This window comes from Marinobacter sp. S6332 (genome assembly GCF_023016045.1).
Classification (GTDB): domain Bacteria; phylum Pseudomonadota; class Gammaproteobacteria; order Pseudomonadales; family Oleiphilaceae; genus Marinobacter.
The window spans coordinates 228,010-285,680 of the sequence record NZ_JALKAP010000001.1 but is presented as its reverse complement, the minus strand read 5'-3'; the positions used below and the strand labels follow the sequence as shown (position 1 = coordinate 285,680).

The window sequence follows — 57,671 nt, the reverse complement described above, 5'->3', positions numbered from 1 at the left end:
ACTACATCGATTTGGACCGCGTTCTGGACGACCTGCAGGCTCGCCCGGAGATGCAACATGTGATTGTTACTGGCAGAAGCGCCCCCAAAGAACTGATCGATATCGCAGATACTGTGACTGAAATGGGTGTGGTGAAGCACGCCTTTGAAGATCAGGGCATCAAGGCTCAAAAGGGTGTTGAGCTTTAACCCATGACCACCCTCATGATTCAGGGCACTACCTCCGACGCCGGTAAAACGACTGTCGTTGCGGCCCTGTGCCGCTGGTTGGCCCGTCAAGGTGTATCGGTTGCGCCGTTCAAACCACAAAACATGGCATTGAATAGCGCAGTCACAATCGACGGTGGCGAAATTGGCCGGTCCACAGCTCTACAGGCCTTGGCCTGTGGCCTTGAGCCACACAGCGACATGAACCCGGTCTTGCTGAAGCCACAAAGCGATTGCGGCGCTCAGATTATTTTGCGCGGGCAAGTGCATGGCAATATGGATGCGCTGGATTATCATGCCTACAAAGCAGAAGCCATGGAGGCGGTTATGGCCGCCTGGCGTTCACTCAGCGAACGCTACGATGTAATCATTGCCGAAGGCGCTGGCAGCCCGGCTGAGGTCAACTTGCGAGCCAACGACATCGCCAACATGGGCTTTGCGGAAGCGGCAGATTGCCCGGTATTGTTGGTGGGCGATATCGACCGAGGCGGCGTGTTTGCACAGCTGGTAGGCACGCTGGAGCTTATATCTGCCAGCGAGCAGCAGCGCACCAAAGGCTTCATAATTAATCGTTTTCGCGGTGATATTGCCTTGCTAGAGCCGGGCTTGGACTGGTTGACCCAGCGCACTGGCAAACCAGTCATCGGGGTGTTGCCCTATCTTCACGGCCTGATTGTGGATTCTGAAGACAGCATAGGTACATCCGGCACCAGCGACGCCGGAGCGCTTAACGTAATTGTGCCGGTATTGCCGCGCATCAGTAACCACAACGATTTCGACCCTCTGCGCCTGCACCCCGGCGTAAACCTTCAGTTTATCGGGCCAGACCAGCCCATCCCTCCGGCTGATCTCATCATTCTACCCGGCAGCAAAAGCACCCGCACGGATTTGGACTTTCTGCACAGCCAAGGCTGGGCCCAAGCAATCCGTAAACATCTGCGCTACGGCGGCAAGGTGTTCGGTATTTGTGGCGGTTTCCAGATGCTCGGTGAGCAAGTGGCTGACCCGAACGGGCTGGAAGGAAACGCAGGATCTACAGAAGGCTTGGGATTACTGGAAATGACCACCACTATGGTTGCGGGTAAACAGCTGAAAGAAGTGCACGGCATCCTAAACTTGCAAGCTAGCGGTCAAGCTAAAGAGGCTGTGTTTAGTGGTTATGAAATGCACAATGGTGTAAGTGAAGGTGCAGCCTTTGCAAGACCGCTTGGGCAGGTAAAAGGGAAGCTTGAGGGGGCGGTCAGTGCGGATGGACTGGTTGCTGGCACCTATATACATGGTATTTTTGACCAGTCTGAAGCCTGCGATGTTTTGTTACAGTGGGCTGGCCTGCATACGAGCGGCGCAGCAGTGGACTATCAACAGCACCGCCTTGAGCAATTGGACCGACTGGCGGATCAGGTTGAGCAATGTCTGGATACGGACTGGCTGTGTGACCTACTGCAATTGGAGCTGTCATGAAATTTACCAACATCCATGAACGCGCCATCGCACGCAAAGGCGGCATCGAAGAGCTGAACGCCCTGCTGCCTAACCTGCCGTCAGCCAACGTGCTAGAGGAGCGAACAGACGACCGCTATCTCTCGGAAATCACCCGCTGTGTCTTTAAAGCTGGCTTTGTGTGGCGAGTAATAGACAACAAATGGTCGGGCTTCGAGGCGGCCTTTCATGGCTTTGTGCCTGCCTACTGGCAGCAAGTCCCGCCGGAGGTTTTGGAAGATTTGGCGCAGGATGAGCGGATTGTGCGCAACATGCAGAAAATACGCACAGTGCCGGAAAACGCCCGTATGATTATGGATGCGGCGCGGGAATACGGTAGCTTTGGGGCATTCTTGCAGCAGTGGCCTTCGGAAGACCAAGTCGGGTTGCTGATTTGGCTAAAGCGCAACGGCTCTCGCTTGGGAGGCAACAGCGCACAGTACTTTTTGCGCATGGTTGGCTGGGATGGGTTTATCCTGTCACACGATGTGGTTACCGGCTTGCGCCACGCCAATCTTCTGGACGCTTCGCCAACGAGCAAGAAAGGATTGCAGCAGGCACAAGCGGCGTTTAAGCACTGGCATCAGGAAACAGGTCTGCCCTACAGCCAATTGTCGCGCATACTGTCGTATTCAGTTGATTAAAGGGTTGCTCAGGCCACGAACTAGAGCCCAAGCAAAAACACTAGTTCACAAAACATCACACTGGCCCCCAGTGCGTCGCCGGTGTAGCCGCCCAATTGCTGTTTCAGATACCAACCCCAAAGCAACGCCACGACAATAATGGCAGTGACTGCGACCAGCCACAGCCCTGGCAACCACAGGCTGAAAACCAGAGCGACAAGCGCGGTAAACCCGCAGCTGACCAGCAAGCGGTTGCGCGAGAAACCTTCCGCAACAGGTTTGCTTTTGCTCTTGTCCGGGTCGGTTACATAGGGCAGAAATGCCATCAATAGCAAGGGCGTTAGTCTGCTGACTGCAGGCGCTACCAGCAGTGCAAGCCAGGTGCTTTGGGCATCTATCAACAGAGCAAATTTCAAGCCTAAAGCCATCACCAAAGCCACGGTACCGTAGGTGCCAATGCGGCTGTCTTTCATGATCTCCAGGCGTTTCTCAACGGTATAGCCACCACCCAGTGCATCAACGCTGTCAGCAAGGCCGTCTTCATGAAAAGCGCCGGTAATAAACAGGTGAAAGCACAATACCAGCAGCACACACACCAGCGGGCTCCAAGCCAAACTAAACAGTGCGAATAAACCTGCATACAAAGCGCCCAGCAACAGGCCTACCAATGGAAAATACATGCTGCACTGGTTCATTAGCTTCTGGGAATAATCGATGTGTACGAGCATGGGAATGCGGGTGAGAAACCCAACGGCCAGCCAGAAGGCTTGCCATTCATTGGACAGCTGATGTTTTTTGATAGGCATGTGCAACTCGGTTCAGCAGGGGGGTGTTCCCTCGGGCGATGAAATGCCGGCTATCGGGAGAATCGGGAAGGTATCATGAGTGCGGATGTTTTTCCTGATGAAATCGCACTTTCTGGCTTGTAACAAGCCAGGAAGGACTGCTTTTTTGCTATCGAATACCGTCGACGCTTAAAGCTCTTTGGTGCAGTAGTAGAAGTCTACACAGTCGTACTCGCCGGAGCTTACGCGCAGGTCTGCTTCTGCTGCAGTGGCTGCGGGTGGCACGATAACGCGATCACCTGGTTGCCAGCCCTCGGGTGTAGCTACTCCGTGCTCATCACTGGTTTGCAAAGCATCCAGCAAGCGCAGGAATTCCGGAATGGAGCGGCCGTTGCTCATTGGGTAATACACCATAGCCCGCAGCACGCCTTTCGGGTCGATCATGAAGGTTGCACGTACCGCCGATGTATCTGCAGCGCCAGGGTGAACCATGCCGTAAGCGCGAGCAACATCCATTTTAAGATCGGCGATGATCGGGAAAGGAATATCCACGCCGAACTTCTCTTTGATATTACGCATCCAGGCAATGTGCGAGTGGTGACTATCGATGGACAGGCCTAACAGCTCGCAGTTGCGCTTGTTGAACTCCGGAGCCATTTTTGCAAAGGCCATGAATTCAGTGGTGCACACCGGGGTAAAGTCGGCCGGGTGAGAGAACAACACCAGCCATTTACCTTTGTAACTATCGAGGGATTTCATTCCGTCGGTAGTGGGCGCGTTGAATTCTGGTGCACGTTCGTTCAGGCGTGGCAGGCCGAATACGGGATTTGTAGAGTGTTCCATGGTTAAGCTCCTTGGCTGTTGGTAATGACCTAACTATAGCTTGTGAATGATTTAATGGAATAAGGATATTCTAATAGGTGCTATAGGCGATTGTTATCAACATCAAGGGGGTCGGCTTTCAGGTTTGTCCCCAAGCAACACTTTGTACTCGGCCTTTCAAAATGGTGCCGGGCACTGCATCAAACAGTAGGTGTGCCGTCTCGCCGGACTCAATTAAAGTTCCGGCATCGAAATGGTCGTGCATGACACTGTGAACTACACTTTTAAATAAAGTGAACTTGCAATCAGCAAATGAGTGGCCCATGGCAGGAAAATTCAATCAGCGTCAGTGGGGAGCCGATACCGGCCCTCCGCTGCGGAAATTGGTTTCTTCTATTCCCGATGTGCTCTGCACTTATTGGTTAAGTGCTGATGGCAGTTCTCATCGGTATCTGTTCATCAGTGAGCAGGTGCAGGCTGTTTTGGGCATCGATCCAAGCGTACTTCGGGAAAGCGCTGACGCTATGTTTGCCGCAATTCATCCAGACGAGGTGTCCGGTGTCAGGGAAAGTGTTGCTGAGTCTGCCCGCGTTCTCACTCCTTGGAGCTATCAGGCTCGTTTAAAAGTAAAGGCTGGGCACTATGAATGGTTTGAAGCCCATGCCATGCCCGAGCGCCAAGCTGACGGCAGCACAATCTGGTATAGCCAGTTTCATAAGATTCAACATTACAAAGAGCTTGAGCACTCCCTCAGAGAGCGGGAGGCAGAGTCTGCTTTTCAGGCTGACTTTCAAAAGCTGATTGCCAAACTATCCACCGATTTTATCAACCTGAGCTTCGGTGCTATTGATCAATGCATTAACGAGCTGCTGGGAGCTATTGGTGATTTTTTTCAGGTAGACCGGGCCTACTTGTATGAGTTTTCGCCGGATTATCGGGTTATGGATAACACCCACGAATGGTGCTCGGCCGGAATAGCGGCCATTATTGACAGTCAACGGGATGTGCGGACTGATGGGTTCGACTGGTGGCAAAGCAAGATTGACGAGATGGTGGGGGGCAATAAGGTTATTTTTGTTGAAGAGATTGAGCAAATGCCGCCGGGCCCCGAGCGCTTAATGCTGGAAGAGCAGGGTGTCTGCTCAATGCTCTGTGTGCCGGTACGAGTGCGAGGTCTGGTCACCGGTTTTTTTGGTGTGGACTCCATGCGTAAACGCGCTTGGCGCGAAGATCAGGCCGATCTTCTCATCATCGTATCGGGCCTTCTCTCCGGAGCGCTTGAGCGCAACCGACTTGAGACAGAGCTTCTCAACCAGTCTATTCGGGACCCCTTAACAGGCCTACACAATCGCCGCTACCTGATGCCACGGCTTGATGAAATGTTGGGCCGTTCCCGCCGCCATGGCGAACCCTTTACATTGGCCATGTTCGATCTGGATCGCTTTAAAAGCATCAATGACACCATCGGCCACCTAGGAGGGGACTGTTGCCTGCGCCGGTTTGCCGAGATCCTGCTGGAGCAAACCCGATCAACAGATGTTGTGGCGAGATTTGGTGGCGAAGAGTTCGTGGTTGCGTTCAGTGGCGTAAGTCCGGCGGATGTGCGCCTAACAGTAAGCCGCATTATCTGTGCGGTGCGCGAGCATAACTTTGTTTTTGAAGATAGGGTTTTGCCGCTAACCGTCAGCGCGGGAATTGCTACTATCGGAGAGTTGGATGCGGCGCCGGCGTCGCCAGACCCGCTTATCCGGTTGGCCGATGATCGCCTCTATTGCGCCAAGCAGGAAGGGCGCGACTGCATTGTTGATGCATCAGGGGTATCGCGCATATAAGAAAAGAGCATTTCACCTTATATTCCGTTTTGGTATATCCTTAGAATTAAATCCTAAGAGCCAGCCCCAACGGAGGTGAATGTCGTGAGTAACCCGATCGTTCAGCATTTTTTTGACGAACCCACCAATACATTCAGTTATGTGGTTCGAGATCCTGCTAGTCAGGCCTGCGCCATTCTTGATTCTGTGCTCGATTTTGACTACGCCGCAGGCTCAACCGATGTGCGTTCTGCCGATGAGATTGTTGAGTACGTGCAGGCCAACGGTTTGAAGGTTGAATGGATTCTGGAAACCCACGTTCATGCGGACCACTTGTCTGCTGCGCCCTACCTCCATGAAAAACTTGGCGGCAAAACCGGCATTGGCGCCCACATACGGGATGTACAGGAGATTTTTGGCAAGGCGTTTAATGCAGGTACAAAATTTGCTCGGGATGGTAGCCAGTTCGATCGCTTATTCCGGGAAGGCGACACTCTTACTATTGGTGGCCTTGAGTGCCATGTAATGCACACTCCGGGTCATACGCCTGCCTGCCTAACCTATGTGATTGGTGACGCAGCTTTTGTGGGCGACACCTTGTTTATGCCAGATTATGGAACTGCGCGATGCGATTTCCCCGGTGGCGATGCCCGCGTGCTATACCAGTCGATTCGCAAGGTGCTGTCGTTGCCTTCCGAAACCCGCATTTTCCTGTGCCATGACTACAAAGCCCCGGGCCGAGATGAGTATGTGCATCAGACAACCGTGGCGGAGCAGCGTGAGGCCAATATTCACGTACACGATGGCGTTAGCGAAGATGAGTTTGTGAAGATGCGCACAGAGCGCGATGCCACCCTTGATATGCCTCGACTGATTCTACCGTCGGTGCAGGTCAACATGCGGGCGGGTGAAATGCCGCCAGCAGAGGATAACGGCCAGGTGTACCTGAAGATTCCGGTCAACTTGTTCTGAGCACGGAATGAACTTCAAACGTTATTTGCCGATTCTTCAATGGGCGCCAGAGTATGGGCGTAGTCAAGCCACCAGCGACATGGTGGCTGCGGTTATTGTAACCGTGATGCTGATTCCACAATCTCTGGCTTACGCCTTGCTAGCAGGTTTGCCTGCGCATATAGGTTTATATGCCAGCATTCTACCCCTGATCCTCTACGCACTCTTTGGCACAAGCCGCACGCTTTCAGTAGGACCCGTGGCGGTAGTCTCCCTGATGACTGCTGCCGCACTGGCGCCTCTGGCTGAGGCTGGAAGCCCGGAATACGTTGCTGGCGCCATCCTACTTGCCGTGATGTCTGGGCTGATGCTCACCATGATGGGCGTTTTTCGACTGGGGTTTCTTGCCAACTTTCTCAGCCATCCGGTGATCTCCGGTTTTATTACTGCGTCTGGCATAGTGATCGCCGCCAGCCAGCTCAAGCATATTTTTGGCATACAAGCGTCTGGCCAAAACCTGTTGACCATCGGTCAATCGTTGGTTGGATCTTTGGCCGATACCAATGTACCAACACTGTTGATCGGCACGGGAGCCCTGCTGTTCCTGATATTCTCTCGCAAGCAGTTAAAGCCTTTATTGATCCGTTCAGGTGTGGGCTCACGGCCCGCAGATATACTCACGAAAACCGCACCGATTCTCGCGATATTGGTGACCACGCTGGTTGCCTGGCTGCTCCAGCTTGATACTCAAGGCGTTCGGTTGGTCGGAGTTGTGCCTTCGGGACTCCCTGAATTGACCATGCCATCCATGGATTTGGGGCTATGGCAGCAGCTGGCAGTCAGCGCCCTATTGATTAGCGTAGTGGGTTTTGTGGAGTCGGTTTCGGTGGGCCAGACCTTGGCAGCCAAAAGGCGCCAGAAAATCGACCCGGATCAGGAATTAATCGGCTTAGGCGCGGCCAATCTGGGTGCGGGGTTTTCAGGCGGTATGCCAGTAACCGGGGGATTTTCCCGTTCTGTGGTTAACTTTGATGCGGGCGCGGAGACGCCAGCTGCAGGTGCATATGCCGCCGTCGGGATTGCTTTGGCCACCTTGTTTTTGACGCCCGCCATTGCGTTTTTGCCTCAAGCCACCCTCGCTGCAACCATAATTGTTGCCGTGACAACACTGATCGACCTGCCGGCACTGGGCCGCACTTGGCGTTATTCCCGTACTGATTTTGGAGCCATGCTGGCAACCATCGTGCTGACGCTTGTGCACAGTGTAGAGGCGGGCATTATTGCTGGGGTATTGCTTTCCATAGGGCTATTTCTGTATCGCACCAGCCGGCCTCACAGCGCAGTTGTTGGCAGGGTTCCGGGTACGGAGCACTTCCGCAATGTTCTAAGGCACAAAGTTGAGCTATGTCCGAAAGTCACCTTTTTGCGAGTTGATGAAAGCCTGTATTTTGCGAACGCACGCTTTCTGGAAGAGGCAGTGATGGATTTGGCCGCCTGCGAGCCGGAACTGAAAGAGTTGGTGCTGGTATGCCCGGCGGTTAACCTAGTGGATGCGTCGGCCCTAGAAAGTCTGGAGGCCATAAATGAACGACTGAAGGATGCCGGGGTTCGGCTACACCTTTCCGAGGTGAAGGGGCCGGTTATGGATCGCTTGAAGCGTACTGCATTTCTCTCGCATCTGAGCGGGCAGGTATTCCTCAGCACATACGAAGCCTGGCAGGCGCTCACGGGTAACCAGAGCCCGTTAAAAGATGTCGCCTGAAGATTGGCCTCTGTTCCGGTTTCTGCTTCGTATCACCTAGATCATTGGTTACGGAGCAGGTAACACCGTTATCATGTAGCCGGTCACGGGTTTCAGAGAGCGCTTTTCATTATGGGCATGACCGACAATCTGCTATCAACCCTGCAGTGGTTTGTAACGCTGTTTCTGTTTCTGCTTATCCTGTTGCAAGCAGCACGTTCTGTGCGTTGGCGCACTTTGCGCTCAGATAATGTGCTTCAGCATTCCTTTTTTGGCGCGGCAGTTGCGTTGGGTTTTATTTGGCAGCTGCGCGCTGGCATCTACCCCGGCCTCGCAATTCATATTTTTGGCATCACCGCAGTCACCTTGATGCTTGGCTGGGGGCTGGCGGTTTTCGCCGGGCTATTGGCCCTGATTCTCACGGTAATCACCGGCCGTGAACCTGTCACCATGTTTGCTGCCAACGGTCTGGTAACGGTTATGATTCCTGCACTTGTAACCCATGGCATCATGCTTTGGGAACGCCACCGGAATTTCAGCAATTTCTTTGCCTACATCTTTTTCTGCGGCTTTTTCGGGGCAGGCATATCCGTGGCTGTGGCAGGGCTGGTGATGTGTCTTATGCTCTGGTTTAGCGGAGTGTATGAGTTTTCGGAGTTGGTCCACGATTATCTGCGATATCTGCCACTGTTCATGATTCCGGAGGGCTTTGTGAATGGTACGATCGTTACGGGTATGATGGTTTTCCATCCCGATCGGCTTACCACTTTGGATCAGCGCCGTTATCGATAAAAATCGGCGTTGGGGGTGCTGCCAGCTACCAACCCGCAGTGCTTGTGAGTGCTGGCCCCGGCGAATCGGGGTATTTCTGGCGCCATTGCTTCACCCATTCTAGAACATTGCCAGCGGGCATCGGTCGCCCAACCCCATAGCCTTGCATATATTCGCATCCTAAATCGCGCAAGGCACGGGCATGATCCATAGTTTCAACGCCCTCCGCCAGAATGGGATGGTGAAATCTCTGGCCCATAAAAATCACACTCTCTACGATAGCCCGATCGTTGGAGTCATTGAGCATGTTGATCACAAAACTCTTGTCCACTTTTACAAGGTCGATGGGTAAAGTGCTGAGGTAGGACAGTGACGAAAAGCCTGTGCCGAAGTCATCCAAAGCAACGCGGAACCCCAGTTCCTGGCTGCGGGCAAGTACATCGCTGGCGCGTTTGATGTCATCTAGCGAGGTTGACTCCAGCACTTCCAGAGTTATTTGTTCAGGCTTGATTGCAGGATGGCTGTGCAAATAATTCTCGAGGTAGGGCGTAAAATTCCGGTCCATCATATGTCGAGCACTGATGTTTATACTGACCGATAAATCCTCACCTGCCTCGTGCCAGAGGCGCATCTGAAAAGCCGCCTCTTCAAGAACCCATTGTCCCGAGGGCACTTCCAGATGGCTTGATTCCAATGTCGGCAGGAATGCGTCTGGGTAAAGCAGGCCTTTGTGGGGATGATTCCAGCGAATAAGTGCTTCAAAACCAATAATTTTGTAATCTGCTATTCGTACTTGAGGTTGGAAGTAGAGTTCAAACTCTTTGTTGTCCAACGCACGGTTGAGCTCTATGAGTTGCGCGCGCTTATATTGGCGATGCTGGTTTAGTTCCTGATCAAAAACGTGCAGCAAGTTTCGGCCCTTGCCCTTTGCCGCGTACATTGCCTGATCGGCATGGCGAATCAGCCCTTCGGCATCTGCATTGTCGGCGGGATAACCTGTTATGCCGAGGCTGGCTGTAACATTTATAGTGCCAGCCTCTGGGCCAAGGTCAATCGGCTCGTTGATGGTAGACAGTATCCGATCATACATAGCGTCATGGTTATCGCTTTGTAGGATAAGGCCAAATTCATCGCCGCCAATTCGGGCCACGGTGTCGCCGCTGCGCAGGCCTTGCGCCAGACGGCTTGCCAGAATACGCAGAATTTTGTTGCCTGTCTCGGTTCCAAGATTCTCGTTGACTGCCTTGAATCCATCCAGATCGATATAGCCCACCGACAGACTTTTTTGGTGGATGTCCGCCTGTATCTGAGCTTGGTGCAATCGCTCTTTAAGCAGCTGTAAATTAGGCAAACCGGTGAGATCGTCGTAATTTGCGGCGCGATCTATATCTTTGGCGTGGTTTTTCAGCTCTGTAATGTCGGTGAAGTTGGCCACATGGTAATAGCTTCCAGATTCGTCCAGATGAATGCGGCTAATGGACTGCAGTTCGACCAGTTCTTCCCCGTTTTTCCGCCGGTTCCAAATTTCCCCTCGCCAGAATCCAAACTCTTCAATGCTCTTCCACATAGATCGGTAATAGGCCGGGGAGTGGCGCCCCGAACTGAGAATGGAGGGGTTAAGGCCCAGAACGTCGGCACGGCTGTACCCGGTAATGCGTGAGAAAGATGGATTTACATCGAGTATGCGGTTATTTTGATCTGAAATGATGATGGCTTCATGGCTGCGGTCAAATACACTGGCGGCAATACGAAGTCCGCGTTCGCTGTGTTTGTGATCAGAAATATTATTCATGATCACGATGAAGCCCGGCTCCACTCCGTGCTCTTTACCAATAGGCAGCCCGTAGGCGTGAACCCAGAACGGTTCCCCAGTATGAGTGTAAAGCAAAATTTCTTCTTCGAATTGATTTACTCTGTGCAGTTCCCGGACGATACGTCTCAGTGTTGTCGTGTCTGTGGCGGGGCCTTGGAGTAGTTCAGGGGGGCGAATGCCGAGGATGTTCTTCAGTTGGTGTCCCGTATAGTCCTCAAAGCTGGGGTTTGCCCACTCAATTGTACCTGCTGCGTCAAGGATTAAAATCATATTGCGGCTGGCGCTCGCAATCAGAGACAAGCGTTTGGGATCAACCTTGGGGGTGGGCACTTTGTCTAATGGATCCTCTATACTTGGCATTGTTCGATTTGCGCCTCCGCGGACATTTCAGCGGCCATATCTGAAAAGCAGTCTTTCAGGTTACTTCTGATTGTGGGTGTCAGGCTTGATGTACGTCAAGTTTGTGTGCGATAACTCAATTGCGCCAGCGAGAGTGTTTCTGCAGTTTGCGTTGCAAGGTTCTTCGGTGCATGTGGAGGGCTCTGGCTGTGGCAGACACATTGCCCTCGTTTTCGTTTAGTACCCGTTGAATGTGCTCCCACTCCATTTCTTCCACCGAAGGCGGCTCCGGGCGTAGGTCCGGAATTTTGGTTAGAGCTTCAAACCCGCTCAGGAGTTGGCTTACGGTAACCGGTTTACACAAATAGTTGATAGCACCCCGGCGCATAGCCTCGACAGCTGTGGCAATGCTGCCATAGCCGGTAAGTACCAGCACGTTAAGGTCCGGTTGTAGAGCATGTAGTTCGGGTAGCAGCTGCAGGCCGCTCTCACCAGCAAGATTCAGGTCCAGCACACAGTTTCGAAATGCCTGTTCGTTCAAGGCGCTGAGTGCTTCGGCGTGGGTTTGGGCACTTTTGGCTTTAATGTCTTTGCGGCCTAAGGCGCGTGTAAGAACCTCCAGAAACGCAGCGTCGTCATCAATCAGCAGCCATTGTTCGCTAGCGCTCACTTACTGCCTCCTCTGCTTGCATTCTCGATACTCACTTCCGGTAGGTCGATGATCATGGTTGTACCCTGCAGGTCAACGCGCGCTTTCAAAGTGCCGCCCAGGCGCTGGATGGTTGCGTTCGAAAGGAAAAGGCCCACCCCCAAACCGTTTTCCGAGCCCACTATCTGTTCACCAAGAGAGTCCTGGAAAGCATCTTCGAGTCCGTCGCCATGGTCTTCCACTACCATTTCGACCCGGCTTTTTTCGGCGCATCGTACACTAACAGCCACCCATGATGGGCTGGCTGTTAGCGCGTTCGCAAGAAGATTCAGAATGGCTTGGTCTAAGGTGGCGTCTACCGCAACCCAGCAGTCGGGAACATCGGTTGGCCAATCAATGGGGGCAGCTGGCCATAGGAGTGTTGCTGATTCTCGCAGCCGTGCCACCCACTTCTGAGCGGAGATACTTTCAAGCTGTGCGGTTTTTGCCTGAGTTGCCGCACTGGTCAGTTGCTGAAGGTGTTGTCCGCAAAGCGCTAGCTGTCTTTCCATTTGTGCGAAGTCTTCTGCCAGAACAGGGTCTGGAAACGCAGAGCGCATTTCATCAACGAGTAGTGTCATGGTATTCAGCGGCGTACCCAGCCGGTGAGCTACAGCTGCCGCAGAAAGCCCCAGCGCAATAATTTGTTCATCGCGCAGCCGTGTTTCACGAATGTTGGATAACTGCGTTTGTTGTTGGCGTATACGCCTTGCCAGTGCGCCCACGACCAAGAGCAAAATGACTGCCGTCATTGCGAAAGTGACCCACATCCCCGCCAAGTGCAGCTGAGCCAGATTGGCATCATGATGCCCTTCGGTGATCGGCGAGTGCCAAATAACTAGAGCGGTATATACAGCAATACCTGCCAAAGTAAGGATGAGGCTTTGGCTCAAAGGCACCATAATGATCGCCACGGCGATTGGCAGTAGTAATAGAGAAACAAGCGGGTTGGTGTAGCCGCCAGTGAGAAAAAGCCATCCGCCAATCAGGGCCAGATCAAGGGCCAAACCTAAACTTACACTGGTTGGAGAACGTGGCGGTCTGCGGGTAAACCAGAGCCAGCCCAGCGTGGCGAGAACGCCGTAAAGCAAGCAAAGAATAAGGGCTTCCGCTCGGTGGGCAAGGGTTATAGCGGTTTCTGCTACCGCGATAGCGACAAGCTGAAGACCAACAATGGCCAGGCGCATGCTCAGCAGGTAGCGGGCAGCTTGTCGGAAACCGGTTTGAGAGTGAGTGAGCCATTCCATGAGTTAATTGTCCGGTATCAATCTTGGAAATAGCAAACCAGATTTTGGCTGACCACATCGCCGGTCAGTTGTAGCGGTGTTGCGCGCAGGTCGAAGCTTTGTATGGCGGCCAAAGGCGTGATCTCTTGTGTGTGCCCGCCTATGTCGACAAGCCGATCCGGTTGATAAACACAGTTCCGACCATTGGGGAAAAGTGCTACGTAGGCGATTCCGGCTTCGACTAAATCCTGAAAAAAATGTGAGCCGTAAGAAAGGTCTGGCGCCATATTGCCGTCCATTTCCGCGACCTCCACCAGCGCTGCAACGCCTGCGATGTCTGCAAAGCGAACTGGTACACCCAGTTCCGGGCTGCTTGTTCCCCAGCGACCAGGGCCTATGAGCATAGTTTTGCCATTTTCTGTGCGCACTTGCTCGCCCACAAGGCTGGCAACCTCGTATTTTTGGCTCACGGTTAGTTGGCTGTAAACGCTCGCGTTCACCCGAATAACTCTTTGGATTCCGAGGTTTATGTTACCGCCCATGAAGTGTCCGACTGTACGGAATAGTAAATTCCGGTTAGATATCCCCGCGGGTATTTCGGTCGCGGTGGCTTCACCGATTGTAGCCAGCGGTCTGCACTGCACTAGGTTAAAAGTCGGTTCACCGACACTGTTCAGATGCAGGGTAAACTCCACATCGACCGGGTGGTTATACCCAGCTTCCAGCGCGCTCAGTAGGTTGGAGAGGCGAGCCACGAAATGGCCATTACGTACTAGAGGCTGGAAGGTTAGTCGCCATACTGGTGAAGGCAAGCTTAGCTCCCTTGCTCGCTGGCTGGCGGCCTGATCTACTTCGCCCAGGTGGCTGAGGGGTAGGTCTGAAACCTCTTGGGTAAGCTGGCTCAATGGGCGTGTAGACAGTTTTCCTTCCCGTAGATCGAGAACATCCAGAAGGTGTTGTGAAAACCTGTAGCTCTCATCTTGATTTCGAAAGGGCTGACGGAGCGGGTAGTCCAATGCCATAACGCAGGCGTGGTCGTCTTCAATTCGGTCAACAGCGCGTGTACCTAAGCCCATGACCAAGCGAACCATGCCCGCGGCGGGGTCCATGTCAGTGTCCCAAGCAAAGGTATTACGAGAAACACCAACGCCTGCAGCATCTGGTAAATAGTAGCGCCCATGGAAGCGGCCATTAACTCGTTGGATCAGCAGGGCCATAGGCTCTTCTTTCTGATCTAACCCGTGTTGTTTGCGGTAGACCAGAGCGTCATTACTCATGGTGGATGCATAGACCTTGCGAATAGCGTCCTCAAGCGCAGCAAGGCGGTGTTCTGGTGCACCTTGATTGACTAGAAAAACGCTATCGTACTTACCGGCAAATGCGTTGCCGAAACCATCTTCTTGCAGACTGCTTGAGCGCACCAGAATCGGGTATTGGCCATAATGGTCTAGCAGGCGTTCCAACTCGGCACGGATTTCTGGCGGAAAACTGCCTGCTAACAAACCTTGGCGTAGTTCAGAGGCCTCGCTGAAGTAACCGTCGGCAGAGCGCTGGCGCATAATCGCTGGCCACAAACCATTGTGAACGAGAAAGGCATAATAAGCATCTGAGCCCAGATAACTGGAGTCATGGGGCTCCAGACATTCTTGCCAGATATCGGGCTTGTCGGTGAGCAGAATGCTGCGGGCTATCAGCATGCCAGCAGCTTTTCCACCAATATAACCGCTCCCAATCATGCGAGCGCGTATGGCTAGTAGGTCTTCAAGACCAAGATAGTTTCTAGCCAAATCCAGCATGCGTGGATCCCGGCTGATAAGGACGTTCAGTACACGGTTCTGAATATCTGCAACTTGTTCTTGGTTGTCGCCTTCAAGTGCACCGGCTACCTGCATAAATAGCCGGTCCCAGTAGTCCAATAGTGGTTGGCGATGTAGCTGGGCAAGCTCCAGACCTGCCTGAAGGCGGGTGGCATTACTGCTGTCGTCTACCGGGACAAAGCGGCCTTTGTGCTCGGTGTGCGGTAGAAACATGGTAGGGGATTGCCGACACCAGACTTTGATCGGCTGTATCTGTACGTCCTCACCTAGCCGGTGAACGTCCACCATAACTTGAGTGGTCTGTCGGATTCGATCCAAGGTGGTACGGGAGTGCCGATCCGGGTGCAGGGCAAACCAAGCGACGGTATCTAACTCAAAGAGGAAGGGGCAGACCACCCTGAAAAAATTACCGACCATGGCGTCGGTGGCCCAGGCGTCTAGGAGGTCGCTCAGGCAATCGCATACATAGAATGCGCCACGGCCATGTTCTTCAATTAGGCGCCAAACTCTTCCGGTAAAGGCCTCGAAACCACCCAGAGCGTCGACATTTTCGACATGGATGTTGGCACTTTGGGACACCAACGGTGGGTGTTGGCCGAAACGGAGGTAGATGATACGGCGCCCGGCGGACGCCGCAGACTCAATAAAAGGAGTAACGAAACGGCGATAATCGTCTAGATCGCTGACTCTCCAGACCACATTATCGCCAATTCTCAGGCCGTCAAGAACATCATCAAGCCCCGGGAGGCCAGTGGAAACCCGGTTATCATCCTGTAGGTTTCCGCCGCTCCCGTTCATGTATTGCTACTCCGTGGTCAAATAACGCCCATAGACTGCATAGCGCGAGCTACCTTGATAAAGCCGGTAACGTTTGCACCCAGAACATAGTTGCCTTCAGCGCCAAACTCGGCTGAGGTTTCATAGCAGCTCTTGTGGATGTCAATCATGATGTCCTCAAGACGCTTTTGAGTATAGTCGAAGGTCCACGAATCACGGCTGGCGTTCTGCTGCATCTCTAAAGCTGAGGTTGCAACGCCACCGGCATTGGCAGCTTTGCCCGGGCCGTACATCAACTTGGCATCTTGGAAGATGGCAATACCTTCCGGTGTGGTAGGCATGTTGGCGCCTTCAGCGACCGCAATGCAGCCGTTCTCAACCAGAGTTTTTGCGTCGTTGGCGTTAAGCTCGTTCTGGGTAGCGCAAGGCAATGCGATATCGCAAGGAACGGACCAGATGCTGCCGCCCTTAACGTATTTTGCGTCTTTGTGGAACTCGGTGTAGGCGCTAAGGCGACGACGCTCCACTTCTTTGATCTGCTTCAGAGCAGCCAGATCAATACCTTTCTCGTCCACAATGATACCGCCCGAGTCGGAGCACGCAATAACCTTGGCACCGAGCTCATGAGCTTTAGCAATGGCGTAGATGGCGACGTTACCAGAGCCGGAAACAACCACTTTTTTGCCTTCCATGGAGTCGCCACGAGCCTTCAGCATTTCCTGAGTGAAGAATACTGTGCCATAGCCGGTTGCTTCGGTACGTGCGCGGCTGCCGCCCCAGTCGAGGCCTTTGCCGGTAAGTACGCCAGACTCGTAGCGGTTGGTGATGCGCTTGTATTGGCCAAACAGGTAACCGATTTCGCGGCCACCTACACCGATGTCACCGGCGGGAACGTCTGTGTATTCACCAATGTGGCGATACAGTTCGGTCATCAGGCTTTGGCAGAAACGCATGATTTCGTCATCGGAGCGGCCTTTGGGATCAAAGTCGCTGCCGCCTTTGCCGCCGCCGATAGGCAGGCCGGTTAGGGCGTTCTTGAAGATCTGCTCGAACCCTAGGAACTTGATAATGCCCAGATAAACAGACGGGTGGAAACGCATGCCGCCTTTGTAAGGCCCTAGGGCGCTGTTGAATTCCACGCGGAAGGCGCGGTTGATGTGGATCTCGCCACTATCGTCCTGCCAGGGCACGCGGAAAATAATCTGGCGCTCGGGCTCACAAATACGTTGAATGATCTTCTTCTCGGCAAATTCCGGATACTTCACCAAAACGGGGCCGAGTGTTTCCAGAACTTCATGTACAGCCTGGTGGAACTCAGTTTCACCCGGATTGCGGTGCAGAACGTCTTCGTAAATCAGCTCCAGTTTCTCATCGAGTCGGGCAGCCATAAAAGTCTTCCTCATTTCGGTTCTTGCTTATTGCAGGAAAGTGGAAAGGATGGTGGAAAAATGGGGCGGTGATTTGAGCATATTGCGGGCGATTTGGCAAGCGAGTGTCGTGGTAGGCGCTCGAGCAGATACCTCTAACAGTTACCCCCATGGAGATGCGGCATTGTGTCTCACGCGCGTCGCCACAGGTCTGTTTATCATTGCCAGACAGTTTTGTTCTTCAGATTGATAAAAGAACCGCCTCTGGAAATCCTTGTATGAAAGACCCAGTATTTGCGAGCTGCGCAAAATCAGTTGTGATTTGCCTCGCAGTATGGCCAGCGCTGACCGCCGCTCAGACCACCGAAAACAACCTAGTTATCCGGGTAACCGAGGGCCGCACCAGCGAAAGCGCTTCAGCTGTGCTGGCAAGTGAGCCGATAAACCGGTTGGCTTCGGACCCGTCGGTTTCTCTCTCCCGAATGGGTGGTCGTGGTTTGGAACCTATAGTGCGCGGGCAAAGCCAGGAAAGAGTGGATGTGCTTCTGGATGGTATTCGTGTGGAAGGCGCTTGCCCCAACCGCATGGACCCGCCGACCAGCCGACTGAGCAGTGCGCTGGCCCCGGTTCTGGAAGTCAGAACCAATAACCGCACATTGCGCTGGGGCCCGATTGCCGGTGGTCAAGTGATTGCTACCACTGCCGCCCCGAAGTTTAATGGGCAAGCAACTACCGGGCAGGTAACCCTTGGCGGATCCGACAACGGTAGTGGCAAGCTGGTAAACGCTGCTGTGGCAGTGGGTAATGAGGACGCATGGCTAAGGCTTTCAGGGAGCTATGACGAAGCAGACGATTACGAAGACGGCGATGGAAACAAGGTGCGTAGCGCCTATGAAAACGCTGAAGGCCGCGTTGATGCTGCGTGGACAGCGGAGAATGGATTCTTTATCAAAGGTATGGTCAGCCGGCAGGAAGAAAGCGATGTGAAATATGCCGGTTCCGGCATGGATGCGCCACAAACCGACACGGACATTTACCGCTTGGAAACTGGCTCCCCGGTAGCGAATGGCGAGTGGAGCTTGCTTGCCTGGCAGGCGGATGTTGACCACATCATGGATAACTTCAGCTTGCGGCAAGCTGGCATGATGAAAATGCAAACGGATTCCATCACCGAAACCCGTGGCCTGCGCTTTACTCTTGATCAAAGTCCTAGTGGTTCAACAGACTGGGCGATAGGCGCAGATGTAGAGACCAACGACTGGGATGCCACCCTGCTTAACCTGACCAACCCCATGCCGATGATCGTATCACTCATGTGGCCCGGCGTGGAAAGGGAGCGTGTTGGATTGTTTGCTGAAGGCTTTCAGCGCATTGCACGTGATTTAAAAGTGGGAGCGGGCCTGCGATACGACCGGGTGGAAATGGACGCTACAAAAGCTGGAAGTGTTGCGAGCATGAATATGACCCCCTCCATGCTATACCAAGGTGCCTACGGAACAACCGATGTAGAAACTGAAGACAATAATGTTAGTGGGTTTGTCTCCGGTGAGTGGCGCTTGCCACAGAATCAAGCGTTGACTCTCACCGGCAGCCGCAGCGTGCGAAGCCCCAGTGTTACCGAGCGCTATTTGGCGCGCAACACCATGAGCGACAGTTGGATTGGCAACCCCGATCTGGATACCGAAAAACACCACAAATTGGAGTTGGCCCTAAACGGTAGTAAAAATCAGTGGAGTTGGAGGCCGGTTGTTTGGGTTGATCAGGTGGATGATTTTGTACTGCGCTATAAAGAAACGCAGGCCCAATGCGGAAAATCCAGAGGTTGTACCCGCTATAGCAACATTGATGCGCGGCTGTTAGGTGTTGAAGTAAACGTCGGTTGGACCGACGGCACATGGAGCAGCAGCAGTGCGCTGGCTTCCATTCGCGGTGAGAACCGTGATGATAATAAGGCCCTCTCACAAATTCCGCCGGTTCAGTTTGTGCAAACTCTGGGCTGGCAGAGCTTGGGCCACAGTATTGAAGCGCAGTGGCAATTGGCTCGCCGTCAGGATCGCATCGATCCACTGTCTGGTCTGGATGCAGGAACCTCACCTGGGTATGGCGTGTTTAACCTTTCGGGTAGTCACCCGTTAATGGAATACCTCACTTTTAGCTGGGCTCTGGATAACCTCTTGAATAACACCTGGGCGCCACATGTGAGCCGCGCAAACACAGACCCGTTCAATGCAAGCGCTGTGCGCGTGAACGAACCGGGACGCACGTTGCGCGCTGCACTGACGGCCAGATGGTAAACCTTGTAATGGCGGTTGCCCGCTACTCATAGCCGGCGGGTAACTCTTCGCCCCGTGCAGGATTTACTCCCCCTGCGCGGGGCTTTTTTGTAGAAGCCGTTCTGAGCCGCCCCATTAGCTATGGGCTATGCTCTAACTGACTCAATTGCAGGAGAACAAACCATGAGACTTGAAACAAAACGAATTCTGGTAACCGGCGGTGCTAGTGGCTTGGGATTGGCGGCGGTTGAGCGCTGTCTGCAAGAGGGTGCAAGGGTTGTGCTTGCAGACCTGTCTTCGAGCGAAGGTGCGCAGGAGGCGCGGCGCTTGAGTGTTGAATACGGCGGCCGTTGTCTGTTCGTGCCGGTGGATGTCACGTCCACTGCCGAGGTGGATGCGCTGGTTGATAAAACGGTGAGCGAACTCGGAGGCCTTGACGGTGTTTTCAACAATGCCGGAATCGGTGGGCTTAGCGCTGCGGTTGATTACCCGGATGATGACTATCTGCGAGTCATTGATATCAACTTAAATGGGGTTTTCCGCGTAGCTCGTGCGTCGTTGCGGCAAATGTATATGCAGGGTAGTGGTTCGATCGTTAACTGTGCCTCGATTCTAGGCGTTTTTGGCCAGAGCAATACCGTTGCATACTCTGCAGCCAAAGGTGGCGTGGTGAACATGACCCGTACTCTGGCGCTGGAAGCGGCTACAAAAGGCGTGCGTGTGAACTCCATCGGTCCGGGCTACATAGACACCCCGCTGCTGAAGGATCTGGATGAGGAACTTCGGCAGGGCTTGATCAGCCTGCATCCAATGGGCCGCCTTGGCCGCGCAGAGGAGATCGCCAATGCGTTCCTGTTTCTGGTCAGTGACGAAGCCAGCTTCACAACTGGCTCTACGCTCATGGTCGATGGTGGGTTTACCGCGGGCAAATCCTGACAGTCGCCGGGGGCAAGAGGGTAGGTTGGTGTGTCTTACTCTTGAATATATTGATAACCTATAGTTATTACCTAATAACTGCTTTCGAGGTGGCTGGTGGTGAAACACATTTCTGTACTGGGCGCGATCGTGCTTGGATTGGTTTGCTCGGCACCTGTTCTGGGTGCGGATACCTCTGGCCAATTGCAGACTGCGGCGGTTGAGCGCAGTGAACTGCAGGAAACCCTCGTGTTGGATGGGGTGATTGAGGCGGTTCAGCAGAGTACCGTATCTGCACAAACCAGCGGCACCGTACAGCAGCTGCCTTTCGATGTAGACGACTCGGTGGCTGCCGGCGATTTGATTGTGCAGCTGGATAGCAGTGAGCAGCGCGCTCGACTCAATCAGGCGCAAGCTGGCCGGGATGAAGCCAAAGCAACTCTGGATGATGCCCAACAGCAATTTGACCGGATTGAAAGCATCCACGAACGCGGGCTTGTGTCCCGGCAGGAATTTGATAGTGCCAGAAACAATCTTGCCGCTGCAAAAGCCCGCCTGGAGCGCGCCGAAGCCGCATTGGCAGAAGCCCGGGAACAGTTGAGTTATACCCGTATTATTGCGCCTTACGGCGGCATACTGACTGAACGCCATGTGGAACTCGGTGAGTCTGTCAGCCCCGGCCAGCCCCTGCTCAGTGGTCTGTCCCTAGAGCAGTTGCGGGTTGTTGTAGATCTGCCCCAGCAATATGCCGATTTGGCCCGGCGCGACCGCCAGGCGAAGGTGACCCTCGGCGATGGTCGGGTGCTGGAAACCGGCGAGATGACGTTTTATCCCTACGCCAACCCGGCGACCCATACCTTCCGTTTGCGTATGCGCCTGAATGAGCCCAACGGGTCATTGTTTCCGGGCATGCTGGTGAAGGTGGGCGTTCCGGTCGCAGCGCGTGAAGTGTTGTGGATACCCGCCAGCAGCCTTGTTCGTCGCAGTGAGCTGAGGGCAGTGTTTGTGCTTGATGAGCAAGGCCGCCCTCGGTTACGGCAGGTTCGTACCGGTGCGCAGCAGGACGGCCGCCTGGAGGTTCTGGCAGGGCTGAGCCAAGGCGAGCAGGTTGTTATGTACCCTGGTGAACTGGTGGGTTCAGATCGTTTGAACAAGGAGGCTCGGAATTGAGCAGCAAACTGCCTCCGGTCGGCCCTTCAGGGGCGATTGCCCGGGTTTTTCAGGATAACCATCTAACGCCTTTGATAGCGCTACTTTCTATTATTCTGGGCGTGCTTGCGGTTGTGGTCACTCCAAAAGAGGAAGAACCGCAGATAGACGTCACCATGGCGGATATCATGATCGCGTTTCCGGGTGCCAGCACCCAGGAAGTGGAAAGCGCCATCGCAACGCCTGCTGAGCAGGTTATGAGCGAAATTTCCGGCGTTGAACACGTGTATTCCGTGTCCCGTCAGGGCCAGGCAGTTATCACCGTGCAGTTTGAAGTGGGTATTCCGCGCAAGGAAGCGCTGGTTCGGCTCTATAACCAGGTGTACTCCAATCAGGACTGGTTGCCGCCCGAGTTGGGTGCTTCTCAGCCGGTTATAAAACCTAAAGGCATTGATGATGTGCCGGTCATGACGCTGACTCTCTATGACCCGGTGAATGGTCATACCGGAGAAGAACTGACGCGTCTGGCCCACATGCTGGAAGTGGCACTCAAGCGGGTGCCCGGAACCCGGGATGTTTACACCGTGGGCGGTGTGCCCGACCGGGTGGACATCCATTTTGATCCGGCTTTGCTTGCCGGGTTCAATCTTACCCTCGGCGATATTCGCGATGCCCTGAAAGCCGCCAATGCCAGCGCTCAGGAAACCCGCATTACTCGCGACAACCTGTCCATTCCGGTTCAGGCGGGCACTTTGTTGGAGAGCGTCAATGATGTGCGCAGCCTCGTGGTTGGAATGCACGCTGGTGCAGTGGTGTATCTGGATGACGTGGCCAGTGTCAGTCGTGGCGGCACTGTGGCCGACCAGAGTGTGATGACCGGTTTCGGCCCAGCAGCAGATGCCAACAGTGTTGGTCAGGCCGGTGATGTGTACCCGGCCGTGACGCTCGCCATTGCCAAGAAGCCCGGGCAAAACGCTGTGGATATCACCCGGGCTATTGAACAGAGGCTGGAGCAGATCCGCAACCGGGCTTTGCCTGAGGGTGTGGAAGTTATTGTTACCCGGGATTATGGCGAAACGGCCTCCGCGAAAGCCCAGAAGCTGATTTCTGATCTTATCTCCGCCACGCTGGGCGTGGTGTTGCTGGTGCTGATCGCCATGGGTTGGCGTCAGGCATTGATCGTCGGCATAGCGGTACTGATTACGCTGTTGCTAACGCTGGTATTCTCCTGGGCTTGGGGCTTTACCCTGAACCGAGTGTCGCTGTTCGCACTGATTTTCTCCATCGGTATTCTGGTGGATGACGGCATAGTGATCACAGAAAACATCAACCGCCGGATTCAGAATTCTAGGCACCCGCTAAAAGACATCATCCCGGTTGCTGTAGACGAAGTGGGCACTCCCACCATTATGGCCAGCCTTACTATTATGGCGGCGCTGCTGCCTATGGCCTTTGTGAGTGGCTTGATGGGGCCTTATATGAGCCCCATTCCCATCAACGCATCTGCCGGTATGGTGCTGTCCCAGATCGTTGCGTTTGTAGTCGCGCCCTGGTTGGCGTTCCGGTTGTTGAAGCGCAAAGAAGGCGAAGCCGTTACGGGAACGGAAGAGTCCGGCAGTTCCGCGGACGGGGTCAGCCCCTTGGCCATGAAAATATTTGGCGGTGTTCTTACGCCCTTCCTGGGCGAGCACCACTGGCGTCGCCGCTTTCTGGCTCTCGGCGTGATCCTGCTCACTTTAGCTGCGGCGTCTTTGCCGGGTTTTCAGGCGGTGATCATGAAAATGCTGCCCTTCGACAACAAATCAGAGTTCCAGATTGTGGTGGATATGCCCGAGCACACGCCGGTTGAGCAAACTCAGCGGGCGCTTCTGGAGATGGGGCATTATCTGGAAACTGTTGAGGAAGTGACCAGCTGGCAGAGCTACGCAGGCACCGCCGCACCCATCAACTTCAATGGTCTGGTGCGCCAGTACTACCTGCGTAGTGACCCGTACCAGGGCGATATTCAGGTGAATCTCAGCGATGAGAGCGTGCGGCCCCGCCAGTCCCACGACATCGCCCAATCGCTGCGCGCGCCGCTGACCGCTATCGGCAAGCGCTACGATGCCAGCGTCAAGATTGTTGAAGTGCCGCCCGGGCCGCCAGTGCTTTCGCCCGTAGTGGCAGAAATATACGGTGCAGACGCTCATCAGCGCGCCAAGCTGGCCCGTTCTGTGGCTGCCGGAATGGCAGAGGTGGAAGGACTTGTGGATATTGATACCACGCTTGAAGCCCCCACACGGCAGTGGGAAATTGCAGTGGATCGCGCTCGGGCTGCCCGTTTGGGCGTATCTCAGGCGCAAGTGGTTGTGGCGTTACAAATGGCGCTGGGTGGCATGAACGTCAGCTTTTTGCACGACGATCATGCCAAATACCCTGTGCCTATTCGGGTAACGCTTGAGGATGTCGATAAGGCTCAGCCATCGGTGCTTATGTCTCTGCAGGTGCGCAGCCGCGATGGCAACCTGGTGCCTCTGGCCAGTATTGCCCAGGTGCGCGAAGCCGACTGGATCGGCGCTATCTACCATAAAAACTTGCTGCCGGTGACCTATGTAACCGCCGATATGGCGGGTGACGTAGACTCGCCCCTATACGGTATGTTCTCTATGGTCTCGCGCCTGAACCAGCAGGAAGATGCGCCGCAGCAATTCTTTATTGGTCAGCCACCCCTGCCTGAAAAAGGCACTCTTAAATGGGATGGTGAGTGGCAGATTACCTATGAAACCTTCCGGGATATGGGCGCAGCCTACAGTGTGGGTGTGTTCATGATCTTTGTGTTGCTGGTGGCGCAATTCCGTTCGTATATTCTGCCGCTGGTGATCATGGCGCCCATACCACTGACCCTGATCGGCATTATGCCCGGGCATGCTCTGCTGGATAGGGAATTCACCGCAACTAGTATGATCGGGATGATTGCGCTGGCGGGTATTATTGTGCGCAACTCCATATTGCTGGTGGTCTTCATTCAGCAACTTCTGGATGAAGGAATTGAGCTGGAGAAAGCTGTGGTTCTGGCGGGGGCAGTGCGTATCAAACCCATAGCCCTGACGGCGGTCTCAGCGATGGTGGGTGCTTACTTCATCCTCAATGACCCCATCTTTAACGGGCTGGCAATTTCGCTGGTGTTCGGGCTTGCGCTCTCGACCTTGCTGACTGTTGTGGTAGTGCCTCTACTGTATTACACCTTGGCTAGATGCAAGTGGGTATAAAGCTGCGAGCATACGGACAGGCTGCTAACTGCCTGTCCAGTAGCGCTGCATTTTCATGAACAGGAACGAAGCGCTCCAGGTGATTAATACTAACCCGGTGAGCCCTTCGATTCCGGTCAAAAAACGTAGTGCGCCCAAGGGTTCGATATCACCATAGCCAACGGTGGTAAAGGTGCTAAAAGAAAAGTAAACGCAGTCCAGAAAACTGCCGTTGAAGTTGCCTGCCAGAGTGCCCCAGGTATCCGCGTGGTGCATGAAGAAATAGGCGGCGGCAAACACCCACACCTGTACGGTGTGAGCCAGCAAAACGCCAAGAACAGCCGTGACTAGGCGCAAGTGGTGGTGAGTGTGCATTATTTTCAAAAGGGCGCTCAGGCGAACTAGCGCCTCGCGGTGCATGAACACAACAATCACCACAATGAACGCGTTGATAACTGTGGCGCTGAGCAGGTTGGCATAGTTTTCTGAGAACAAACGTATAGTACTCCTGACAGTACGCTTTATAGTAATCCGGAGATGCTTTTCAGGTGCCGTGAAGAGATATCTGGTTATTCGTTCCCGTCTTCTGGCGGAGCTTTATTTACCTTAGCTGGCCCACACGCTATGTCCAAACGATTTGTACCCGTAATCATTCTCGCTGCCGGAATTTTGGGTTTCCTGTTTTTGAAAATGACCCGCCCGGAGCCAGCTCAGGTGTCTGCTACCGAGCGTACCTGGCGGGTAGAGGTTCAGCGGGTTGAGCCAAAAGCCCACACCCCTATTTTGCCTCTGTACGGCGAGATAGTAGCGCCCGAGCAGGTATTGGTGATTGCCACCTTGGCTGGTCGCATTGGTGAGCGGCCCGTCGCCGAGGGTCAAAGAGTTAGCAAAGGTGATCTTTTGGTGGCTCTGGATGTTCAAGATACTGAACCAGTGCTTGCTCAAGCAAACGCCCAAGTGGCTGACCTTGCGGCGCAGATTCGCTCAGAAGAGGTGCGTTATCGCAACGACCAAGTCGCGCTGAAAAGCGAGTTGGCCATTCTGGATAATGCCCGCAGGCAAAGGGAGCGCACTCGATCTTTGGTAGACCGTAATCTTGCATCTCTAGAAAATCTGGAAAGTGTAACCGACGGTGTGGCCAGAGCGGAACTCAGTGCCAGTAATCGCCAGCGCGCTATCGATGAACATCCGGCGCGGCTGCAAAGCCTAGAAGCCAGATTGGCTCAGGCCGAGGCAACTCTGGCGATCACCCGGCGAGATGCTGAGCGCGCTCGAGTTATTGCTCCGTTCGATGGCGTGGTAACGGATGTTCAGGTGGCGGTGGGAGATCAAGTATCAAGAAATCAGAAACTGCTCTCCGTCTATGCCTCAGAAGGTATGGAGCTCCGGGCCAGAGTGCCTGAGCGGTATCGTGCTGAGTTATTAAACGCTATGGCGAATGGCGAGGATCTCTATGCATACAGTGATAAGCAGGAGGTTCGATTCCGGCTGGAACGTTTTGCTGGTACTAGCGACCCAGCTGGAACTGAGGCGATTCTCGAATTGGCAGGAGACTCAGCAGGCTTGCGTCCGGGTGCTCTTTTGCCTGTCAGCCTTGAACGGCCGCAGCGTAGTGGGACTGTAGGTATTCCTTTCAGCGCTCTATACGGCGCCAATAACGTATATCTGGTTGCAGATGACAGTCGCATGCAGCGTGTTTCTGTTGAACGGGTTGGCGAGGCAGTCTCCGACAACGGCGAGCGGCGCCTTTTAATTGCCGGTGAAGCGCTCAAGCCGGGTGCGCAATTGGTTGTTACCCACCTTCCGAATGCGCTTACCGGCTTGAAAGTAGACATAGCAAATACAAATGAAGACAAAGGGAGCGTCCCGGAATGAGGCGCAGAAAAGGCGTCATTGGCTTTTTTGTACATCACAAGGTCGCTGGCAACCTTGTGATGTTGATGATGCTGCTCGCCGGTACCTTGGCGCTTACTCGCATGAACGTGCAGTTTTTTCCTACCTTTGCGCTCGATATAGTCAGTGTGCGAGTGGTTTGGAGTGGTGCCTCTGCAGAGGATGTGGAGCAGGGTATTACCAACCCGCTGGAACAGCGTTTGCGCAGTGTGAATGGCCTCAAGAAGATGACTTCCACTTCGGCGCAAAGCATTGCCTCTATCACTCTGGAGTTTCAGGAAGGCACCAACCCGATCACTGCACTGGATGATGTGCGCCAGCAAGTTGATGAATTCAACAACCTCCCTACAGACGCTGAAGAGCCTCGAGTCGCCCGTATCGAGCGTTACGAGCCCGTTGCCCGCCTGTTGATGTTCGGAGACGTTGATCGCAGCGAGCTACGGGCTTTGGCTTACCGATACGAAGATGAGCTCTTGCAACAGGGTATAGACCGGGTGTCTTTCCGGGGGTTGCCCGAGCAGCAAATCAGTATCGATATCCCTGTTGAAAGGCTGGAGACCTTGGGGCTTACACTTGAGCAGGTTGCCGACAGAGTGGCTTCGGTTTCGCGGGACTTGCCCGCTGGAATCATGGCGCAGCAGGACTCGGCTCGGGAGCTACGGTCTGTAGAGCAAAGGCGCAGTCCTCAGGCGTTTGAATCGTTACCGCTACTCAGTGATGAGCGTGTTCAGCTGCGGCTGGGAGATATTGCCGATGTTCGTCAAGAAGACCGCGATAGCCAAGTTTCCCTTATCCGTAACGGCTTTCCTGCCATTGAATTGCAACTGCAAAGAGCAGAGAACGGCAACTCCTTGGCAGCCGCGAAAGTATTGGAACAATGGCTTGAAGAAACCCGGGCCACGATGCCGCCGTCGATACAGTTGGAAGTTTACGACGAGACCTGGCAGCTGCTGAACGACCGTATCTCCCTCCTTACTAATAATGGTCTCAGCGGTTTGATATTGGTTGTGTGCCTGCTGTACCTGTTCCTCCCCGGGCGCGTTGCACTTTGGGTGGCGGTCGGTATTCCCACGGCGTTTCTGGCAGCTTTGGGTGTGTTCTGGCTGATTGGCGGCTCTATCAACATGATGTCCTTGTTTGCGCTGATTATGGCGCTGGGGGTGATTGTTGATGACGCTATTGTTGTGGGGGAAGACGCAGATGCCCACGCCCGCATGGGTGAGGCCTCTATTTATGCTTCGGAAGGCGCAGCAAAGCGCATGGTTTGGCCAGTGCTGGCATCGTCGTTAACCACGGTCGCCGCGTTTATGCCATTGCTGGTGGTGGGTGGTGTTATCGGTAATATTCTTGGCGATATTCCGGTCATCATGATTTGTGTACTGATCGCGTCCTTGCTTGAGTGTTTCATTGTTCTGCCCGCTCACTTGCGGCATGCTTTCAAACCCCGAAATGCCAATAAGAATACGCCAGAGCCTGCGGCGCCCAGCCGCAATCCTGTCGCACGTTTCCGTGTTGGTTTTGAACGCCGTTTTGATCGCTTTCGTGAAGGTCCATTTCGCCGGTTTTCCCAGCGTAGTTTGGAGCATAGAGGCATCACTATGGCCTGTGTGGTCGCTTTGGCGCTAGTAACCGTGGGCCTGCTTGCTGGCGGTCGCCTCGGATTCAACTTCTTTCCAACGCCGGAACCCTCGGTACTTTACGCCAACGCCAGTTTCGTTGCGGGCACAGACAGCAAAACCGTTGATCAATTTATAGCGGATATGCAAACGACATTAAATGAAACAGAGTCGGCACTGGGCGGCAATCTGATACTACACGCCGTTACCACAGAAGGTGCAACACTGGGTGCGGGAGGCAGTTCCCGGTCCGGAGATGAACTGGGCTCTATGATGATTGAGTTGGTGCCTTCGGATCAGCGCCCTGTGCGCAATCCGGAGTTTATCAACGAATGGCGCAGCCGACTGGCTCTGCCTGCTGGGTTGGATAATCTGGCGATTTCCGAGCGTCAGGCCGGGCCTCCGGGCCGGGATGTGAACGTGCGACTGACTGGTGACAATTCACAGAACCTAAAGCTTGCTGCTGAAGAGCTGGCGCAGGCGTTATCGACCCTGCCGGGAGTACTGGATGTAGAAGATGACATGCCCTGGGGCCGGGAGCAGCTGATCTACCAAACCAGTGCCTACGGTCAAGCCTTAGGCCTCACCACAACCGACTTGGGGCGCCAATTGCGGGCGGCCTTCGATGGCCGCGTCGCCCAGATTTATCAGGACGGTCGTGATGAAATGGAAGTGCGTGTGCAGTTGCCTAAGGAGCAACGTGAGCGTTTATCCACTCTGTCTCGGGTGACGGTGCGCACACCCGATGGCCGTTTTGTCCCGCTGGGGCAAGTGATGAATCTGGATCATCGTCAGGGTTTTGAGGCATTGCGCCACGCCGATGGCAAGTTAGCGGTTGAAGTCACTTCTGCGTTGAACACACGGGTAAGCACCACGGCACAAATTATCGAGAGTCTGGAGGCGGATGCCTTGCCTGATATCGCGAGCCGCTACAACGTACGCTACAGCTTCGAAGGGCGGTCGGCGGATCAGCGGGAAACCATTAACGATATGAAAACAGGCTTAGTGGTCGGCATAGCCTTGATGTATGTAATATTGGTGTGGGTCTTCGCTTCTTGGAGCCTACCGTTGATCGTGATGGCCATTATTCCGTTTGCACTAGTGGGTGCTTTGCTGGGTCATTGGGTGATGGGGATTCAGCTTACGGTTCTATCGCTGTTTGGGCTGTTTGGTCTTGCAGGCATTGTGGTGAACAACGCCATCATTCTGGTTTCCTTTTACAATCATCAGCGAGAGAAGGGGTTGGGTATCAATGAGGCGCTGAATGAGGCGGCTGTGCAGCGGGTGCGCGCCGTATTGCTGACCTCCCTGACCACCATTGGCGGCTTGCTTCCGTTGTTGTTTGAGACCTCGCTGCAAGCACAATTTTTGATCCCTATGGCCACCTCTATCGCGTTTGGCTTGGGCCTATCGACTGTTCTGGTGTTGGTGATTATTCCGGCCCTGCTATCTTGGCTGGAGCAGTTTCGGGAATGGCGGGGGACTTAAATGGCAGAATCTCTGCTGGCGGTTAGAGGGCTGAGCAAGCACTTTGTCAGCGGCAACGAAACCGTTCCGGTTATTGAAAAACTGTCGTTTACCCTCGGGCAAGGCCAGTCCCTAGCACTGACCGGCCGATCGGGCTCCGGCAAAAGCACCCTGCTGAATCTATTGTGTGGATTGGAGTTGGCAGACGCTGGCACCATCGTGCTGCAAGGACAGGTTTTTGAAACTGGAGCCAAAATTGCCCGGCAAAAGGCAATGAAATGGTCGAGCTTGCGACGGCAGCAGATTGGCGTGGTGTTTCAGGAGGCCAACCTGATGCCAGCACTTACTTTGCTTGAAAATGTGCAGTTTCGAGCCCAGCTGGCTGGCCGTTCTACAGCAAGCAGTCAAGACTGGCTGACACGTTTGGATATAGGCGCTCTGGCCCAGCGTTATCCAGATCAGGTCTCCGGTGGCCAGCGCCAACGGGCAGCCTTGGCCATGGTGTTTGCAATGGAGCCAGCGTTGATTCTGGCGGACGAACCCACAGGTAGTCTTGATCGCCATACAGCTGATGAAGTCACACAGGTATTGTTTGATCTTCAGGCCCGTTACGGCTGCGGCTTGATACTGGCTACCCACGATGCCGAGCTTGCTGCCGGTTGCCAGCAGCATTTGGATCTTGGCCATTTGAGCAGCTTATGAAGGGCTTGCCATCTCTTTTGGCCTCGTTCTCCTTGCCCGGGGCCCTATTCAGTCACTATCGCCGTCACCCCCTGCAACTGCTTGCTTTAGCAGTCATGATTGTTCTTGCCACTATGCTATGGACGGGGGTAAATCACCTCACCAGCCAGGCTCGGGCAAGCCTGAATCAGAGCGAACAGGCGGTGGCGGAACGCCAACAAGTGGTGCGGGACGATGGCCAAATGCTGGCGGTTGATGATTTTGTAGCACTGCGCCTTGTCGGTGTCTGCGTGATGCCCTGGTTGGAAGTTACCCCTGAAACCGGCAACCGCCTTGTGGGGATCGATCCCCTGGCGGCCTATTGTTTTGGCTCCAGAAACCGCCCATCTCCGGCTTTGGACCAGCCTCTTAACGGCAAGCCCTTTTTGGATATGGGTGTGGCTACTGCCATTAAATCTCGCGATAGCCGTTTGTATCTTCTGACGCCAGACACTACCCAAACTGCTGACCTGCCGGGTGGGTACCAACTGACCAGCTTTTCAACCAGCCCGGACACCGGCGAGCTTGGCGACAGCTTTCTGCTCAATCTGGAAGCCTTGGGCATACTGGTGTTGCTGATTACGGCTTTGTTGCTGCGCAGTGTCTATCTGTTGGGGCTTGTGCAGCGCCGGGACAGCTTTGCTCTGCTGCACCGGTTTGGTGTTTCGCCTGACCGGGTTCAGCGTTGGTTGGTATTTGAAATCCTTGCGCTGGCCCTGATGTGTGTTGTTCCCGGGGTAGGCTTGGGCCGATGGCTAGCGGCGGGGCTTGGTGGCGGGTTTGGACAGGCGCTTGATGGCTTGTTTGATATTCCGCTTTACGCCGGGCAGGGGCAAGGCTGGGCAATGCCGGTTCTGGTTATGCTGGCCGTTGTGGTTATTGCTTGCTTGGGCGACTTACTTCTACTCAGATTTCGTGAACGTCTCTCGTTGATATTGCCTAAGACGGTTTACAGCGGTTTGGCAGCACTATTATTGGTGGCCGGTTTGGCCATGGCTTGGCTGGCGCCCTCTCTACCTTGGGTGTTTATTGCGGTTGCTTTGGTTTTCGCCGGCGCCGGTTGGCTGGCACCTTATGCTGTCGCCCGGATTGCCCGCTGGTGTGCTGGCCGTTCGACAAAGCCCCTCGCCCTGTGGCGTTATCGGGAGCTGGCTGTGCTGGCGCGCCGCCTGACGTTGCCACTGGTCGCCTTGCAGTTTGCACTGGCCATGGTGCTTGCTGTGCAGGCGCTGGTTACCACGTTCGAAGATACCTTCGACCGCTGGCTTGGGCAGCGACTTGAAGCCGCTTATTACATCGAAGTGCCAGCCGGAGCTGATGGGCGCCAAGCGGCAGAATGGCTAACCCGCCAGCAGACAAATACTCCGGGCCTACAGTGGCACAGAGTGATGCGTGGGCAGGCCCAAGTTACCGGTACGGACAATGCCAATAACCCACAAGTGGATGTGTTTGCAGTAGCCCCCGTGGGCGCTTTGATCCGCTCATGGTCGTTATTGGAGGCTGCAGACCAACACTGGGAAGCCTTGGACTCTGGATCCGGGGTGATGATTAATGAGCAGCTGGCGCGTCGGCAAAATCTAAGTGTGGGCAACAATCTGAAACTGCGCCTTGGTAATCAGCAGCGGGTGATGCCAATACAGGGTATTTACCCGGACTACGGGCGCCCCGTGGGCGAAATCCTGTTGAGCGCAGAAACACTGCCTGACAGCTTCAACGTTCGCTTCGAGAGTTTTTCTGTTACTCCCGGCAAGCCCGGAATCGCGCAGATGACCGATGCACTACAGGGAATCTGGCAGGTTGAAGCGCTTTCAATGAGAGATAACGGCACCATCCGCGAACTGGCTACCAGTGTATTCGACCAGACCTTTGCGCTCACCCGAGCGATGACGTTGCTCACTCTGATTCTGGCGGCGGCTGCCTTGTTGATGATGGGTTGGGTATTTTTCTCAACCCGGGCTTGGTACTTCCGGCTGCTGGTAGCGTGGGGTATGTCACAACGCCAGGTCGCAGGGCAGCTACTACGGCTGGCGCTATTGTTGACCGGTGGTATCGCGGTACTGGCTTTACCACTGGGTATTTGGCTGACGTGGGTGCTGGTGCATAGAATCAACCCTCTTGCCTTTGGTTGGACGTTGCCTATGGCAGTGTACCCGGCATTTTGGTTTGAGCTTGGTATGCTCAGTTTGGCCGTCGGCTTGAGCATCGCCGCGCTAATGCGTCGGCAACTGGGTAGACCGGCTGTGGCACCTGTATCCGCTAGCGCGCTGACGGGAGGAGAGCGATGATTCGACACGGCATGTTGCTCCTGACTTTGTTCGTGTTTTTAGGCTGTTCCAGCGACAACTCAGATGAAGGCTTCGCGGGTTTGGCCGGTGTCGAACAAAGCGTCAGACTAGATACGCCGTATTTGCAGCCGGGCTCAGGTGACCAGCTGAACTTTCCGGAAGACTTTGGGCCACACCCGCAACATCGCATCGAGTGGTGGTACCTCACTGCAAACCTTGAAACAACTAAGGGCGAGCCATTAGGGCTGCAGTGGACGCAGTTCCGGCAGGCGCTTCAGCCCAGAGCGGTAAGCGAGTCAGCCCCGGCGGCCACCGACTGGCCACTGCAAGCCGCTTGGATGGCCCACGCTGCAGTGAGCTGGAAGGGGCAGCATTATTTTGCCGAAAAACTGGCCCGTGGCGATGTGGGGAACGCCGGTGCAACCGCCGCTCCGTTTCAGGTTTGGCTGGACAACTGGCTGCTGAGCGGCAATGAGGCGAACGATCGCTGGCAACTGCAAGCTGCGGGTGACGGCTGGAACTACGACCTGACACTCACCATTGAAGGCGAGCCCGTGGCCCATGGCGAGGCAGGCTTCAGTGCGAAATCTGCCAGCGGAGAAGGTTCGATGTATTTCAGCCTTGTTGACATTGCCATTGCCGGAGAAGTCACATTGGGAGGCGAAGTGCTGGAAGTAAGGGGTAAAGGTTGGTTTGATCGAGAATGGAGCAGCCAGCTTCTGAAAACCGGACAGAAGGGTTGGGACTGGTTCGCGCTGCACCTGAACAGCGGCGACAAGCTGATGGCCTTTCGCTTGCGGGATGAAAGCGGCAGTTTCCTATCAGGCACCTGGCTCCCGGCGAAAGGTGCCCCGGTGCCCTTGGGCGCCGATGAATTAAACCTGAAAGAGCTGGAGCGTCGCGAGGGTGTGCCTGTGCGCTGGCAGCTAAGCGTTCCAGACTACCATCTGGCTATAGAACTAAGTGCACCCCCTGGTGACTATTTAAATTCCGGGCTTTATCCTTATTGGGAGAGCCCAGTCAGTGTATCCGGTAGCCATCAGGGAGAAGGGTATATGGAGCTCACTGGATACGCCGACTAACGCTTGTATTACCAAGTAATACTGTTATCAGACGACCCAGCACCGGAATCCATGCTCGTGTCCGGGCTGAGAGGGCGGATATCGATAATGGCCTCACTTTCGTTGGCTTCATTTTCAATAAGCTCCCTAAGTCGCAATCGCTCTTCTTCCAGCGGGTCAGACATATCAATGATAATTTCTACGCGTCGGTTTTTCGCACGGTTTTCCGAAGATGTGTTGTCTACCCGGGGCTCTGTATCGGCCAAGCCCTTGACTGCTAGACGTGTTGGTTCAACGGCGCCCGTGGCCAGCAAAACGTTTGCGACCGCTGCGGAACGGGCCGCAGAAAGATCCCAGTTGCTATAAAAACGCGATGTTCGGATAGGGATGTCGTCGGTATGGCCTTCCACCGTCAGATCGCCCGGCATATCCGCCAACACCTTGGCCATCTCCAGAAGCAGGCCTTCAAATTCCCAGGTTAGCTTTGCCGAACCAGAAGAGAAGGAACCCTTTTCTTCAATTCGAATAACAATTCGATGCTGGTCCTGATCTTTTTCTACAGTAATGCGCCCGTCTTCAATAGCATCTTCAAGCACCTCTTGAATGCTGGTGGTGCTGGCTTCAAGAGCTTCTTCTGCTGCTGAATCCAAAGCTTCTTCCGTAGGGCTTTTGAGGGTTTGCAGCTCTGGCTGCTGATCGGTCGTGGTTTGTTTGACCTCGTTGACCAGCGTTGGCTCCGGAGGGGCAGGCGAAAATTTATCAAAGACCGGGCTGGTGCCCATGGGGATTTCCAGTGCGGGTACGTCTCGCTGCACACCAAAGGCTTTTGAGAGCTCGCCAGCTATCTGTTTGAACTTCATTGCGTCGATTTCGGAAAACGACAGCAAAAGCACAAAGAAGCACATGAGCAGGGACATCAGGTCAGCAAAGGTAACAACCCAAGCCGGAATACCCGGTTTTTCCTCTTCTGGAAGCTCGTCCATGGGATCTATCCGCTGGCGGCCTCCGCCTCGGGCGCTTTATCGCGCTTGTTCGGGGGCAGGTAGCTGGAGAGCATCTGTTCTATAACGCGCGGGTTTGTGCCCTGCTGAATAGCCACTACTGCGTCTGTATACAGCATTTGTAAGCGAGCTTCTTCCGTCATGCGCAGTGTAAGCTTATCGGCGATGGGGCCAGCGATCATGGTGGCAATCATTGCACCGTAAAGTGTAGTCAGCAGCGCAACCGCCATAGCCGGGCCTATGGATTTGGGGTCTTCCATGTTCGAGAGCATTTGTACCAGACCAATCAAGGTACCAATCATACCCATTGCAGGTGCTACATCGCCCATCGCCGTGAATACCTTGGCGCCGGAGCGGTTGTGGTCTAGCGTCATCAAACGTTCTTTGTCCAATAGTTGCTTGATGGTCTCGCCTGGTTGGCCATCCACTAACATCTGAATGCCATTACCGAGAAATGGAGAGCCGACTTCACGCCCCTCAAGGCCAAGAGCCCCCTCTTTGCGGGCGACGTTAGCAACGTCCACCAACTCTTCAATGCTGGTCTGAATTTCGGGAAGTTTAAACTTGAACGCCCGGGCAGCAACTTTGAAGGCCCCCAGAAACTGCGGAATGCTGAACTTTGCAAGCACAACCAGCAAAGTGCCACCGACTACGATCAATAGTGAGGCGCCGTTAATAAATACATCCGGGGCTGCACCAAGAACAACGGCGGTGACAATAAGTAACATTGCGCCTAAAAGGCCAATCAGGGTGGCAAAATCCACATGCTCTCCGGAGAATTTAGTAGTGATAAGTTGCAGGCGGTGAGATTACCTGTAGTTCATTAATCGATCAATCCGATTGTGCAAAATGTCCGTGTTCTTCCTTATGCTCTTTCCAAGCCGCGTATTTGTGCAAATCCGACTCCACTAGTTTTAAACATAGTGCAACAACACCAACATCGTCCACAAACCCGATGCCCATAATGAGATCTGGAATAAAATCCAGCGGATTCAATACGTATAGCAATGCGCCTGCCATGGCCGCGATGCTTTTCCAAGGCACATTGCGGTAGCTTCCGTTCCAGTAATCTCGGATAATGGAAAACATCAACTTGATATCGGCGCTGAAGCGTTGCAGCTTGCCGCTACCTTTGACTTTTTCCTCAATTGCTTTCTGCCGCTCTAATAGGGCTTCCAAATCGGCGCGGTTTACCTTCTCCGATTCCGCATCTAACTGCTTACGTGCATCTTTCTGGCTGAAAAAAGCCATGAACAAGAATCCTCTGTTGGTTAATTGGCGTTGGCAGAGCACTATATTGTCAGGAAATTGGCCAGTCCGCCGCGTCCACGGTATGCAGCCCAACGGGTTGCTTGGCATGACCATGCCAAGTTTCAACAAAAGCACCGGCTGGATCGTACTGTTGTGCCTGCTTTTCCAGATTGAACCGCCTTAAACCCCGCGGATCGGCACCCACGCCAGCCAGATACTGCCAATTGCCATAGTTGCTTGCTACATCATAGTCGATTAATTGCTCTTCGAACCATGCGGCGCCATAGCGCCAGTCCAGCTCCAACTCGTTCACAAAACAACTGGCAACCAGCTGGCGGCCCCGATTGCTTATGTAGCCAGTTTCTCGGAGCTGGTTCATGGCTGCATTTACCAATGGGTATTGGGTGTTGCCTTCACGCCAGGCTTTGAAACGATGGCCGTAAAAGGTTACTGGCCGCCGCTTGTGTTGCACGCCGTCACGCCGGAATAGATCAGCACCGTGTTTGAGGGCGTACCAGTAAAAATACTCCCGCCATAGCAACTCAAACCACAGCCAGTAAGTGGATTCGTTTTTGGTTTCTGTGCGCTCATAGTGCGCAATGGCTTCTGCAACTTCTCTGGCTGAGAGCGAACCGTCGGCCAACCAAGGTGAAAACTTGGAGGAAGCGTCCCATTCATTAAACGCGTCGAGGGCGTTTCGCGTTTGCTTGTAATCAGTGATGGCATGGTTGCCGAACAAATACTCCTGCAATCTCGCTAGACCCGCCTGTTCTCCGCCGGTGAAAGCACAGGGGTGTAAGGGATCTTCAACAGGCGGGCATTCGCCCCGGTTATCCTCGGGAAATCCCGGAGCCGGTGGCAATGCGGTGAGGGTACGAATTCTGAGTAGTGAGGGGCCATGCTCTCCGGTTTGCTCAATCTGCTTGCGAAACTTGGAAAAGGTTTCTGGCAGCTCTTCCAAGCCCATGGGTAGCGAGCCTTCGGTGTACAGGCTAAGCGTTTCGAACTCTTGAAAGGCTGTATTTGGCAGCTTGTCTTGCAGGGTTTGCCATTGGCCAGCTTCACGGGTTCCCGGTTGGCGTGAGCGGATAACGCAATTTATGCCGTGGTTATGGGCCAGTGCTGGAACCACTTCTTCAGGTTTGCCGTACGCAATATGTAACCGCTGTCCCAAAGTTCTTAGGCTGCGCTCTAAAGTCATCAAGCTTTGCCATAGAAAGCGCCAACGATGAGTGCCCATGGCTTTGGATTGCATGGGCCCGGGTGTGAACCAGCGCGGGTCAACCACGTACACACACAACAGCATGTTTGCCCTTGAGGCTGCCAGAAGAGCTGCGTTATCGTGTAAGCGAAGGTCTCGGGTAAACCAATATAAAGTGCGCAAATTAACGGTTCCGTTTTTCAGGTATTTACGAATGTCAGTGTGAGATTTACGCACCAGCCTGCCATAAAGATTGCTGGGAGACATGGGGGCTAGTGCTTTTGTTCGATGATACAGTAGCCGTTATCAGGCCGATGTCGGCTTTGCCAAACCGGATCAGAGGAGATTCAAGATGATTAAATCCCGTGCTGCTGTGGCCTTCGAGGCTAACAAACCGCTGGAAATCGTTGAGGTGGATGTGGCTCCACCCCAAAAGGGTGAGGTTCTGATTCGCATTGTGGCAACGGGTGTTTGCCATACCGATGCTTACACGCTGTCAGGTGCTGATCCCGAAGGCCTGTTCCCGACTATTTTGGGCCACGAAGGTGGTGGTATTGTAGAGGCTTTGGGTGAAGGCGTGACTGGTCTAGAGGTTGGTGACCATGTGATTCCGCTTTATACGGCGGAGTGCGGCGAGTGCAAGTTCTGCACCTCTGGCAAGACCAACCTGTGCGGCGCCGTGCGAGCAACGCAGGGTAAAGGCGTGATGCCCGACGGTACTTCTCGCTTCTCATACAAAGGCGAACCGTTGTACCACTATATGGGCTGTTCAACCTTCTCTGAGTACACGGTGTTGCCAGAAGTGTCTCTGGCAAAAATTCCCAAAGAAGCCCCTTTGGATAAAGTGTGCTTGCTAGGTTGTGGCGTAACCACAGGCATTGGTGCGGTAATGAATACCGCCAAGGTTGAAGAAGGCGCAACGGTTGCGATCTTTGGCTTGGGTGGTATCGGCTTGGCGGCGATCATTGGTGCCAAAATGGCAAAAGCGGGTCGTATCATTGCCGTAGATATCAACCCCGGGAAATTCGAAATTGCGCAACAGCTAGGTGCAACCGACGTGGTTAATCCAAAGGACTACGACAAGCCCATTCAGGAAGTCATCGTCGACATGACAGACGGCGGCGTAGACTACTCTTTTGAGTGTGTTGGCAATGTTCAGCTTATGCGCTCGGCACTAGAGTGTTGCCACAAGGGCTGGGGTGAATCCATCATCATCGGCGTTGCCGGTGCGGGCGAAGAAATCAGCACTCGCCCGTTCCAACTGGTCACAGGCCGAGTATGGAAAGGCTCAGCGTTCGGTGGTGTAAAAGGCCGCACGGAGTTGCCGGGCTACGTGGAAAAAGCAGAGAAAGGCGAGATCCCTTTGGATGTGTTCATTACTCACGAAATGCCCTTGGAAGACATCAACAAGGCGTTTGAGTTGATGCATGAGGGTAAAAGCATTCGTACGGTTATTCACTTCTAAAACAAGTCCTTTTCCTTCGTACCAACATCCAACGTTGGTTGACCAGTTAACACAGCGCCAAACCTGAGAATCTGACATAGGCCAGCTTCTCAGGTTTGCCTGCTCCGCTGCTTTTCGTAACTATCTGATAGTGTTTAAAAGTAGGAGCTAGAGTGACAGAGTTATACGCCGATGAAGGGAGCAAGGGTGGCTCATAATAGGGCGCATAACTCCAGAGGTAGCTGTGGTGATGGGCTCTCAAGATGCTGTTTTAATTATGAAAGTTTTGTGTTTTGGACGCGATTCAGTAGAGTTTTACAATGGGTGATATGCGAAAGTGTTCGTATAATTAGCTGTTAAGTTTTTTGCCGCACGCTCATCGACTATGCTGTAATACGTTGTAGTCGAAAATTCGAGGGTATAGTCATGAGTGTCACCACAGTTCGCCTCCAAGCAGAAGTTGAACAGCACCTGGAAGCAATCGCCGGCAGGCTGCACCGGAGCAAAGGCTGGGTAATCAACCAGGCTTTGTCAGAATACATAGAAAAGCAGCAGCTTGAGCAAGAGCGATGGAAACAAACGTTAGAGGCAATGGAGTCTGCTGCCCGTGGCAAGGTGGTTGATGCCAGCGAGGTTCATAGCTGGCTTAATAGTTGGGGAGCCGAGAACGAGCAGGACGCACCGAGGTCAGGTAAGTGAAACTGGTTTACACGGATGATGCCATTGAAGATTTGAAACGTTTGAGGGAGTTGATTGAAGCCCACAATCCATCGGCGGCAGCTAAGGTTGCCGCCGAACTGGTTGGCAAAATCGGACTGCTTCCAGACTTCCCCAAAATGGGCACACCCGTTGAAATAGCACCGGTGCCAGACTCTGTTCGAGATATGGTTTTTGGAAAATACGTCGTTCGATACTCACTTCATGCCAGCACCATCATTATTCTGCGGGTATGGCATGGCCTTGAAGGTGAACGATAGTAATTTAACCAGGCGTGGCACTCGGATGCCCTTGTCTCCGCTTCGCTACGCCAAAGTCACCGGTGCGCTCAGCGTTAATTGTAGACAAGCATGAACATAGAGTTCGTAGAAAAGGCTGATGAAGAAGGGTTTCTGCTCATCGACGGGGCAGTCAAAATCGAGGGCTTCATTCCGGAAGACTCGGTTGCATGCCACAAGTGTCAAGAACCGGCGATTTACTCTGAGCCTTTTGATGCTTTTATCTGCGCATATTGCAACATATGGCTTGAAGGTCGCTGCGGAGATGCAGGGTGTAGGTATTGCGAAAACCGACCTGAAAAGCCACTCCCCAATGAGAACCAGCGGCGTCGCATGCGGCACAGTATCAAGGAGCTTCAGTCCGACCGCTGATGCGGCAGCTGAGCATGGCGTTACAAAGCAAGGGAGAATGTGTAGTAATGATCGCCAGAGAGTGGAAATGCCGAGTGCCTGAAACCCATAGCGAAGGGTTCACGGCATATTTATACGAAACTGGCATCAGGGATTCGTCCGCAACAGTAGGCTTTCTCGGTGCCCAGATTTTGCGCCGCGCCCTGACGGGAAAAATTGAACTTACCCTAATCACGTACTGGGACAAACTGGAGTCAATCCACGCGGGGGAGTACCAGTTGGTAGCGCTCAACAGAAACTCACATCACACCGAAGATGAAGCGAGAAGGATATGCGATACGGAGCTCTTATTGTTGCGATTTTGTTTGGGATTTCGGGATGTAGTTCATTGGGCACCGAGCATGGAACTTACGCTCTGGAGATAGTTTCTCTCTCCCAAGAAGGAAAAACGCGACACGTAAAGTTCAATATACGTACTGGCGAAACTTGGTGGGCATCGAATACAGAGTGGAGGAAGATAAAAGACCCAAGCCCAATTCCTGAATCACTCTACGATGTCAAAATAGTCTCCACTGGTGAAAGCTGGAGAGCTATTCGTATCGACAAAAATTCTGGTACTTCTTGGAAAAACAGCAGGGGAACATGGGTTAAGTTTGCTCAAATAGAGTAAGCAGATTTTACCCCCTATCGCCCCTGAAGCATGAAGGTTTCGTACTCAAGTCGGTCGAACTTCCGCGACAGCATGGCCAGCCCGATTACCGAGGATAAGAGCGTAGCGCCTGCGTATCCGTAGCCGTAAAAGCTGGCGCCCAGTTCAATGGTGAGAAGCGTAAGCACGATATTACTGACAAAAAAGATCACACATAAAGACACGTTGATGTTTCTGGCGTCCAGATAAAACAAGACGTTCTGAATGGCGAGCAGAATGAGCTGCATGCTTACAGACACCAAGTCGATATAGAACAGGGGCAAGTAGAGCGTGGATATCCCAATGGCGGATAGCAGTTCATCTGCCCACAGGAACAGAATAATGACGGTAAAGCTCTGAACCTTGCAGATCTCGTAAATGCCGTTGCGTGCAACACGTACCATTTCATCCCGAAAACTGTTTATCCGAGCCAGAGTGTCGCCTTGGCGTACAGCGCTGTAGAAGCGGTCGTAGGCTTCAGAAAAGTCTGTTTCCATGCGTACTAGAAACACAGCCATGCCGGGGATGATGGCCAGATAGGCGAGGAAGATCGGCAGATCGTAGATCACCGATGCCCTGAGTGTTCCGATTACGTGCTGGGAGGTGTCCGGGTGAAACCAAAAGATAAACTTATCGGCCCAAACGGCGGCGTTGAACAAGAGGCCAGTGGCGATCAGAGCGGGGAAAATCTGTGCCCGGCGGGTAAAGTCGAAGCCCATGGGGGCGTCACTTGGGTACTGTCGGATGATGGTGAATAGAAAGCTGAATAACAGCAAGCCATGGCCTATCAGCAGGCCGCCCAAAAGCCCTTCCAACCCATACTTGGCTAACAGTATAGATGCGACAATGGCGGTGAAGTAGCTCACCGCAAACAGCGCCACAATCAAGGTGTAGGACTTCATGCCTGAAAGAAAGATGGTTACTGGCCAGAGATTACACAGCACTACAAAATTGGCCAGCATCAGAAGCTTGTAGACAACAGAGGTGCCGGGCAGCAGAAAAAGCGCTGCCGGTAGGCCGCAGGCCAGCGCCAGTAGGGTGGAAAACCAGAGCACGCCCATCAGGTTGGGCAGAATCAGCAGCTTACGTTTTTCATAGAGCCGGTCTGCAACCCAGCGCGTAAACACGTGTTGAAACAGCCCCGACAACGTTAGGGAAATCGCCATCAGATAGGTTACGGAAACCAGAAACTGAATGATCTCCCGTTCGGGAACCGACAGGCTGATACTGATAATACCAATCAGCATGACCCCGAGTACCGACAGCACCCAGGGACCGGAGCTGATGATGCTGGCGAGGCCGTAGGCGCCGATCAGGCTGCTCAGGTTGTCGCGCTTGAGGATGCGCCTGAGTTCAAATCCGATGCCTGCCATTAGTCTTTCTGGCTCCCGGCGGCTATGGCCGTGTCGTAAATGTTGCGATAGGAATCAAACATGGCGTCCAGAGTGTAGTAGCGTTTCACTCGGGCCAGCCCTGCCTCACTCGCTTGCTGCCAGCGTTTCTCGTCCAGCAACAGGCGGATAGCTTCTCTTGCGGTCGCTTCCGGGTCTGCAATAGGAACCACTGCGCCACTGCGACCTAGACTTTTATCTTCCTCAGTGCCGCCCTCAATAAGCTCGCGGCAGGCGCCAACGTCTGTGGCCAAACAAGGCAGCCCAGCGGCATGGGCTTCCAGAATAACCAGCGGTAAGGCTTCAGAAATTGAGGTTAGCACCATCAACCCAAGTTGCGGCAGTATCTCTTTCACGTTGCAGAAACCCAAAAACTTCACACAATCCTGCAAGCCTAGGCTGCTGACGAGTTCTTTGCACTCGGTTACGTAGGCCGGGTCTTCGTCTTCCGGGCCGACAATCCAGCCTTCGACATTCGGAACCACCTCGTACACCGAGCGCATGGCTCTTATGAAGGTTTTTATGTCTTTAATCGGCACTACCCTGCCCACAAGACCCATTACCATGGGCACTGTCGCAGGCCTTGCGGCGAGTGCGCCTTCGAACTGCTCGGGGCTGATGCCGTTCGGGATAATGTGGGTTCGTTCCGGGGCGGCGCCGTCCGCCAGTTGTCGTTGCTGATTCCCTAGGTAGAGGGAAATGATGGGGTCTGCCTGCTGGTAGGTAAGCCTGCCCATGGTCTCAAAAAATCGAATCCATAACTGCCGAATATAGCCGAGTTGGTCGTTGAGGTTGGCGCTTACCTGGTCGCTGGCTTCACGTATCCATTCGGCCTGAGAAAGATCGATCTTACGCTCTTTCGTGTATATGCCGTGTTCCGTGAGGATAAAAGGCACATCGCGCGAATCCCTTAGCATGGCGCCCAAAAGCCCGGCGTAGCCTGTGGAGATGGAGTGTACCGCCCGGGTTTTCGGAATGTTTTGCGCGATGTCTGCAAGCATGAACAGGGGCGCGTGCATGATCCGTATGGTCCAGAAGTAGTCCACAAAGGAAGGCTCGGTGCAGTATTTTCGGTAACTTTCGTCAATCATCTGCCAACTTTCTTCGCTGTACAGAAAGTCTTCTTTGCTGATGCCGCCTTTGCGCCCGAGATCTCGTAATGCTTGGCTGAGCACGCCTTCGGGCACGGGTTTATTGCTGCGGAACCGGTCATGCAGAGTGCGTTGGGTCTCGAAGGCTCGATGACTACCTTTGCTAGGCTTTGGCTTGGTGTCGTCAAGATTGTCCATCAGGTAATGGCATTCAAGGTGCACAACATTGTCCGGTAAGGTGTATTGCTGCTTGCCATAGTGGCCGCGATCGCCACCTAGAAAGATCAGCGAAAAACGGAACTGGGGCAGACCAGTAATAATTTGGTGCACCCAAGATGAAACGCCTCCGCGTATAAACGGGTAGGTGCCTTCCAGCAGCAGGGTGATATCGGCTGTGGGAGCTTCTTGCTTGGGCGTGCGGCGGATCATAGCCAGCCCTCCATCAGGTTTTTGACCACAGGCGCGGGCCGAAACCGTGAACAGTTGGCGAGATGGAAGCGTACTTTGCGATAGTCTCGTGCGAGAAAAGCAATCTCTGCCTGATAGGGGAAAATCAGCTCTGGCGGGGCACCGTTGGCAAGGGCCGCTTCGAAAGCACGGCTCGCGGCTGTGGTGTGGTTTAATGCTAGTTCTACCCGGCCCAAAAGCCGCCAGTCATTGTGCTGTGAGGTTGCGTCTGTCAGCTCCGCCAAAATCGTTCTGGCGTTTTCCAGATAGTATTGCCGCAGACCGCCTTGTGCGAGACCGAGATAGGCCATTTCCCACCAAGTGTGGGCCAGCCGACGCTTTAGCCGGTTTCGATCAGGATGTTGCCGTTGCTCTAGAAGCTTTTGCAGGTTTTGGGCACGGGATGCCAAGCGCTTCTCCTGTTGTTCTAGCATGGAGTAGGCTAGTAAACGCACGTCGTCGGATGGGTCTTTGAGCGCTTCTTGAAGAATGTTGATGGCTTCACGGTCGGTAAGCTGGCGGGAGGCCAGCAGGGCTTTCAGGCGCCGTTCTGGAGCTTGGGCTTCTCTAAGCACCTCGCGCAAGCCGCCTTCGCTGAAGGTCATTTGCTGGCTCATGTCCACCGGGCTGAAAGGCAGATCGGGTATGGCCGTTTCTTGCCAAGGGATGTTGTGCTCCGATCGCGGCAAGTGCAGTGGTAGCAGCATACCGGCAAATACTCCAATGCTCCCGATCACCGGGATAGCAAACTGCAGCGTAAACAAAAGCAGGCCTGCCTGAAAGCCTTTGCGGCGGTAGCTGGCAGGTAATAACGGCAGGCTCACAAATGTAAACACCAAGCAGGCCAATGCATGTATTGCAAGAAAGGTTAGAAAGCCAATAACAGGCGGCAGGTCCGCGAAAAGTGATGCGATGCTACCTGCTTCCAGTGCCAGGCCCAGTGAGATTAGCCAGGCGTTCATGTAGGTTCCTTCCGGATTCTCTCAAGCCACTGGGCGATGTCTGTTGTGCCGCTGATTTGCTGTTGCCGGATGCGTGCCAAAGCTTCCAGCGACTGCCCAGTTTGTTGGCGGATATCGTCTGCCAGCCTTTGCAGATAAGCCGCGCAGCCCAGTTCGTCCGTAAGTGGCATCAATATGGCCACTTGTTTCTCCGAAGCCTCAGGTGGGCAGGCTATGACATCAAGCCCGCGGCGCATCTGTTGCATTCGCTCGATTACCCGAGCTGCATCAGTCGTGTCCCTAAACGACAGGTGTACAAGGGAGCCGGGTAGTTCGTGGTCCTGAGCATCAGACAAGACCCGGGCAAGTTGGAATTTGAACTGACGCCATTCCGGCGCGGATTGTTGCTGTACTTTCGTTTGTTCCTGAATCATATCTGCCATGTGCCCCGCCAAAATAGCCAATAAGCGCAGGGTTTTTGGCTGAAAGCTGAAAAAAGGCATGGCTTCTACGGCAATCATGCCGATGATGATTCCGGTGGAATCAATGAGAGGCAGAGCCAGCAAAAGTTTGGTTTTCAGTTCGTCCCGGTTGTCGCGATATTCCGTGTGCACCGAAACCAGTGTTTGCTCTTGCAGGGCATGAGTTAGCAGGGGATCATCTGTTTCTATGGGTTGGAAGTTGCCTATGCTGGTCAGCGGCGTTTCCGACAGTTGACCCTCCTCAATCGCGTAAATAGCAGCGATCTGTAATTGGCCGTAACGAACCATAAGGCGCATGATCAGGTCGCTGGTTTCCCGATTGAGCCCGCTACCTTGGGCATGGGATATTTCGCTGTACAGGCGCCTTAGGGCTTCGCGTAGACTGCTGGAACTGCCAGCCAGTTGTTGCTCCAGACGATCGTGGGAAACTTTCAGTAGATAGAAATTGCGTGTGAATTCTTCTAACCGTGTATGCCGATATTGGTTGGCAGCTACCAGCTTTTCGATGCGCCGGTCCCAGTAGTCACGAAACTCCCCTGCAAGTAGGCCGATCGCCATCACGCCCAAACCCCATACGTAAGGCAACTGATTCCCGGGCAACAGCTCTGCCCGCAGAAGCAGGCCCGCGGTTGCGAGAATGACTGTGGATGAGACAAGCGCCATGAAAAAGCCGTATCTCAAACCTGCAAGCAGGGTGACCAGTGCTGGCCATGGAAATACGTCACTGACAAACAGAGGATCGTCCGGTCGGTTCCAGAAACCCAAAGCGATGAACAGCACCGTGATGGCGATGGTTTCAAACCACTTCAGCCAAATGGGTGACTGCTTACTGGCTAGAGCCGGATCACTGGATACGTCGGGTGTTTTCATAATGCCTTAGCGCGCGGAATTGGTTACAGGCAGTGCGTCCAGCAGATCATCCAAGACCTTGTGCCCGGCAACGGTAACGCCTTCACGGCCCCAACCTGTACGGGCGCCTGTGGCAGACCAAAGCACCGAGTTGTCATCGGCGTCGCGGAACTCCAGAGTGATTCCGACAGCCGGTTCACCGTCTAACCCGGATTTGTAACGCCATTCGTCAACAGTGCCCGAAACGATAATATCCGCGCCGTCTGACTGCGCGGCAGCGATCGCGTCCTGCTGTCTGGCTCGGTTGTCGTAGATTAGCGGGTTATCGTCTGCTGGCAGGTAAAGCTCCACCTCGGTCGCACCTTTCGCCCGTAGTAGTGCACTGAGGATGCTAGCGGCTTGGTCGCCAGCCTGCGGTGTTTGCGACAGATTGCCCAGCGGGATAACCGCAAATCGGCTGTTCAAGTCGACAGGCTCAGATGCTTGCTGGCTTTGCATGACGGAGCAACCGGCCAGAAAGGCCAGTGTCAGCACCAGTGTCATGGATCGGATGAGCATGATGAAAACTCCTGTTAATGGCCCAAATAAAGGGTATACGTTAATTTGGCATCTGCACGGGACTGACCGTCCAGACTGTCGGTGCTATAGCCAGCAGAAAACGCCAGCTCATCATCACCCGCAATACGCCAGCCGAGGCCCATGCGGGCGCCAAAGTCGAAGCTTGAGGTGGATAATACATAACCGCTGTCCAGTGCGAAAAACAATCGTGGCGATGGAGCGGTTCGGTTCAGGGCCTGAGGCTCCCCATGGGACCACTGGGATGTGAGCCCGATGCGCCGATAGTCATCGGTTAATAGCTCGTCGGGTGCTAGAGGTACGCTCAGTTTGGCAAGGGTGCCGGCGCTTAGGCTGTTGCTCAAATTCAGCTGGCGGCTTTGATACCCGAGTGAAATCCGCCAAGCCGGGTCGTTTCGGAGCAGGCTGTAAGTAGCAAGCAGGTCGGTGTTGTAGCCAGTGCCAATCTCGCCGCCGAAGGCTTCATCTACAGTGATATAGTCAATTTCACCGGTAAGCTCCAGCCTTGGCCAAGGAGCGTAACTGCCAGAAACTGAGGCCCGGTTGGCCGATGTTAACCACCAGGCTTCGGCACTGTTGGTTACACGTTCGTTGAACGCCAGACCGGCGCCCAGAGTAAAACGGTCCGAGGGCTGGGTTGTAAGCTCAAAAGCGGCCGACAGCTTGTCGCCACTGGCAAGGCGGTAAGTGCTAAGTTCGGTGCTCAATAGAAGGTTCTGATTGTTGGTCTGCCACTGCAGGCGACCACTTTCTGTCGGTTCAGGGCGTGCTAGCAGTAAGCCTTGGTTTTGAGCGCTGCTATGCTCTGCGGAAAAGAGCCAGCGGTAGCGGTCGTGGCTGAATTGTCCGGTCACCCCGGCTGTGTGTACTGAGAAACCGCCAAGATCGAGTATCTGTGCGCTTGCTTGTAGTGCTCGGTTATCAAATCGGTAAACGGGCCCTACGGGTTCCTGAATGGGATCCCTCAGAACACTGTGTAGCTGGGTAAGGACCTCTGGATCTGGCTTCTCCAGCTTCCCGGTGATGAGGACTGCGTATTGCCGCAGTGCCTCGGCTTCAGACCGCGCGCCATTATTGCGGGCATAGTCAGACAGCGAAAGCAATTGCGAGGGGTCGCCGCTGAGCTCCTTGCGAGCTTCTGCTAGCCAAACCTCGGCCAATTCCGGTTCATTCAATGCAAGGTGTCCATATATCTGCAGCGGATAGGTGTCTGCGGAGTGGTAGTCGGCCAGTGTGGCTAGAATCTGCGGTAGTTGGCCAGGCAGCAGGCTGGGTCGGCTCAGTAAAAACCAACCCCAGTTAATCAGCAGGCTGCTGTTATCCGGTGCCAGCGTGGCGGCTGCTAAAAACGCTTTTTGGGCGGCCTCGGGCTTGTTGTGGGCTTGGTGCAACCTTGCTGTCAGTACCCAAAATCGAGGGTCATTCGAGGCTTGAGAAAATGTGCTATCCCATTGCGCGAGCGATTCGGCCAGCTCATCCCACTGGTTCAGAGAATTCTGCAGCTCTGCCATGGTGATGAGGTAGCGCAACTCTCCGGTCTCGCGATATTGCTGGCGGCTCAAAGCAAGGGATTCGTCGGGGGAGCCAAATTGCCAAGAGAGTGTGATTATGCGATCTCTGAGTTCTTCGGGTATCCCATCAACTGGCTGTTTAGCACTGCGTTCATAGAATTGTTTGAGTAGATCTTTGCGGTTTAGCATGATGGCGAGGTCCCAACGCATGGCCTCTGCTTCCTGAGCCAGCTCGGGGCTTTCTGGTATAAATTCCAATGCAGTCAGTGCTGACTCCGGATCCCGCGTACGCCAATGTAAGTTGGCGAGCCGTACTTTTTCTTCGTCTGTCAGTGAGGGAGCAGCTTGCAGCATACTGATCGCGTCTTTAAAGCGGCGACTGTTCACAAGTAATACAAATCGGCGCTGCCGCAAGGCAGCGTTTTCGGGGAAGCGGGCTATTCCTTGTGTTAGATATTGATCGGCATTGCTCATGTCACCGGTACTAATGAGAGCGTCGGTAAGCTGGTTATAGCCTTCCGGGCTCAGTTGCTTACGGGCGGCGCGAACCTTTAACAGTTCGACAAGTGTGGGCCACCGGAACAGGCCGCTAGCCAAGCTGGTGGCGCGATCATAGGCAATTGAAGAAGTGTCTTCCGGAGTCTGGCTAAGAAACAGGTCGCGCCAATAGCTCAGAGCTTCCGAGGGCATGCTGTTCCATTCATATACCTTGGCAATGCGTTCCCTATCGGAGCTGGCCAATGCACGGCCACTGTTTTCCATGCGTTTGATAGTAGTCAGGGCCTCGCGGAGGTCGCCGCGTCCTAGCTGCAACATGAGGAATCGGCGTTGTACATCTATGTCGTCGGGCTCTTTCTGCGCCAGCAAAGCAAGCCAGCTTCCACTTGCTTCCGGCTCACCTGCAAGATCGGCAAGGCGTATGCCTTCGCGCAACTGTTGCGGGTTCAGACTGGTGCCCTCGTGAGTTTCTTGAAATAGTTTCAGTGCATTGCCTGCGTTTCCTGTGGCCAGCTCTAGCCGAATCAGGTTGCGAATAAATGCGTTTTCTTCGTCGGTTGGAACCAGCGGAAAGATGGTGCCAAGGGTGTCTTTCGCGCTGTTCGGGTTGCCGGTGGCTTCCTGAAGGTTCGCAATATCCTGCCCCAGCCGGAACCTTGCAATGCCGGTAGTCTGCTTAAAAAGTTGCTGGTACGCAGCCAACTGTTCGCTAGCGGTAAGCAGCGGTAGAACGTTGGTGGCAAGCGCCCGTTTATCAACAGTCGAGTAGCCCTGGTCAAAAGCCTGCTCAAGCGTAGACGCAAGCTGGCCCCGAAGCTGCGATCGGTCCGCATCGGTCTCGGCCCGGAAAAACTCACTCCGGAGAAGCTCCGTTTGGATGGACATGGCTTGGAGCGGGACTTGGGCGTTATCGAGCAAGGGCGCCAGTGTGTTCATGGCTTTGTTAGGTTGACCGGCTTTTTGCTGCATTCTGCTCAAGTTGAGGCGCAGTTTTTGGTTGCCTGAATCGGATTTCAATAGCGTTTCAAGATAGGCCAGAGAAATGCTATCCGGAGCCTCAAGATAACGGGGATCCTCAAAGGCTGCCTGCCGTGGAAACAGCAAGTACAAGGTCACCAAAAGCAGGCCAGCCAAAGCCAGCAAGGCTGGGAGGCTAAAAAAGGCAGGCTTGCGGTGGCGCATGAATCAGTGGCACTCCATCTCAAACCGGCCACGGTTTTGCTCTGCAGCACGGAAGTGAAGACGCCTGTTGGAGTCTTTGCTAATCGACAGCTGCTGTTCTTTTACAGAACATTGAGATGTACCTGAAAGGGTAAAGTCCAGTGGTTGATAGCCTTCAAATTGCAGTGTTATATACCAGCGCCTGTCTCGCTGCTCGCGTTGCCATTGTACGATTTGTGCGTTTGCGGAATCCAGTACAGGCCCAACTACAGGGTCTGGGGAAAGAACTAACAATGGGTCATTTCCCAAGAGGTGTACGAAGCGCAGCTTACCTGTGTCATGAAAGCCTGCGACGCCACGGCTGAGTGACATGTCGGGGTACTGGTCCTGACTAATGCGTACCGTTGAAGGTGGGCGTATACCGCGCCAACGAAAACTGTGTTCATCAGGCTTCAGGAGAACCGAATAGTATTGTCCCTGTACACGCTTGGCGTAGTCACTCAAATACATAGGGGTTACCGGCTGGGAAAGTGCATAGGTGTAGACCTCTTCCAGAGCCCTGAGTGCTTCGGGTTTGGTGCCGGAATAAAAGTGGTAATAGATGCTGATGGGTTTCAGGCGGTTGTTGGCTTCCAAAATCCGGAAGGTCTCAATAACGTTGCGGAAACCGTAAAACGGGCCGGTCCATAGATCTGTGTACACATTCTCATTCATTACGGCGGCATAGACCTGTAACTCGTCACCCACAGGGCGCGCATCGGGCCAAACACCAGCCAATTCAGAATCGTAAGGCAGTGGGTGGGTGTCGCCCCCGTTCACATTGAGTAATCCCATTTCCCGGGTAATTCTCAGCGCCTCGGGCCCTGGGCGGGCATCTCCGGTCCAGAGAAACATAGACACGGGTTTATCATTGGGTGCCAAACGTTCGTTGATGTAACTGACCGAGTCGCGAATTTCCCGAACCAGAGACGGGGTGTACCCGGGTATATTCATCGAGTATCCGTAAAGGGTGTCCTCCGGGTTCGGGGCGCTCCCCGCTCCGCCCTCAATCATACGCCAGAAGAAAGGATGGCTGTATGAATGTGAAGCAACTTCCACATTGTCCATCCGGAAAATAGCACGGGCACTTGCTTCTGCCTCTTGGCTGACGCCTGGATAGAGGCCTTCCGGCGAAGTTTCCGCTTCAATCACTGAAGCTGTATGGGGAATATCGAAGACCTTAAGAATGCGCTGCGCAATGGCGTCCGAGCCCAATGGGCTACCGGGCAGTTCCGCCCGGGATACTAGACCGTCGCCGTCAATATGCGCAGTCAGTATACGTCTGCCACTTTCGGTGGTGCTGTCGATTGCCGGAAGTGCTGGCAGTTTAAGAGCCTGTTTCAGAAATTCGAAAGGGTCGAAAAGCCAGAATGCCTCATCCTCCGGGCCTCTCTCAAAAATGAATGGTAAAACGGCCACGCCGCCTTCAGAGTGGGTATAAACCGGGCTGAAACGGGTGCCGGTTATATCTGTTGCGCTGAGCCAGTGGTCAGCAGGGGATGCCTGCGGCAATGGTCCTGTAACCGCTTTAGGTAAGCGTGTACTTTCATAATTGCCCATAGAAGAATGTATGGGTGAGGTTTCGAGATCTCCGTTTGGCAAAGCCACGCGCTGGCTTTGCATCAGATTTCGACATTGGGTGTTTGTTGGCGTAAGCCCGAAAGTAACCACCGGCATTTCTGGCGATTGCCATCCGCTGAGCCAGCGGCAGAAACCGGTTTTTTTAGCGTTGGCTTCCCACCAGACCACTATGCCTGCGTAGCGGTCATCCAGCGGCTCTTGCAAAAAAGGCTGCAGGGTTGAACGGTAAACAGGTACAAGCCCAAGGCGTTCTAGCAAAATGCCGAGGCGCCGGTGGGCGGCACTTTGATCAACCTGATGCTCCGGTAGATCATGGAACACCAAAACATGCCGCTTATGTACTGGCGGTTGCGTGGGGCCAAGTCGGTTCAGGTTGTGATCGGAAATATAGGGAATGAAACCCTCCTGCGCGAGCACTTGAGACTGCTCTTGGGTGTCTTCCATGTTTTTCGCGTAGTCGATGGCAATGACCGGGGTATTCGGATGCACCTCGCGCCAGTGGGCAAGCTGGCCGGAGAGCCATTCACGGCTATTCTCAGGAACACTGTGGTAGCGACGGCCGCCAGCTTCATAGCCGTGGCGCCAGGATTCGAACGCTAATGCATCTACTAGCTTATGGACATGTTCGGGCAAGTGGAAACCACGGTTTATGATGATGCGGCTTTGTGGGAAACGGTTACGAATATCCGCGATCAGCAGCCCCTGAGACTGGGCGAAAGCTTGCTGGTTTTCTTTGCCCTCAGAGGTAAGAAGATGGCTGTCTAGCGTATCCAGAAAAACGCCTTGAAACCCACGGGCCATTTCCGGAGCGATTAACTGCTCCATCATGAAACTCCGAACATCGGCCCGGCGTATGTCCAAAACCTCGCTCTTCCAAGCTTTGTTCTCCCCCAGCACCCAGTCGCTTTGTAGGCTTTTGGCTGCTTGGTGTGACCGGGCCATTTCTCCTGCGCTCAGGTATAAGATTGGGCGGGTTTCGCCTTGGCTCAATAGGTCGAGGCGGGCATTCGAGGTTTGGTCAGCCTGCAGCACTAGCCAGTCGTAAGCGTATAGGCTGCCTATCGGTGCTTCGTTGCCGTAATAGAAGCCGACGTTGCGGGGAGATGCTGATTGTTGTGTGCCTGCAGCCAGCACAGAGGCGGACAAAAGGAGCAGTATACTGAGCAGGAGGTGTCGGATCATGTGGGCAGATGCTGCAAAAAATGTGTTGGAGTTCTACATTGTAACGCAAACTGAAACCAGGAACCTGCCTACCCGATTTCCGAGCCTTGGCTAAGGAACAGACATGTTAATTGTGTAAGCCAACTCACCTGAGTCATTGGTGCTTTCAAATTTTCTGCAGTATGCCGGCTTTTTTGAGCCGAGAAGCCAGTGCGGGCCCACCTTGTTACGAATCGCCGGAGACTACCTGACCCGCGTCATCGATAAACTCCGAGGATTGAGGCGAAGCCTGCGCTCGGGGTGTCAGTTCGACCACTTCATCCAGAAAAATCGTGCCTTTATCAGCTCGTTCAAATCGGCCCGGGCGGGATTGGTTAGCACCGGTAAAGGCGCCTTTTTCAACGCCAAAAAGTTCGGATTCAATAAGGTCCGGTGGTATGGCGGCACAATTGACGGCAACAAACGGCCTGTCAGCCCTTTCACTGCGCAAGTGTACACTGCGTGCGATCACTTCTTTACCAGCACCGGTTTCACGGAAAATGATTTCACGCCCCATGAACGAGGATGTATAGGCGCATGCATAGCCCAGCAGCGCCCAGCACGCTGGCTCATCCATTTGCCCCAGTTTAGTCTGGCAAATCTCCACTTCAAAAGAATCAATCCACTCCATTTCCACATAGAAGTCGCCAGTTTCCTGATCGAAGTCACCCACGGTGATGGCTTGGGTGGACGCTCACTGAACTATGGCTTTCCGGCCCACAGCGATGAGGAGTATCTCCGCGCGGTGGTGCCGAAAATGAATAACGTCAGGATCTCTGCACTGCTTCTACCGGGGATTGGTACGGTTGATCACCTGAACCAGCCGTTTCGTAACCGGCGGGCGCATGGCCGATGTTGCAGATGGAGACCTGAAGACCATCGGCGTGGTGATGGAAACCAACGGAGAAGTGATTCAGACCGGTGCGGGAGCTGCGGTATTGGGGCACCCGGCTGCTTCGGTAGCCATGCTAGCCAACATGATGGGGGAGCGTGGAGAGAGCTTGCCGGCTGGCAGTTTTATCATGATCGGTGCTATCACGGCGGCGGTTCAGGTTGAGAAAGGTGATGCTTTCACCGTGCGTTATCAGGGCCTGGGCACCTTGGGCGGTAAGTTTGTTTAAGTGTCTTGTGTGCTTGCTTCTATCTTCGTGTTAAAACTGGGAGATTGAAGAAACAGGACAAAGAGGTCTATTGCTTATGCTCAGCATCCTGATGGTCGGCGCAGGTGGTGTTGGTGGATACTACGCAGCGCGGTTATCTGAGGCCGGCCACCGGGTTGTTCTTACGGCCCGTGGAGCACACCTTGCGGCCCTGAAGAAAAAGGGCCTACTGGTTCATTATGAGAATCGTCAGATAGAGTGTCGGGTTCCCGCAGTTGATCATGCTACGTTGATGCAGGATTACCAGCCCGGGGACTTTGATGTTGTTGTCATTGCGTTAAAGTCCACCGCCACAAAGGCCGTGCTGGATGAGCTGGGCCTCTGGCTGGCACAAAGTGATGTGCCTGTTCTGTCGTTGCAAAACGGGGTGGATAACGAACCTTTGATTGCCAAAAGGCTTGGCGAGAGCCGGGTTCTTGGTGGCCTGGCTGTGCGCATCGGTGGCCATATCGTTGGGCCCGGCGTTGTTGAAGCGGAAGGCGTCGCGCAGATTATTATGGGCGAGTGGCCGGTGGTTCCGGATGAGCAGGACGCCCGTCGCCCGCTTCTGGAAATTCTGCAGACCGCGTTTGAGAAGGCCGGCATTCCGTCAATGGTGTCGGATAATATTCGCTCTGAATTGTGGCGTAAGCTGGTGATCAACAATGGGGTCAATCCGATCTCTGCCCTCACCGGGCTGGATACGCAAAGCCTGACCCGACACCCCCGGTTCAGCCAAATCGTGCAGGGCATGATGGCGGAAGCCGCCGCAGCCGCAAAGGCCGACGGCGTGGAGCTTGGCAAAGCCGATGTTGACGAGATGTTCGCACTGATCAGCAGCTTCAACGCAATCAAAACATCTATGCTGGTCGATAAGGAAAAGGGCCGCCCTCTTGAGCTGGATGGCATCGCCGGGGCAGTGCTTCGCCGCTCCAATGAACTCGGAATTGGCGCCCCCTATACCACTACCGTGAATGCGCTTCTGGAGCATGGCCTGGGTTAGCGATCCGTCAACTTGATTTCGATGCGTCGATTTTTTTGCAAAGCCTCTGGTGTGGTGCCCTTCGCAACCGGGAAGAATTCGCCAAATCCTGCCGCAACCATTCGGTTTTGTGGCACGTCCTGATCCGCCAAGTAGCGAACAACGGCCACCGCTCGGGCGGTTGAAAGTTCCCAGTTGGAGGGAAACTGCGGCGTGTTGATGGGTATTAGGTCGGTGTGGCCATCAATACGCAGAATCCAATCGAGATCCGCCGGTATAGTTTTGACCACTTCAAGCAGAACGCCGGCGAGTTTATCAAGTTCGCGCTTACCTTCTGCCCCTAGCCGTGCGGAGCCGGATGCAAACAGCAGTTCCGAAGGCAGCAGAAAGCGGTCGCCGACCACCCGAATGTTTTCATTGGCGGCCAGAATATTCCTTAGCCGCGAGAAGAATTCAGATTGGTACTGCTCCAGTTGGTTGACGCGTTCCGCCAGTAAGGTGTTCAAGCGTTGACTGACTTTTTCTAGCTCACCTTCTTTATCTGCAGTCATTTCCTGCTGCAGTTTAAGGGCAGCGGTTATCTGGCGCAGTTGATTTTGGAGTGATGCTATTTGGTTGGATAGCCGCAAAATCATGTTCTGCTGGCTAATGGAAAGCTCTTCCTTGTCGTCCAGTTCTTGATTCATATTTGCCAGCCTTTCTGCGCGGGCTTCGGCATCGGCGGTTTGCTGCATAAGCTGATTGCGGGCGGCATCCAGCCGGTTTTGTAGGTCTTCGTTTTCAGCTTGGCTGTCGCTGAAGTTGCTTTGAACCGTGAGCATTTGCTGCTCCAGCGCTTCGGTTTTGCTTTGCTCCAGCCCTAGAAGTTGTGATATTTCACTCAAGCGCTGGTTCAGGCGGGCCAACTCGGAATTGCGGTCCGATAGCGTTTGGGAAAGGTAAAGCTGGCTCACCACGTAAACCAGCAGCATGAATATCACCAGCATTAATAGGGCCGAGAGTGCGTCTACGTACCCTGGCCATACATTGATATTACTGCGGCTTCGGCGTCTGGAACCGATCATGGCTGGGGTTCATTGCTGGTGAATGGGTCTAGCAGGTTGGTTACACCGGTAAGCCATTCTTCCAGCCCATCGTAGAAGCGGTTTTGGGCATGGCCAGCCTGAATATCGAGAAAGCCGAGTATTAACGACCCCCCAAGGCCAAAAAGAGATGAGCTGAACGCGGTGCCCATGCCTTGTAGCGGCGTAAGTAGCCCAGCTTGGAGATCTGCGAACACTTTGCCAAAATCTCCTTGGCCCATGTCCAGATTGGTAATCACTTCACCCACTGCATTTATGGTGCCGAGCAAGCCCCAGAAGGTGCCTAGGAGCCCGAGAAAAACCAACAGGCTGATAAAATAACGGGTGATCTCCCGCTGCTCATCCATTCTTGAGTGAATGCCATCCAGAACGGTACGAAGAGACATGGTAGAAAGTGTGAAGCGGTCGCGCTTGGATTCTTCACCCAACTGCCGGGCCAGAGGCTTGAGCAAGCGGGGTTCCTGCAATACCGAAAGGCCAGAGTGGCCCGTGCGGAACTGGGAAACCCAGCGCAGTTCTGGAAACAGGATAAATACCTGACGATAGGTGAGGCCGATACCGATAAGTAACACGCCAACAATCAGCAGGTTGAAAACCCAGTTGGCCATAAATGCAGAAGCTAGAGGTTTGTGGATCAGTACGCCAACAACTGCGACAACCGCGAGGAAGAGCGTCATCCAGAAAAGAGTGTGTTTTGGATTACTCATGAAAAAAACCAGCCTTTTAAGATGTTCTTCAAAACGTTAGCACAGACTGGCGAATGTTGGTGCTTAATTGCCGGAGATCGTATCCGCAAGAATGCCCCGGCCAAGCGAGATGCCAAGCCGGGGTCGCAGCTATTGTGCTGTCAGTCTTGCTGGAGAGTTTGCACTACAGCCTTGGCCGCGCCCTCGGACGAAGCCGGGTTCTGACCGGTAATCAGCTTGCCGTCCACAACGATATGCGGCGCCCAGTCGTCGCCTTTGGAGTAGGTTGCTGTGTTTTCTTTCAGCATGTCTTCCAACAGAAAGGGCACCACAGCGGTAAGGCCAGCTGCCTCTTCTTCGCTGTTGCTAAAGCCGGTTACTTGGCGACCGCCAACGAGATTTTGAGCTGGCTTAATCTCAACATTTTTGAACACCGCTGGCGCATGGCATACAGCACCAATGACTTTGTCTTGCTCATAAGCGGCCTTGAGCAGAGCGATGGAATTGTCATCGTTAACCAAATCCCATAGAGGGCCGTGACCACCGGGATAGAAGACCGCATCAAACTCGTTCATCTGCACATCGCTCAGTTTCTTTGTGCTAGCGAGGGATTCCTTGGCGTGGGCATCTGCCTGAAAGCGGCGCGTGGTATCGGTCAGCGCTTCATCGGCTTCGCTGTTGGGGTCGACGGGCGGTTTTCCACCTTTCGGTGATGCGATGGTGATGTCTGCGCCGGCATCGCGGAAGACGTAATAGGGCGCGGTAAACTCTTCCAGCCAAAAACCGGTTTTGTGCCCGGTATCGCCCATCTGGTCGTGTGAGGTAAGTACCATTAGGATCTTCATAATACTGGTCCTTGTCGTCGTGAAGTGAAAGTCACCTATTTTTACCTGACTTGTTCTTTTGTCTTGTGCTGCTAGCGTATTAATTCAACCGTTAGGATAGGAGTCTTTTTACGCAAGCTGAGGGTGCTTGGATTTGAGAGCGTCTATACTGATTAAAGCGGAAGACCTGTACGAAGATCTGATATTGAAGTATACAGACCATTACGCTTAAGAGTTTGAGAAGGCATGCCGGGTACATCGATAGCTCCGGCGTCAATTTGTGGCTGAAAACCCGAGAACAGGATGCTCGCTAACGTGTTAGCTCATATAAAACATTCGCTCGGCGTCTCTGCCAGACTTTCTTTTTTGCTGCTGGCAGTAATGGTGTTGTGCAAACCGGGATTGACGGAAGAGCGCTACTGTAAAACGTTAACGGTG

43 protein-coding genes and 3 pseudogenes (2 of these 46 only partly in view) are annotated in these 57,671 nt (G+C 53.9%); 23 read left to right on the top strand and 23 right to left on the bottom strand.

Features of this window, described 5'->3' with window-relative positions:
• The 3 genes in view from cobO to MWU62_RS01285 are tightly spaced (at most 3 nt apart) and all read left to right on the top strand, a layout consistent with a single transcriptional unit that may run on beyond the window.
• Nucleotides 1-188: the end of a cob(I)yrinic acid a,c-diamide adenosyltransferase gene (gene cobO / locus MWU62_RS01295; RefSeq protein ID WP_247113056.1), read on the top strand. It extends 424 nt beyond the left edge of the window; 188 of the gene's 612 nt are visible here — the last part of the coding sequence; the start codon falls outside the window, past its left edge; it ends in the stop codon at nt 186-188.
• A gap of 3 nt (nt 189-191) precedes the next feature.
• The gene (locus MWU62_RS01290) at nt 192-1,667 is read left to right on the top strand and encodes a cobyric acid synthase (RefSeq protein WP_247113055.1); all 1,476 of its coding nucleotides are present in this window, start codon (nt 192-194) and stop codon (nt 1,665-1,667) included.
• Nucleotides 1,664-2,329, top strand: a complete 666-nt coding sequence (locus MWU62_RS01285; protein WP_247113054.1) for a DNA-3-methyladenine glycosylase I — start codon at nt 1,664-1,666, stop codon at nt 2,327-2,329. Before MWU62_RS01290 ends, MWU62_RS01285 begins: the two co-directional genes overlap by 4 nt.
• 20 nt (nt 2,330-2,349) lie before the next feature.
• Here MWU62_RS01285 and cobS read toward each other — a convergent pair whose 3' ends face one another.
• Together cobS and MWU62_RS01275 are read right to left on the bottom strand one after the other, a co-directional pair.
• Nucleotides 2,350-3,114: an adenosylcobinamide-GDP ribazoletransferase gene (gene cobS, locus MWU62_RS01280; protein WP_247113053.1), complete on the bottom strand. Its 765-nt coding sequence runs from the start codon at nt 3,112-3,114 to the stop codon at nt 2,350-2,352.
• Between the two features lie 168 nt (nt 3,115-3,282).
• Nucleotides 3,283-3,936 carry a peroxiredoxin gene (locus MWU62_RS01275; protein ID WP_247113052.1) on the bottom strand — a complete coding sequence of 218 codons (654 nt, stop codon included), beginning with the start codon at nt 3,934-3,936 and terminating at the stop codon, nt 3,283-3,285.
• A gap of 302 nt (nt 3,937-4,238) precedes the next feature.
• Between MWU62_RS01275 and MWU62_RS01270 the strand changes: the two genes are divergently transcribed.
• The 4 genes from MWU62_RS01270 (at nt 4,239) to MWU62_RS01255 (ending at nt 9,210) form a co-directional block, all read left to right on the top strand.
• A complete protein-coding gene (locus tag MWU62_RS01270) occupies nt 4,239-5,747 on the top strand; it encodes a diguanylate cyclase (protein WP_247113051.1) in 1,509 nt (502 codons plus the stop codon).
• Nucleotides 5,748-5,831: 84 nt separating this feature from the next.
• Nucleotides 5,832-6,698 (top strand): MBL fold metallo-hydrolase, encoded by an 867-nt coding sequence (locus tag MWU62_RS01265; RefSeq protein ID WP_247113050.1) that lies wholly within the window; start codon nt 5,832-5,834, stop codon nt 6,696-6,698.
• A 7-nt stretch (nt 6,699-6,705) separates the two neighbouring features.
• Nucleotides 6,706-8,439 carry a sulfate permease gene (gene sulP, locus MWU62_RS01260; protein WP_247113049.1) on the top strand — a complete coding sequence of 578 codons (1,734 nt, stop codon included), beginning with the start codon at nt 6,706-6,708 and terminating at the stop codon, nt 8,437-8,439.
• Nucleotides 8,440-8,550: 111 nt separating this feature from the next.
• The gene (locus MWU62_RS01255) at nt 8,551-9,210 is read left to right on the top strand and encodes an energy-coupling factor ABC transporter permease (protein ID WP_247113048.1); all 660 of its coding nucleotides are present in this window, start codon (nt 8,551-8,553) and stop codon (nt 9,208-9,210) included.
• A 25-nt stretch (nt 9,211-9,235) separates the two neighbouring features.
• Here the strand turns inward: MWU62_RS01255 and MWU62_RS01250 are convergent, their stop codons facing one another.
• The 5 genes from MWU62_RS01250 to gdhA form a co-directional block, all read right to left on the bottom strand.
• Nucleotides 9,236-11,362 carry a GGDEF and EAL domain-containing protein gene (locus MWU62_RS01250; protein ID WP_247113047.1) on the bottom strand — a complete coding sequence of 709 codons (2,127 nt, stop codon included), beginning with the start codon at nt 11,360-11,362 and terminating at the stop codon, nt 9,236-9,238.
• A 115-nt stretch (nt 11,363-11,477) separates the two neighbouring features.
• Nucleotides 11,478-12,011, bottom strand: a complete 534-nt coding sequence (locus MWU62_RS01245) for a response regulator (RefSeq protein WP_247113046.1) — start codon at nt 12,009-12,011, stop codon at nt 11,478-11,480.
• Complete coding sequence (locus tag MWU62_RS01240) at nt 12,008-13,276, bottom strand: HAMP domain-containing sensor histidine kinase (RefSeq protein WP_247113045.1); 1,269 nt, start codon at nt 13,274-13,276, stop codon at nt 12,008-12,010. Before MWU62_RS01240 ends, MWU62_RS01245 begins: the two co-directional genes overlap by 4 nt.
• A gap of 17 nt (nt 13,277-13,293) precedes the next feature.
• A complete protein-coding gene (locus MWU62_RS01235) occupies nt 13,294-15,870 on the bottom strand; it encodes a PEP/pyruvate-binding domain-containing protein (protein ID WP_247113044.1) in 2,577 nt (858 codons plus the stop codon).
• 17 nt (nt 15,871-15,887) lie between these two features.
• On the bottom strand, nt 15,888-17,237 hold the full coding sequence (gdhA, locus tag MWU62_RS01230) for an NADP-specific glutamate dehydrogenase (protein ID WP_247113043.1): 1,350 nt from the start codon (nt 17,235-17,237) through the stop codon (nt 15,888-15,890).
• Between the two features lie 257 nt (nt 17,238-17,494).
• Here gdhA and MWU62_RS01225 point away from each other — a divergent pair, with 257 nt between their 5' ends.
• The 4 genes from MWU62_RS01225 to MWU62_RS01210 all read left to right on the top strand — a co-directional run bounded on the left by MWU62_RS01225 (nt 17,495) and on the right by MWU62_RS01210 (nt 24,801).
• On the top strand, nt 17,495-19,510 hold the full coding sequence (locus MWU62_RS01225; RefSeq protein ID WP_247113042.1) for a TonB-dependent receptor: 2,016 nt from the start codon (nt 17,495-17,497) through the stop codon (nt 19,508-19,510).
• A 162-nt stretch (nt 19,511-19,672) separates the two neighbouring features.
• Nucleotides 19,673-20,425, top strand: a complete 753-nt coding sequence (locus MWU62_RS01220) for a 3-oxoacyl-ACP reductase family protein (protein WP_247113041.1) — start codon at nt 19,673-19,675, stop codon at nt 20,423-20,425.
• Nucleotides 20,426-20,524: 99 nt separating this feature from the next.
• Nucleotides 20,525-21,574, top strand: coding sequence for an efflux RND transporter periplasmic adaptor subunit (locus tag MWU62_RS01215; RefSeq protein WP_247113040.1), 1,050 nt, complete (start codon nt 20,525-20,527; stop codon nt 21,572-21,574).
• A complete protein-coding gene (locus MWU62_RS01210) occupies nt 21,571-24,801 on the top strand; it encodes an efflux RND transporter permease subunit (RefSeq protein WP_247113039.1) in 3,231 nt (1,076 codons plus the stop codon). The genes MWU62_RS01215 and MWU62_RS01210 overlap by 4 nt, the downstream gene beginning before the upstream one ends.
• 24 nt (nt 24,802-24,825) lie before the next feature.
• Here the strand turns inward: MWU62_RS01210 and MWU62_RS01205 are convergent, their stop codons facing one another.
• On the bottom strand, nt 24,826-25,251 hold the full coding sequence (locus tag MWU62_RS01205) for a potassium channel family protein (RefSeq protein ID WP_247113292.1): 426 nt from the start codon (nt 25,249-25,251) through the stop codon (nt 24,826-24,828).
• Between the two features lie 153 nt (nt 25,252-25,404).
• Here MWU62_RS01205 and MWU62_RS01200 point away from each other — a divergent pair, with 153 nt between their 5' ends.
• Genes MWU62_RS01200 through MWU62_RS01180 form a run of 5 tightly spaced genes read left to right on the top strand, consistent with a single transcriptional unit; the run spans nt 25,405 to nt 33,843 of the window.
• Nucleotides 25,405-26,655 carry an HlyD family efflux transporter periplasmic adaptor subunit gene (locus MWU62_RS01200; protein WP_247113038.1) on the top strand — a complete coding sequence of 417 codons (1,251 nt, stop codon included), beginning with the start codon at nt 25,405-25,407 and terminating at the stop codon, nt 26,653-26,655.
• Nucleotides 26,652-29,777 (top strand): efflux RND transporter permease subunit, encoded by a 3,126-nt coding sequence (locus MWU62_RS01195; protein ID WP_247113037.1) that lies wholly within the window; start codon nt 26,652-26,654, stop codon nt 29,775-29,777. The genes MWU62_RS01200 and MWU62_RS01195 overlap by 4 nt, the downstream gene beginning before the upstream one ends.
• The gene (locus tag MWU62_RS01190) at nt 29,778-30,458 is read left to right on the top strand and encodes an ATP-binding cassette domain-containing protein (protein WP_247113036.1); all 681 of its coding nucleotides are present in this window, start codon (nt 29,778-29,780) and stop codon (nt 30,456-30,458) included. It abuts the gene before it with no gap.
• A complete protein-coding gene (locus MWU62_RS01185) occupies nt 30,455-32,761 on the top strand; it encodes an ABC transporter permease (RefSeq protein ID WP_247113035.1) in 2,307 nt (768 codons plus the stop codon). Before MWU62_RS01190 ends, MWU62_RS01185 begins: the two co-directional genes overlap by 4 nt.
• Nucleotides 32,758-33,843 (top strand): lipocalin-like domain-containing protein, encoded by a 1,086-nt coding sequence (locus tag MWU62_RS01180; protein ID WP_247113034.1) that lies wholly within the window; start codon nt 32,758-32,760, stop codon nt 33,841-33,843. Before MWU62_RS01185 ends, MWU62_RS01180 begins: the two co-directional genes overlap by 4 nt.
• Nucleotides 33,844-33,851: 8 nt before the next feature.
• On the opposite strand, the gene MWU62_RS01175 is transcribed toward MWU62_RS01180, so the two are convergent.
• The 4 genes from MWU62_RS01175 to MWU62_RS01160 all read right to left on the bottom strand — a co-directional run bounded on the left by MWU62_RS01175 (nt 33,852) and on the right by MWU62_RS01160 (nt 37,458).
• A complete protein-coding gene (locus MWU62_RS01175; RefSeq protein WP_247113033.1) occupies nt 33,852-34,805 on the bottom strand; it encodes a flagellar motor protein MotB in 954 nt (317 codons plus the stop codon).
• A 5-nt stretch (nt 34,806-34,810) separates the two neighbouring features.
• A complete protein-coding gene (locus tag MWU62_RS01170) occupies nt 34,811-35,587 on the bottom strand; it encodes a MotA/TolQ/ExbB proton channel family protein (protein ID WP_247113032.1) in 777 nt (258 codons plus the stop codon).
• A 67-nt stretch (nt 35,588-35,654) separates the two neighbouring features.
• The gene (locus MWU62_RS01165) at nt 35,655-36,074 is read right to left on the bottom strand and encodes a YkvA family protein (RefSeq protein ID WP_247113031.1); all 420 of its coding nucleotides are present in this window, start codon (nt 36,072-36,074) and stop codon (nt 35,655-35,657) included.
• A 49-nt stretch (nt 36,075-36,123) separates the two neighbouring features.
• Complete coding sequence (locus MWU62_RS01160) at nt 36,124-37,458, bottom strand: DASH family cryptochrome (RefSeq protein ID WP_247113291.1); 1,335 nt, start codon at nt 37,456-37,458, stop codon at nt 36,124-36,126.
• 169 nt (nt 37,459-37,627) lie between these two features.
• Between MWU62_RS01160 and MWU62_RS01155 the strand changes: the two genes are divergently transcribed.
• The 3 genes from MWU62_RS01155 (at nt 37,628) to MWU62_RS01145 (ending at nt 39,696) form a co-directional block, all read left to right on the top strand.
• Entirely contained in the window at nt 37,628-38,740 is a 1,113-nt protein-coding gene (locus tag MWU62_RS01155) for an S-(hydroxymethyl)glutathione dehydrogenase/class III alcohol dehydrogenase (protein WP_247113030.1), read from the top strand.
• A gap of 405 nt (nt 38,741-39,145) precedes the next feature.
• Nucleotides 39,146-39,418, top strand: a complete 273-nt coding sequence (locus tag MWU62_RS01150; protein WP_200367931.1) for a ribbon-helix-helix protein, CopG family — start codon at nt 39,146-39,148, stop codon at nt 39,416-39,418.
• Nucleotides 39,415-39,696, top strand: coding sequence for a type II toxin-antitoxin system RelE/ParE family toxin (locus MWU62_RS01145; RefSeq protein WP_247113029.1), 282 nt, complete (start codon nt 39,415-39,417; stop codon nt 39,694-39,696). Before MWU62_RS01150 ends, MWU62_RS01145 begins: the two co-directional genes overlap by 4 nt.
• A gap of 1,053 nt (nt 39,697-40,749) precedes the next feature.
• Here the strand turns inward: MWU62_RS01145 and pelG are convergent.
• From pelG to MWU62_RS18885, 8 genes and pseudogenes are all read right to left on the bottom strand, one after another.
• On the bottom strand, nt 40,750-42,126 hold the full coding sequence (gene pelG / locus MWU62_RS01140) for an exopolysaccharide Pel transporter PelG (RefSeq protein ID WP_247113028.1): 1,377 nt from the start codon (nt 42,124-42,126) through the stop codon (nt 40,750-40,752).
• Nucleotides 42,126-43,664, bottom strand: a complete 1,539-nt coding sequence (gene pelF / locus MWU62_RS01135; RefSeq protein ID WP_247113027.1) for a GT4 family glycosyltransferase PelF — start codon at nt 43,662-43,664, stop codon at nt 42,126-42,128. The genes pelG and pelF overlap by 1 nt, the downstream gene beginning before the upstream one ends.
• Nucleotides 43,661-44,644, bottom strand: a complete 984-nt coding sequence (locus MWU62_RS01130; protein ID WP_247113026.1) for a polysaccharide biosynthesis protein — start codon at nt 44,642-44,644, stop codon at nt 43,661-43,663. The genes pelF and MWU62_RS01130 overlap by 4 nt, the downstream gene beginning before the upstream one ends.
• Nucleotides 44,641-45,975 carry a PelD GGDEF domain-containing protein gene (locus MWU62_RS01125; RefSeq protein WP_247113025.1) on the bottom strand — a complete coding sequence of 445 codons (1,335 nt, stop codon included), beginning with the start codon at nt 45,973-45,975 and terminating at the stop codon, nt 44,641-44,643. The genes MWU62_RS01130 and MWU62_RS01125 overlap by 4 nt, the downstream gene beginning before the upstream one ends.
• A gap of 6 nt (nt 45,976-45,981) precedes the next feature.
• A complete protein-coding gene (locus tag MWU62_RS01120) occupies nt 45,982-46,512 on the bottom strand; it encodes a hypothetical protein (protein WP_247113024.1) in 531 nt (176 codons plus the stop codon).
• A 14-nt stretch (nt 46,513-46,526) separates the two neighbouring features.
• Nucleotides 46,527-49,721, bottom strand: a complete 3,195-nt coding sequence (locus MWU62_RS01115; RefSeq protein ID WP_247113023.1) for a tetratricopeptide repeat protein — start codon at nt 49,719-49,721, stop codon at nt 46,527-46,529.
• Nucleotides 49,722-49,724: 3 nt separating this feature from the next.
• On the bottom strand, nt 49,725-52,502 hold the full coding sequence (locus MWU62_RS01110; protein ID WP_247113022.1) for an endo alpha-1,4 polygalactosaminidase: 2,778 nt from the start codon (nt 52,500-52,502) through the stop codon (nt 49,725-49,727).
• 262 nt (nt 52,503-52,764) lie between these two features.
• A pseudogene (locus tag MWU62_RS18885) lies at nt 52,765-53,181 on the bottom strand (sigma 54-interacting transcriptional regulator); the annotation flags it as partial.
• On the opposite strand from MWU62_RS18885, the pseudogene MWU62_RS01100 reads away from it, so the two are divergent.
• The 3 genes and pseudogenes from MWU62_RS01100 to MWU62_RS01090 all read left to right on the top strand — a co-directional run.
• Nucleotides 53,176-53,337, top strand: a pseudogene (locus MWU62_RS01100) (4-hydroxy-2-oxovalerate aldolase); the annotation flags it as partial. The pseudogenes MWU62_RS18885 and MWU62_RS01100 overlap by 6 nt on opposite strands.
• A gap of 1 nt (nt 53,338) precedes the next feature.
• Nucleotides 53,339-53,641: pseudogene (locus MWU62_RS01095) on the top strand (fumarylacetoacetate hydrolase family protein); the annotation flags it as partial.
• A gap of 76 nt (nt 53,642-53,717) precedes the next feature.
• The gene (locus tag MWU62_RS01090) at nt 53,718-54,662 is read left to right on the top strand and encodes a 2-dehydropantoate 2-reductase (RefSeq protein ID WP_247113021.1); all 945 of its coding nucleotides are present in this window, start codon (nt 53,718-53,720) and stop codon (nt 54,660-54,662) included.
• On the opposite strand, the gene MWU62_RS01085 is transcribed toward MWU62_RS01090, so the two are convergent.
• The 3 genes from MWU62_RS01085 to MWU62_RS01075 all read right to left on the bottom strand — a co-directional run bounded on the left by MWU62_RS01085 (nt 54,659) and on the right by MWU62_RS01075 (nt 57,254).
• The gene (locus MWU62_RS01085) at nt 54,659-55,705 is read right to left on the bottom strand and encodes a peptidoglycan -binding protein (RefSeq protein WP_247113020.1); all 1,047 of its coding nucleotides are present in this window, start codon (nt 55,703-55,705) and stop codon (nt 54,659-54,661) included. The two genes, MWU62_RS01090 and MWU62_RS01085, sit on opposite strands and share 4 nt — an antisense overlap.
• A complete protein-coding gene (locus MWU62_RS01080; protein WP_200363209.1) occupies nt 55,702-56,430 on the bottom strand; it encodes a MotA/TolQ/ExbB proton channel family protein in 729 nt (242 codons plus the stop codon). Before MWU62_RS01080 ends, MWU62_RS01085 begins: the two co-directional genes overlap by 4 nt.
• 140 nt (nt 56,431-56,570) lie before the next feature.
• Complete coding sequence (locus MWU62_RS01075) at nt 56,571-57,254, bottom strand: type 1 glutamine amidotransferase domain-containing protein (RefSeq protein WP_247113019.1); 684 nt, start codon at nt 57,252-57,254, stop codon at nt 56,571-56,573.
• A 294-nt stretch (nt 57,255-57,548) separates the two neighbouring features.
• On the opposite strand from MWU62_RS01075, the gene MWU62_RS01070 reads away from it, so the two are divergent.
• Nucleotides 57,549-57,671, top strand: partial view of a transporter substrate-binding domain-containing protein gene (locus MWU62_RS01070; protein WP_247113018.1) — the 5' portion only. 702 nt of this gene lie beyond the right edge of the window; only the first 123 of its 825 coding nucleotides appear in the window; its start codon is at nt 57,549-57,551; its stop codon lies off the right edge, out of view.

Excerpts from the sequence above, each read along its gene's own strand:
- MWU62_RS01185 (WP_247113035.1), top strand. The coding sequence starts at position 30,455 with ATGAAGGGCTTGCCATCTCTTTTGGCCTCGTTCTCCTTGCCCGGGGCC.
- pelG (WP_247113028.1), bottom strand. The coding sequence starts at position 42,126 with ATGGCAGGCATCGGATTTGAACTCAGGCGCATCCTCAAGCGCGACAAC.
- MWU62_RS01150 (WP_200367931.1), top strand. The coding sequence starts at position 39,146 with ATGAGTGTCACCACAGTTCGCCTCCAAGCAGAAGTTGAACAGCACCTG.
- gdhA (WP_247113043.1), bottom strand. The coding sequence starts at position 17,237 with ATGGCTGCCCGACTCGATGAGAAACTGGAGCTGATTTACGAAGACGTT.
- MWU62_RS01225 (WP_247113042.1), top strand. The coding sequence starts at position 17,495 with ATGAAAGACCCAGTATTTGCGAGCTGCGCAAAATCAGTTGTGATTTGC.
- MWU62_RS01285 (WP_247113054.1), top strand. The coding sequence starts at position 1,664 with ATGAAATTTACCAACATCCATGAACGCGCCATCGCACGCAAAGGCGGC.
- MWU62_RS01090 (WP_247113021.1), top strand. The coding sequence starts at position 53,718 with ATGCTCAGCATCCTGATGGTCGGCGCAGGTGGTGTTGGTGGATACTAC.
- MWU62_RS01085 (WP_247113020.1), bottom strand. The coding sequence starts at position 55,705 with ATGATCGGTTCCAGACGCCGAAGCCGCAGTAATATCAATGTATGGCCA.
- MWU62_RS01115 (WP_247113023.1), bottom strand. The coding sequence starts at position 49,721 with ATGCGCCACCGCAAGCCTGCCTTTTTTAGCCTCCCAGCCTTGCTGGCT.
- MWU62_RS01125 (WP_247113025.1), bottom strand. The coding sequence starts at position 45,975 with ATGAAAACACCCGACGTATCCAGTGATCCGGCTCTAGCCAGTAAGCAG.
- MWU62_RS01250 (WP_247113047.1), bottom strand. The coding sequence starts at position 11,362 with ATGCCAAGTATAGAGGATCCATTAGACAAAGTGCCCACCCCCAAGGTT.
- MWU62_RS01155 (WP_247113030.1), top strand. The coding sequence starts at position 37,628 with ATGATTAAATCCCGTGCTGCTGTGGCCTTCGAGGCTAACAAACCGCTG.
- MWU62_RS01240 (WP_247113045.1), bottom strand. The coding sequence starts at position 13,276 with ATGGAATGGCTCACTCACTCTCAAACCGGTTTCCGACAAGCTGCCCGC.
- MWU62_RS01080 (WP_200363209.1), bottom strand. The coding sequence starts at position 56,430 with ATGAGTAATCCAAAACACACTCTTTTCTGGATGACGCTCTTCCTCGCG.
- MWU62_RS01255 (WP_247113048.1), top strand. The coding sequence starts at position 8,551 with ATGGGCATGACCGACAATCTGCTATCAACCCTGCAGTGGTTTGTAACG.
- MWU62_RS01190 (WP_247113036.1), top strand. The coding sequence starts at position 29,778 with ATGGCAGAATCTCTGCTGGCGGTTAGAGGGCTGAGCAAGCACTTTGTC.
- MWU62_RS01110 (WP_247113022.1), bottom strand. The coding sequence starts at position 52,502 with ATGATCCGACACCTCCTGCTCAGTATACTGCTCCTTTTGTCCGCCTCT.
- sulP (WP_247113049.1), top strand. The coding sequence starts at position 6,706 with ATGAACTTCAAACGTTATTTGCCGATTCTTCAATGGGCGCCAGAGTAT.
- MWU62_RS01200 (WP_247113038.1), top strand. The coding sequence starts at position 25,405 with ATGTCCAAACGATTTGTACCCGTAATCATTCTCGCTGCCGGAATTTTG.
- MWU62_RS01075 (WP_247113019.1), bottom strand. The coding sequence starts at position 57,254 with ATGAAGATCCTAATGGTACTTACCTCACACGACCAGATGGGCGATACC.
- MWU62_RS01195 (WP_247113037.1), top strand. The coding sequence starts at position 26,652 with ATGAGGCGCAGAAAAGGCGTCATTGGCTTTTTTGTACATCACAAGGTC.
- MWU62_RS01235 (WP_247113044.1), bottom strand. The coding sequence starts at position 15,870 with ATGAACGGGAGCGGCGGAAACCTACAGGATGATAACCGGGTTTCCACT.
- MWU62_RS01290 (WP_247113055.1), top strand. The coding sequence starts at position 192 with ATGACCACCCTCATGATTCAGGGCACTACCTCCGACGCCGGTAAAACG.
- MWU62_RS01120 (WP_247113024.1), bottom strand. The coding sequence starts at position 46,512 with ATGCTCATCCGATCCATGACACTGGTGCTGACACTGGCCTTTCTGGCC.
- MWU62_RS01130 (WP_247113026.1), bottom strand. The coding sequence starts at position 44,644 with ATGAACGCCTGGCTAATCTCACTGGGCCTGGCACTGGAAGCAGGTAGC.
- MWU62_RS01165 (WP_247113031.1), bottom strand. The coding sequence starts at position 36,074 with ATGGCTTTTTTCAGCCAGAAAGATGCACGTAAGCAGTTAGATGCGGAA.
- pelF (WP_247113027.1), bottom strand. The coding sequence starts at position 43,664 with ATGATCCGCCGCACGCCCAAGCAAGAAGCTCCCACAGCCGATATCACC.
- MWU62_RS01180 (WP_247113034.1), top strand. The coding sequence starts at position 32,758 with ATGATTCGACACGGCATGTTGCTCCTGACTTTGTTCGTGTTTTTAGGC.
- MWU62_RS01275 (WP_247113052.1), bottom strand. The coding sequence starts at position 3,936 with ATGGAACACTCTACAAATCCCGTATTCGGCCTGCCACGCCTGAACGAA.
- MWU62_RS01270 (WP_247113051.1), top strand. The coding sequence starts at position 4,239 with ATGGCAGGAAAATTCAATCAGCGTCAGTGGGGAGCCGATACCGGCCCT.
- MWU62_RS01220 (WP_247113041.1), top strand. The coding sequence starts at position 19,673 with ATGAGACTTGAAACAAAACGAATTCTGGTAACCGGCGGTGCTAGTGGC.
- MWU62_RS01175 (WP_247113033.1), bottom strand. The coding sequence starts at position 34,805 with ATGGACGAGCTTCCAGAAGAGGAAAAACCGGGTATTCCGGCTTGGGTT.
- cobS (WP_247113053.1), bottom strand. The coding sequence starts at position 3,114 with ATGCCTATCAAAAAACATCAGCTGTCCAATGAATGGCAAGCCTTCTGG.